The organism is Pantoea sp. sgz302252 (genome assembly GCF_047713085.1).
In the GTDB taxonomy this organism is placed as follows: domain Bacteria; phylum Pseudomonadota; class Gammaproteobacteria; order Enterobacterales; family Enterobacteriaceae; genus Scandinavium.
Genome location: NZ_JBLFJW010000023.1, coordinates 1 through 56,952 on the forward strand (window position 1 = coordinate 1; position 56,952 = coordinate 56,952).

Sequence of the window (56,952 nt, forward strand, 5' to 3'; positions counted from 1 at the left end):
CGAGTCGATTTCCTTGGTGAACAGGAACGGGGTGTGGATACGGGTACCGGTCAGTTTGCCGGTGTTGTTGTCAGTCGGGATGTACAGGTTATGTTCCTGAGCGACAACTTCGATGCTGCCTTCACGATCCTGCACGTCTACAGAACCTTTGATATCCGCACCGCCGTCGTCTTTCAGCCAAAGATAAACTGGAATTGCCATCGGATTTACTCCATTAGTGTTGAGAAACGTCATCATCCTGCGATGACGCTGGGGTTTTGCCTGGTATCTGGCAGGCGTTAGCCTGTGGCACCAGACTGATTTCGACACGGCGGTTAAGCGCTCGCCCTTCCGTGGTGTCATTTGTTGCGACAGGTCGACTTTCGCCATAGCCCTGCACGGCGAAACAGCTTTCCGGCACGTCACCGGTGTCGCGCATCCAGTCACGCACCGCTGCGGCGCGCTTCAAAGACAGCGTCTGGTTCAGTTGAGGATTGCCGGTGTTATCGGTGTGTCCGGCCACCACGATCAGCCAGCCTGGTTTGGCTTTGATGCCCACCAGCGAGTTAATCAGCAGTTTGGTGGAGCCTGATTTCAGTTCGTACTTGCCAGAATCGAACAGCGACATGCTGTCGAGGCGGACAATTTTAGGGACCACTTTCTCCTTCGGCTTTGGAGGCGGAGGCGGAGGCGGCGGGACGTAAGAACGAACGGCATCCAGAACAGGCATGCGCAGACGCTCGCCCTGGTAAAGACCCAGACTCATTCGCAACGGCTCGCCATTTCTGGCCCATTGATCCAATTGCGCGGCATCCTGACGTAACACGTTCACCGCATCCGCTTTCGGGACGTAATCGTCCATCGAAATTCGGTCATAGTGGTGAATATCAAAGCTGAGATTGTGCAGCAGTTGACGGTTGTTCCAGCCACTGCTGCAAAGCGCAGCTACGGCTGCCAGCGTGAACATAGACAACCCATAGCGCCAGGTTCGCTGACGTGGCGTCAGGCCTACGCCTTCGGGAAGCAACGGCAGCACAAAGTCCGGAAACAGCGACATGACCGTGCTGTCCGTCCCTACCGGGTGCCACCCTGCAACGTGCTGAATTGCCGTATGGCGTGAAAGCCAGGCTGTCCAGATTGAGGATGAAAGACTACCCGCCAGTATCGGCCCAATGCCCCACAGCACAGCCGTTGGCGCGATCGCAGGAATGTCTGGATTTTCATCCATGAACACCGTTTTGACATGGGTATGGAACCAGGTCATCAGGCTGTTCATCAGCACCTGTTGCTGCATCGCCATCGAGCCACCCGTCGTTACCCACGCGGCAATAGAGCTGGGAGCAAATGACTCACGCCAGACACTGACTCCTTCGCCAGGGATAGCGGCCTGCCAAAGCATATCGTTCATCATTCCGCTGCCAGCCTGACCATTCAGTATCACAGGAACTGAATGCCCCGTTTCGCGTCGGAGCTGGCTTATCTGCCAACGCAGCGCCAGTAAGCGACTTGTCAGCGCTTCAGTATCCGCGTGTTTTTGCGGACAAATGCTAACCATCACCGAAAGCTGACGTCCCCAGTCGGGCCGCATCCACAGCAGTTGGCGAGCCACATGCTCAACATCCTGATTATCTTCCACCCGGATCCAACAGCCCTGGGTCACGGTCAGAACCTGAGACTGTTCTGGCCATGCCTGTGGCAAATCGCCGCACACCAGCACGACCGGTTGGCGATAATTCGCCTCTGGCAGATTATCCAGACGTGCCGTGTATGCTTGCTCTGAACGGCGGCTGGCCAGATACCAGAGCGTAGCAATCCCCCCCCAGACAACAACAAGAGTCAGGACACTAACCAGACGCGAAACGGGCAGGAATCCAAGGCAGACGACACCGCTCAGTAGCGCGCCCCACAACGCTAAGAGGCGGTGTTGCGCAGAACTCATTTCACAGCCTCAGGCAACAGAGTTGCCAGCATCTGATCCAGCCAGTGGCTCAGCCCCCACCACAATGCGACAAGCACCACGAGGCTGAGACCAATGCGAACGGGCCAGGAAGCTAACCAGTTCCCCATTCCACGCCCGACACGGCTTTCTGCCAGGACTGGGTGCGTCTGTGGATAGCTGAAAGGCCCGACATGCTCGCTGAGGGCTTTGATGAGTTTTTGCCTCTCCGGATCGTTCAGAGAACGAAAACTTCCAAGGAAGCCCAACATCATGACCCGCTCAAAGCAGGTCAACACTGCGCTCTCCGGAGCGGGTTCACGCAAGACATCGCGCATGCGATCACACAGCGTATCGCCTGCTTCCATCGTGCCAAGGAAATGCCCTTGCAAAGGAATGTCGTACCACTGAACACAGGCGTCATCCTGAATGCCACGGCTTTTCACCGCTTCATCCAGCAATGCGCACTGAGCCGTGAGGATGTGCTGACAGCTTGCTTCATCCAATCCCTTCTCTTTCAGGGCTTGCTGAACACGTCCCACATCTGCAACACAGCGATCCCAGAGCACTCTCCCCTCGCCCTCGTTGAACTGAGGGCCATGACGAAGACTGATAACCTGCAACCACGTGTCCTGCAAAAGCGCGTCGATATCAATGGAGGTAGTTACTTCGCGTTTGTTCTCACTCATGTTCTCAGCACCGCATAAAGTTCAAGTTCTGGCTCACCGAGCGTGCCCGGGGTGTAGAACATGCAATTGCCGCTCTCAAGCATTTCCTGTGCAGCCGGATGCGAAAGATCCAGAGAGAAATACTGATTTTCCAGTCGCAGCGGGATAGCAGCAGGAACGTGACGCAGAGGTTTGAGAGGGATCCCCTGACGCGAGGCATTGACCAGACTGGTGACATAGTCCGGACTGCCGACTTTGCACTGACGAGGAAATTGCTCTTGCAACTGAGCAACCGGAATGTGCGAACGTACGGAAAGGTAATAATCTGCCCCTTCACGCAGGCGAGGATCCTGGAGACGCGCAAGCCACTGACGCAGCCGTTTATCGTGCGCCAACTCAATGGATATCACCCTTGATGGCAAGCTTGCTTCCAGCAAATCACTTAGCAAATCGAACAACGGCGGAAAGACCGCGTTCAATTGTTCGTGCTGATAGGCTGGAATTGCAGTGACCTGGTGCACCAGGGAGAAGGTTAAAAGGCTTCCCGCCAGCCGCGCCAGTTCAGGGTATAACCGTTCAACGGCACTTTGCGGGTAGCGCTGAAAATGGCCTAAAACGGGCTCGGCGCTGTTCAGTGCATTTAACAACCAGAACAGAGAAACGTCTGCCACAGCAAAGTCAGCCATTCGTTCATTGCTTTCGCGACGCATTGCCATCAAACGTGTCAGACGAGCGCGAAGCTGGCTCATGAGCTGTTCGAGCTGAACCATCAGCCAGCGACTACTTTGTACCCTCAGCAAAGGTGGCAAAAAGGCGTCGTCTGGCGTCCAGATACCCTGTGAATCAAGCTGTAGCCGCGCGATCGGGCACGTAAGATAGTCACTGTTATTCTGATGCGCGAAACGCAACGTCAGTTCTGGCTGCATAACCGCAATCTGGCGAGTGTCATCCCCAAACTGATTACGCACATCATGCCAGCGCTGACGATAACGAACCGGACGCTCAGCCACTTCATCAGACTTCAGACAGTTGCCACCATTAGCACGCAGCAACGGCAATGCCAGTACCACTTCAATGTCTTTTGATTCGCCATCAAGTGAAAGCGCGGGAGGGAGCGCCTCGGCATTATCCGTGTCTATCAGCGTGCCATCCTGGAAACGGACATGCAGCTTACGAGCCTGCAGACGACCAAGTTTCAGCGCGTCTGGTTCAAATGCTGCCTCAATCACCCCCCAGGGATGATTGAGGCCCATCTGCGCAATGCATTCCGCAGACCAGGCCGCATAAGCGACCTGTTGCTGGAAGTGCTGAGGCGAGACCATGACGCCTCGACCCCATAACGGTTGTTCCGTTTTCATCGGCTTCCTGCCCTACGTTACGATTTCGCCTTAGGCATCTGGGAAACCAGTGACAGGTTGACGTCCATCCCTTCCACCTGGAAGTGCGGCACGGCGTACAGCTTCACGCGGAAGAAGCCCGGGTTGTCTTCGATATCTTCAACCAACACTTTCGCGTCGCGCAGTGGGTGGGAAGCCTGCAGCTCGTCGCCCGGATCGGTCATTTCAGTCACCAGACCACGCACCCAGGTGTTCAGCTCCAGTTCCAGCAGACGGCGGTCTTTGGTGGTACCGATGTTTTCACGCTGGATCAGCTTCAGGTAGTGAGCGATACGGGACAGCAGGAAGATGTACGGCAGGCGCGCGTTGATACGGCTGTTCGCGGTAGCATCTGCGGTGTCATACAGGGCTGGTTTCTGCGTGGAGTTTGCCGAGAAGAAGCACGCGTAATCGCGGTTTTTGTAGTACGACAGCGGGATGAAGCCGAGGTTAGCGAATTCAAATTCGCGGGTTTCCGGGATCATCACTTCGGACGGGATTTTCACCTGATTGCCGGTGCCGAGGTCATACAGGTGGATGGGCAGGTCTTTCACCGCACCGCCAGCCTGTGGGCCACGAATCTGCACACACCAGCCGTTGTTGATGAAGCTCTTCACCATGTTCGCCGCAAACGAGAACGAGGCGTTGGTCCACAGGTATTTGTCGTGATCCGGGCCTTTCACTTCTTCGACGTAGTTGAAGCTACGTACCGGTACGGTGTCCGGGCCATAGGGCAGACGAGCCAGTACGCGCGGCATCACCAGACCGATATAGCGAGAGTCATCGGTCTCGCGGAAGGATTTCCACTTGATGTACTCGGCACGGTCGAAGTAGTTGCCGATGTCTTTGATGGCCGCCACTTCTTCCATGCTGTCTTTGAGGAAGAATTTCGGGCCAGCAGAGCCGATAAACGGCATGTGTGCCGCGGCAGACACTTTGGACAGATTACGCATCAGCGCAACGTCCTGTGCAGACGCATCGAATTCGTAAGCAGAGATAATCGCGCCAATCGGCTCACCGCCCGGGGTGTCGTATTCAGCGATGTAGGTTTGCTTGTACAGACCGCTCTGAATGATTTCCGGGGAATCTTCGAAGTCCTGGCGCAGTTCGTCTTTCGACAGGTCCAGAATTTCCAGTTTCACGTTTTGACGGAAGTCAGTTTTGTCGACCAGCGACTTCAGGCCACGCCAGATAGATTCCACTTTCTGGAACTCTTCATTGTGCATGACTTCGTCGAGCTGACGGCTAATCTGGAAATCGAGTTCAGCGATATGGTGATCCAGCAGAGTTTTATCGAGCTTTTCGACAGCCTGGCCGGATTTTTTCAGACACTGCATAAAGACCTGAACAGCGGCGGTAACTCGCGCATCAGCAGAGGTTTCCGCCATCACGTTATTATCCTGGAAGCCGTCCAGCTCACCCAGTTTTGATACTGGGGTTAAATTAATTTTCTCGAACAGTGAGGCATACACCCCGCCCTGCGGTAACGTTTTTTCTACGGTTGCGCCGCCAGCCTGAACCTGGGATTCATTATTAAGAGACATAAGCATTTTACTCGTATTTATTCCGTTAAAAGTTTTCAGTAATTAATCCTGGGACGGGGCGAGCGCATTAAGCTCGTTGCGCAGCTCATCGCTGAGGGAAGGGTCTTTCAGAATCTTTTCCAGCTCTTTCCGGAAAGTAACGTTATCCAGTAAGTTGGATTTTAAATCACGCAGCAAATTACGCATCGCCAGCATCGCGCGCAGCTGTGGGATCTGACGGGCAACCTGTTCTGGCTCGAAGTCTTTCATCTCCTGGAACTGGAGGTGGATATTTTCTTCGGTACCGTCATTGGCGAGGGTGTTTTTCACGGTGAGGTTAACTTCCGGCGTCAGGTCGGCCAGCACGCTATTGAAGTTATTTTTGTTGATGTTGATTTTTTCACGTTCAGACAGCGTGCCTTCGGATTTTCCGTTACTGAAGTCACCGACCGTCAGGATCTTAAGAGGGAGTTCTACTTTCTTCTGGGCGCCGCCAGTATGCAAATCAAGTTTAATGTTAACGCGTGCTTTAGGAATCTCAGACTGGAATGAATCCGCCATAATTCGCCTCTGTGATATATAAGTGGGCACCTGACATCGTCCATGCAGGTACAAAAGGATCTAGATTGGGAGCCTTAATATTTATCACTTAATGTATAGCGAGTAAATAGACAGAGAGAAATGTCCACGCTTTTAAATATATTTAGTTTACCAGCACTTAAATAATTCAGTCACAGACTTAAGCACAGGTTAATTACTAAATATTGAAAACCCTTTTTAAATGCATTTGAAAGACCATTCAACAAATCATAACAAAAACAAATCATTAACACAGAATCAATAGATATAGTGAATATATGTATTTTCACAAAACCCACCGCCATTGAAGAATTCATTAACAATGATTTTATGCAAGTCCCAAAAGAGACAATAAAAAAAATGAACCGGCAGAGATAATAATGGGATGAGAATGTTAAAAGTAACTATAATTACCCCTAAAAAATGTCGTTTAGCGGAAAATTCTTATATCGACCCGAAACTCTATTAAGAATTTTTATTTCAGATGTTTGATATTATTTCAAAGATAAAAAACCGATCTTAAGCGGTGTTTTTCAAATCAAATAGCGAAGATGACCCCAGCAGAGACATCACCAGCGAACGTTGATACGCCATGGAGGTGGAGAGAAGGCTGTTCGCCGGGTTCAGGGCGTTAAGATACAACCCCGTGAAGAAAAATGAGATCAACGTCACTTTTTACCGGGCAAGTTCCCTCGCCCGGCAGTAAAGACTCAGCGCGTTTTTTCCACCATCAATGGCTCAATATCACTCTCTTTTTTAATCACCAGCGAGTCATCGCCACGCAGGCAGGTGCCGCCATAATTGCCGCCAACGGTAAAGGTGCACACCTGGATGTACTTCCCATCCACGTTCGGCAAACACCACAGCTGCTGATAGATGTTTTTGCGGTCGACAAATTTACCGGAGCTTTGATCCAGCAGTTCCTCGTCGTGGCTCACCAGGTCGATATTACTGCCGCAGCGCCCGGAAATGGGTTTCACCGCATAGCCCGTTTTCGCCAGTTCCTCGTTCACTTCAAAGTCGGTATCCAACAAATAACGGTGGTGTGGGAAGAGCTGCCACAGGACCGGCAAAATGGCTTTGTTGCCCGGCACCACAGTCCACAGCGGCTCGAACACCATCACTTCCGGGCGCAGCAGCACGTCAATCAGGCGAACGTCATTTTGCGGATGCCCGGTACGGATTGGCACCGCAGCAAATTCAGTTTCGCTGACCTCACGCACCTGCTCAATCGCGGTTTCCCATGCCCAGGTTTTCCAGACGCAGTTGACCGCTCGCCCATCACCGTCGATCAGCTGCCCGGCGGCATCCCAGCGCAACTCATCCAGACCATACAGAATTTTGCTTTCAAAGCCCGCATCCGTCAGCGCCCGTTGCATAAAGCGAGCGTGATAGTTCTCCTCAAGATCTTTGTCCTGCATGATATGCACAAACGGACGGGCAGAGCTGTGCTTCCAGGCACCAATCAATTCACTGAGCAACTCTTCGGACGGATTAAAGCCTTTCCCTTGATACCCCGTTTTCGCCCATTGCTCCAGGATCAGCCCACCTTCGGTATGACAGGAGGCAGAATCGGCGTTGTATTCGTACACCTTCAGCCCGCGCTCATCCATGCAGAAATCCATACGCCCGGTGATCATATCGTGACGACGACGCTGCCAGGAAAGACGCAGACGCGGCCAGAGAATTTTCGGGATATCAAACAACGCCAGCAGATTGTCATCTCTCATGACTTTATCGGTAGCGTGCAGATACATCAGGTGCAGCTCGTTGGTGGCTTTAATCAGCTCCTGTTCGGCACATTCCGTAATGGTAAAATACTGGCACGGATCTTTATTGATAAAGTGCCCGTTGGCGCGAACATAAGCCGCCTGCAGCGGCTCCTGCTCGTTCAGCCATTTGCCGTCGAACTGACCTTTGTTTTCCAGGTGTGCACCCTGAATGTTCAACGCTTTACCCGGCAAAGCTGGCTGCGGCAGGCTGTGCTCGGTGTCGTCAGTCTGGATCATCCAGCCGAGAATAGTGGTGTCCGCGAAGGTGTCTTCAATGGCGTAGCAGCCCTCTTTGACGACCAGCGTCAGTTCGCGCGTCCACTGCTGGCCCGGCGGCAACGGATGATGAATCACGTTTTGCTCAGCCACACGGACTTTATCGCCGATAAGCTGGGTGATCACCGCTACATGTCCGGTCTCGTTAAATTCCCCGCCTTTCTGCCAGATAAGCAGTGCGCCCGCGGTCAGCTTACGCTTTGAGCCGTTCGCAAAGGCCTGAAGCGGCAGCAGATTGTCGTTCACCACCTGGCGCAAAAAGCGCAACGAGAAAATTTCATACGCCATACCGACATCGGTGAAGACAAAACCGTAGGTCAAAAACAGGAAGCGGCGGGCAAACTCCACGCACTGCCATTTGTGGCCCATGTATTCATTGTCGATATAGCTTCGAAAGGAGGCATCACCGTGGGAGAAGTCATCACCCAGGCTGCTGTAATTCGAGGAGTAAATCGCCACGCCACCCGGCGCATAACCTAACAACGTTCCAAAAGGAGCATCACTGCTGGACATACCTGTACTCATTCTTCCAACCTAATTATTCAGTTCACGGAAGCAGGCGGCTGTTTGACGTGCGGTTATCGTCGTCTGCACCTTGCCCTCTATCAGGCATAAGTGGCTTAATCATACACCTCACGCTATCGATAATCGAAACGACAATACGCCGGGTAAACAACGTGTTGCCCGGCGCGCTAAACGCTTATCCCACCATCAATGTTTTGGCTTCCAGATAAGCCATCATGCCCCACTTGCCCATCTCACGGCCGAGACCGGACTGTTTAAAACCACCAAACGGGGCTTTCGGTTCATGCGCCAGGGTGTTGACCATCACGCGGCCGGAGTCAATCTGCTGCGCCAGTTGAACACCGCGTTCGCGGCTGCCACTCAGCACCAGCGCGCTCAGGCCATAAGGGGTGTCGTTGGCAATCGCCAGCGCCTGGGCTTCATCGTCATAAGGGATCACCACCAGCACCGGGCCAAAAATTTCCTCACGCGCAATGCGCATCTGATTGTGCCCGACAAACACCGTCGGTTTCACGAACCAGCCTTGTTCCAGCCCAGCCGGGTGGCGCTGCGCTAACCCGGCCTACGCGATCATTGTAGGCCCGGTAAGGCGCAAGCCGCCACCGGGCAGATTTCCCCTTACACCTTAAACAACCAGCAAGCGGCAAAATGACGCGGGGCAATTTCCTGCATTGGCGGTTCCTGCTGCTGACAAACCGGCATCGCGTGTGGGCAACGGCTGCAAAAACGACAGCCGCTCATGTCTGCCGTTGGGCCCGGAATATCCCCTTTCAGGCCGCCAACTTCCAGATGACGCACATGCGGATCAGGCTGTGGCACGGAAGCCAGAAGCGCTCTGGTGTAAGGATGCGCAGGATGCGTGTACAGCTCACCTGCCTCGGCAACTTCCACCAGCTTACCGAGATACATCACCCCGATACGGCTGGAAATATGCCGCACCATCGACAGATCATGGGCGATAAACAGGTAAGTCAGCCCCAGCTCCTGCTGCAAATCTTGCAGAATATTCACCACCTGAGCCTGAACTGACACGTCCAGCGCCGACAGCGGTTCGTCGCACAGCACAAACTCCGGGCGAACCGACAACGCACGCGCAATGCTAATGCGCTGGCGCTGACCGCCGCTGAATTCATGCGGGAAGCGCTGCAAATGCTCCTGCTTAAGCCCAACTTTATAAAGCAGCTCTTCGGCCCGTTCGCGCTGTGCCTGTGCGCTGTAGCCGTGAATGTTCATCGGCTCGGCGACCAGTTGCTGTACCGTCATTCCGGGATTGAGCGAGGAATACGGGTCCTGGAAAATCGCCTGCATCCTGCGCCGCAGCGGCTTGAGCGTTTTCTCTGAAGCATGAGCAATCTCTTGCCCGTCAAACGTAATCTCACCAGAAGTCACATCGAACAGACGCAAAATGGCGCGACCGAGCGTTGATTTCCCACAGCCGGATTCACCGACCAGCCCGAACGTTTCGCCCGGTAAAATATCGAAGCTGACGCCATCTACCGCTTTGACGGCTTTACCTTTGCGTAGCCAGCCGCCGTTCAGGGCGTAATGCTTTCGCAGCTCGCGAACGCTGATTAACGGTGCGTTGCTCATGCCTGATGCTCCTTATCCTGCCATAGCCAGCAAGCCGTTCGATGGCCTTCGCCACGTGAGTAAAAAGGAGGTTGTTTGTCGCATTGCGGCATCCGCTGCGGGCAGCGTTCGGCAAACGGACAACCGACTGGCGGGTTCAGCAACCCCGGCGGCGCACCTTCAATCGGGGAAAGGCGATGATCCGGATCGTCCGCACGTGGCAGCGAGGCCAATAATCCACGCGTATAAGGATGTGCAGGCCGCCAGAAAATATCTTCGACACTGCCCTCTTCCATCACCAGGCCGCCGTACATCACCACCACCCGACTGCAAACCTGCGCCACCACGCCGAGGTCATGGGTGATAAGCAGAATGGCGGTGCCGGTTTCCTGCTGTAAGGTTTTCAGCAAACGCAAGATTTGCGCCTGAATAGTGACATCCAGCGCCGTGGTTGGCTCATCGGCAATCAGCAGTTCCGGGTCGCACGACAGCGCGATCGCAATCATCACGCGCTGGCGCATCCCGCCGCTGAATTCATGCGGGTACTGATCGAAGCGACGTTCTGCATCGGCAATGCCCACGCGACCAAGCATCTCAATAGCTTTGGTTTTGGCCTCGCGCTTACTCAGCCCTTTATTGCGGATCAGGATTTCCGTCATCTGACGACCAATGGTCAGCACCGGATTCAGCGCCGTCATCGGGTCCTGGAAAATCATCGCGATGTCGTTGCCGCGAATACGGCGCATCTGCTCCGCCGTTTTCCGGGCCAGATCTTCTCCGCGAAACTGCACGCGCCCACCAGTAATTTTGCCGTTGTTGCCCAGCAGTTGAATCACCGATTTGCAGGTCACGCTTTTGCCGCAGCCCGATTCCCCGACGATGCCGACCAGCTCACCCGATTGCAGCGCGAAGCTAACGCCGCGCACCGAATGCACTTCGCCTTCGCGGGTAAAGAAGGACGTTTTCAGTTCCTCAAGTTCCAGTAACTTATGCATCGCGATTTGCTCCCGGCTCAAAGGCGGTACGAAACACATCGCCCAGCACGTTAAAACTGAACACCGTCAGCAGGATAAGAATGCCCGGGAACATCGCCAGCCATGAGGCTTCCCCGATGTACGACTGAGCGTTGTTGAGCATGCTTCCCCAGGAAGCGGCAGGTTGCTGCACACCAAGTCCGAGGAAGCTGAGCGTAGACTCCATCAAAATGGCCGAAGCGATGTTCAGCGTGGCGGCCACGATGATAGTGGGCAGCACACCTGGAATAATGTGCCGCACGATGATCCGCAAAGGATGCTCACCGGATGCGCGAGCGTACAGCACGTATTCGCACTCTTTCACCGTCAGCGTTTCAGCGCGGATCATGCGCGACATGTTCATCCACGTCAGCAGGCTGATAATCAGGATGATGCTTTCCACGCCCGGCTTGAGGTACGCGTTGAGCACCAGCAGCAGGAAGAAAGCCGGGATCGCCAGCAGGATATCAACCAGGCGCATCATCAGGTTATCGATCCAGCCGCCAAAATAGCCGCTGAGCGTACCGACCAGCGTGCCAATCAGGGTGGAAAACAGCATCACTAAAAACCCAACCATCAATGAAATCTGCCCGCCGTACAGTGCGCGGGTTAAATAATCACGCCCGTATTCATCGGTGCCAAACCAGTGCGCGGCATCAGGTGGCAGCATACGAGCGGCAAGCGACATTTGATCAGGATCGTAAGGGCTCAATCCCGCGGATAACGCCGCGAGAATAAAAATAAACAACACCAAAAGCGAGAACTGCGCCGGACGATTGCGGCGTAGCTGGTGGCGAACGTTTTGCCAGCGTCTGCTCATCGTCGGTTACCTCAAAGTACGAATACGGGGATCGGCGAAGCGATACAGCAGATCCGCCACTAAATTGCCGACGATCAGCATCAGCGACGACAGCAGAATGATCGCCATGATCAACGGGTAATCCAGCGAGGTGATCGCCTGGATGCCCAGCAAGCCCATCCCCGGCCAGGAGAACACGCTTTCGGTCACATACGCCCCGACAATCAGCTCCCCAAAGGACAAACCAAACAGCGTGATCACCGGCAACAGCACGTTTTTCAGCACATGGCGAAACAGGATGGTGCGGTACGTCGCGCCATAAGCGAGCTGCGTCTGCACGTAATCCGCGGAAAGCTGGCTGATGGTGTTTGAGCGCACATAACGCACGTAGTTGGAGAGGTTGTAAAAGGTTAACGCGATGCACGGCAGAATGCCGTGGCGCACCACGTCCAGCCAATTATCTTCCACCCCAATGGTGCGCATCCCCATGCTCGGCAGCCAGTTTAACTGCACAGCAAAGACGGTAATCAGCAAGATGCCAAACCAGAAAATCGGCACCGATATCCCGATATAGGCAAACAGATTAAGGAAGTGATCGAGCCAGCGGTGCTTAAACGCGCCCGCCAACAGACCCAGCGGCACGGCGAGCAGAATCGCCAGAATCAACGACGCGCCCATCAAGCCAAGCGTGGCCGGAATGCGTTCGGCGATCATCTCCAGTACCGGGCGATGATAGATAAGCGAATAACCGAGATCGCCACGAAAGACGTTTTTCAGCCATAAGAAATACTGGGTAGTGAGTGGCTGATCGAGCCCGAGGCTGTGGCGGATACGCTCGATATCCTCCGGCGCCATTCGCGGCGTGACATACGCCTGCACCGGATCGCCGGGCGCAAGTTTCACCAGCAGAAACGCCACCAGCGAGATAAAGAAAAGCATCGGCAGCAGTTGCAGCAGCCGACGCAGGAGCATTGGATTCACGACATTCCCTTTACAAAATGCACGGTGTGTTTTCCCCCTCTCCCCTGCCCTCTCCCCGAGGGAGAGGGAGAAAACCGAACAGTTCCCTCTCCCTTTGGGAGAGGGTTAGGGAGAGGGGATTTCCCGGCACAGATTTTTATTTTTGGTAGATTTTCGACAAGTCCTGGAACATATACACCGGTTTCGGTTCAGCTTCCTGAGTGCCGCCAAAACGCTTATCGACGGCGACAGTCGCGTTGGTGTAGGCAATCGGGTAATAGGTCATGTCGGTCGCCACTGTCTGCTGGATTTGTTTGTAAATTGCCGCGCGTTTGGTCGCATCGGTCTCCACAGCGCCTTGATCCCAAAGGGCATCGAACTGCGGATTTTTATAGTGCGCATAGTTATACGCTTCGTTGCTCATAAACAGCGACTTATAGCCATCCGGCTCCGGGCCCATGATGTAACCCCCGAGGTTCAGATCCCAGGCGGTGTTTTTCATGTCGAGGCTACGCTGTGACATCGCGTTAGAATCCAGCGGCATCAACTCAACGTTCACTCCGAGCGCCTTCAGCTGCTGCTGAATATAGAGGCCCATGCTCTCCTGGGTTTTGTTGGTGTTGACGTAAGCCAGACGCAGTTTCAGATCAGCAGGTGCGCCGGATGCTTTCAGCAGATCTTTGGCTTTTTGCAGGTCGAATTTGTACTGATCAACATCGTCAGAATGATACAGCGTGTCTGGCGTCAGGAACGAAGTTGCCGGTTTAGCGTAATCCTGCGAGGTAAACGCCGTGGTCACCAGATCGTCTTTGTTGATGGCATAAGCGATGGCCTGACGCAGATCTTTACTCTGCATCACCGGCACGTTCTGGTTGAAGGTCATGTAAGCCAGACGCCCTTCCGGATACACCACGAAGTCGAATTTGCCGGTGTTTTTCAGGCGAGACACATCCTGCGGATCAACCATCTTCATGTTAATCTCACCGTTTTGCAGCGCAAGATTGGCAGAATTGCTGTCTTTCGCGAAACGGTAGGTGACGGAATCCAGCTTCGGTTTGCCGTTCCAGTAATCATCAAAACGCGTCAGAGAGTAATACTGCCCTGCGCGATACTCTTTAAATTTGAACGGCCCGGAACCCACTGGCGCATCGTTCTTGCTGCTCTTTTCCAGATCGCTTTCGTTAGCGAACACATGCTGTGGGATCGGATAGATCTGCACTAACGTGCCGACAAACGCGGCGCTCACCTGCGGCAGGGTAAATTTGACCGTCAAATCGTCGACTTTGCTGACCTGTACCGGCTTGCCGCCAAACATGAACATGCTGCGGAAGAAGCTGTGCTGTTTGTCATCCAGCAGTTTGTTGAAGGTAAACACTACGTCATCGGCGGTCAGCGGCTGGCCGTCCTGCCATTTGAGGTTCGGTTTCAGCTTCAGGGTGTAGCTCAGGTTGTCAGCGGAAGGCGTCAGGCTTTCTGCCAGACCCCACTCAATTTTGCCGTTGTTGTAGCTAAAGAGCGGGGCGTACAGCGCCTGCATAATGGTCAGTGTGGTGCGGTCGCTGGCGTAAATGGGGTTCACCGCCAGCGGGTCGCCGGAGGTAATGCCGATAATCAGGGAGCCACCGTCTTTTGGCGCGGCATTTTGATTCGCGGCCGGGGCATTGGCGGTGTCATTATTTTTAGCGTCGTCGCAGCCTGCGAGACCGAGTGCCAGCGACATCATCGCGGCGGAAAAGACCAACTTGCGCATACCAGACTAACTCCTTGCCATCAAAGGATTTATTATTTTTTGCTCTGCGAAAGTGCGCAGGACTCAGGGCATAGTGGAGAGATTCCCGCACAAACTGAAATGCGATTTTCGTTTAAGCTTATATCCAAACTGATCTCTATAAGATGTTTTTAAAATAAGCCGTTAGCCTTATCACGCCTCTGAATGTTAAAGCTGACAAGCATCACCTGCTACACTCGGTCAATACTTCAACCAACAAACCAGGTACTCATATGTCTGACTCTAATTATCAGCCTCCGAAAGTCTGGGAGTGGAAGCAAAACAACAACGGCGGCGCGTTCGCCAACATCAACCGTCCGGTGTCTGGCCCGACGCATGACAAAGCGCTGCCGGTTGGCACCCATCCTTTGCAGCTTTATTCCCTCGGTACGCCGAACGGGCAGAAAGTGACTATCATGCTGGAAGAGTTGCTGGCGCTGGGCGTCACGGGCGCCGAATACGATGCGTGGATGATCCGCATTGGCGAAGGCGATCAGTTCTCCAGCGGCTTTGTCGACGTCAACCCCAACTCAAAGATCCCCGCGCTGAGCGATCATTCCGTCACGCCACCGCTGCGCGTGTTTGAATCCGGTTCGATCCTGCTGTATCTGGCTGAGAAATTTGGCCACTTCCTGCCAAAAGATCCGGCCGGGCGCACCGAAGCGTTGAACTGGCTGTTCTGGTTGCAGGGCGCAGCCCCGTTCCTCGGCGGCGGGTTCGGCCACTTCTATAACTACGCACCGGTGAAGATTGAGTACGCGATTGATCGCTTCACGATGGAAGCCAAACGTCAACTCGATGTGCTGGATAAACAACTGGCGAAAAATCGCTACGTGGCAGGCGAAGAGTACAGCATTGCAGATATGGCGATCTGGCCGTGGTACGGCAATGTGGTGCTGGGCGCGGTGTATAACGCTGCTGAATTCCTCGATGCGAACAGTTATAAAAATGTTCTGCGTTGGGCGCAGGATATCGGCAACCGTCCGGCCGTCAAACGTGGCCGAATTGTTAACCGCGCGCAGGGGCCGCTGAACGAACAGCTGCATGAGCGCCATGCGGCGAGTGACTTCGACACCAACACCGAAGATAAACGCCAGGGATAACCCCTTCCTAATCCGACCGGACGCCCTCGTCCGGTCACTTTTCTCTCGCACGATATTTACACGCCAATATATTATTATTATGAATATATCCAACCCTGACATATGGCGCATAAATGTCTGAAATCGCCCGCAGGGGGGCGATGCCTGGTTATCAGCCGAAAGCATTGAGCGCGAATTTCGAAGTCTGGCGCGAACACCTGCATCCGGAAGACAAGCTGCGGGTGCTGGACGCGTTTTACGATCATCTCGACGGCAAAGCGCCGTATTATGAAGCCCTGCACCGGATGCTGCACAGCAACGGCACCATCACATGGGTGCTGGTATGAAGAGGATGATTTTAGTGGAGCACGGCTTCGCGCAGATACTTCGATGTATCAGATAAAGCACACCGGCAAGAGTGTGTTCCTGAGCGAAGCACTCATCGGGGAATACATCATGATGGAGGAGGAAGACGATGGCCTTGAGGCCATCGTGAGACTGATGACAAACCTCTAACGAATACCGTTTTGTCATGGGTGGCAGAACAAAAAATAAGGAAAATCAATTCATTGATTTTCGGCTGCTCACCACAAAGAAGGAAAAACCACGCTTTTTCCTTCTTTGTCAGCAATCTGACGATGGCCTTGAGGCCATCGTCTTTAACGGGATGACGCTTGCGTACTATGACCGGAAAGCTCAGTGTATTATCCGGTCATACAGCAGTGCCGCCCGGCGTAAAACTCAAACCTCCAGCGGGTCCACCACCGGACGCTGAAACTCCGGCCATACCAGGGCCACCAGTGCCGGGTAGGCATTGAGGCTAAATTCACGGAAACACTGCTGAAGGTTGAGCACATCCAAATCGCCGCGAGGCACTTTCTCCCCGTTCAGGCAGCGTTTCTTTATATTGTCATAATATTTATACACCGCTGAATTGAGATCGCTGCAACGACGCTGAGCCTCAAATAACCCCTCGGTGGCATTTAAATCCGCAATATTCATGCGCTTAATTGTCGCATGCAGGAAGTCAATATATTCGTGGTTAACCCGCCAGTACCACACGGGCGTTATCGCATTCATCAGCATCGAAAAATGGTCTTCACCTTCTTCTTTACTCATGGGTTTTACTGACTGAGGTGGCGTTTTTTCTTCCACACCCTCTTTTTTAAACAGACCAGAGATAACGAATAGAATAACAGCCGTCAGTAATAGCAGTACTATAACAAAATAGATAATACTGTTCATGGTGGACTCCATTTTTTTTGATTTTAAAATTATGCCATGATATTGTCAACGAACCTCACACCCTTATTACCCTTATCTTGTTGAACTAAAAGGACATCAGCCATGATACCCGAATCGCTGATCCCGGCCCGCTTTCATATTGCCAATACGGAGCCGACTACCGGGGAAGCAGAAAATGATGCCGATTTAGCCCAGGGCAAGATATCGCTCGAAAATTATGAGGCCGATATATTAGCGGTGCCGGGTCGTAACGGCCAGTCACGCAATATGCTGCTGGAAGAACGCGATCGTCATATAAAGGACAGGCTGTTTCGGGTTGCCAAAATCGAAGCCTATGCGCGGGTGCTTAACGATTTGCAAGTGGAAGCGGAAATTGACAGTCAGGAATTAAGTCAAATTATTGCCGAGCAAACCGAGAAAATTAATGAAGCCGGAAATAAAATTTGGCTTAATTTGATTACGCGTGAAAAAACAACATCGCTTTTTTACGATTTCCAGGCTGAGTAAATAATGAAAGATCCCGATGATTATACCGTCAGATTGACTTTAGATAACCAAAAAAGCGATGCCGTCATTCTGCAGCATAATCTTCAGGCCCTGAAAAATGAGAAGAATGCCGTCATCGAGGAGATTGCCAAAGCCCTGACCTCGATCCCGGCCTCGCTGGTTCGCATGAAGTGGCAGTATCGCCGCGAGATTTATGCCTTCCAGGTAAAAGAAGAAATTTACGGCGCGGCACTGGCGGAAATCATCACCCGCAATCCGCAGCTAAAAGAGAAAATTCTGGCCCACATAGAAGCCAGCTACCAGCATGTGCTGGCGCGTGAAGTCGCCACCTTACGCCTTTCCAGAAAGCTCGCTGACGGTAACTGTCGCACCGCCAGCGTTAACATTGTGGCGCCGGAAGAAACTCCGCCGACGCCAGAAAAACCTCGCTGATCACACCAGCCTGAAGACCGAAATCGCGGTCTTCAGCTCCCCGGTTTGCCTTTGCTGCTGCTGCGCCACCTGCATCGTCTGCGCCACGTGCTGCACGTTTTCCTGCACGCTGGCATCGATGCTCGCAATGCTGCCGTTAATTTGCAGAATGCTGGCCCGTTGCTGTTCGCTCATCAATGACAACGCTTCGACCAGCGTGAGCAGGCTGTCGATACTGCCGATCATCACCTGCATGGTTTTCCCCGCCTGCTCGACCTGATTTGCGCCCTGCTGAGTACTTTCAACCGACGCCGCTATCAACTGGCGGATGTCTTTCGCCGCGCTCTCACAGCGCAACGCCAGCGTACGAACTTCAGCGGCGACAACCGCAAATCCTTTGCCATGCACGCCCGCTCGTGCCGCCTCCACTGACGCATTCAACGATAAAATATTGGTCTGGAACGCAATGCCATCAATCAGTTCGAGAATGCCATTAATCCGCAAAGATTCATCGCGGATATGCACCATCGACGCCATCGCCGCGCGAATGCTTTCGCCACCCTGCAGGGCGACATTGCTCGCCTGAAGCGCAAGCCCGCGCGCTTCATTGGCTTTCTCACTGGTTTGCACCGCAGCCCCCGCCAACTGTTCCATCGCGCAAGCCGCCACCGCCAGTGATTGCGCCTGATTGTCCGTCCGTTCTGAGAGCGAGGTATTTCGCAGCAGTAATGTGTGAGCATCTTCCAGCATCTGCGAGACGCTGTGACTCACCTGCATCAATGTGCTGCGCATGGTATCGAGCGTCAGGCTGAATGTTTTGGCGAAGCCAGAGTGGCTGGCCTGATGTTCTGTGGTCAGCGTCAGGCACCCTGGCTCGCGGTTGATAACCGAAGCCAGCTTTGCCACTTCACTGGCAGAACGCGCATCCTGCTCCATCCGCAACGCCATCAGCACCAGGATAATCGTCTGCACGACCACGAAAACCGCATGCATCAGCACCATATGAATGCCCGGCCCCATCTCAAAAACCACAATGCCAAACAGATCGTTAGCCTGCAGGTAATTGAAGAGCAGATGATGAACGGCAATCACCGCAGCCCCAGCTACCAGTGGCTTCCAGTCACGCCAGGCCAGTAACGCAGAGAGCAACACAAAAACGGAAAAGTGGTATTCCGTCCCTCCCGCGCCCAATTGAATGAGCAGCGCAGAATAGGCCATCAGAATAAAGGCCAGCAGCAGGCGGGTCGCCAGTTTGCCAGGTAACAGTAAACACGAAACCGTGCTGAGTACAGCCAGCAAAGAAGCGACAACCAGTGCCACGATCATTTGTGCTGTGAGTAACCCAAAGACCACGGTAATCGCCCACAAGATCCAGACCAGCGCCAGAATCAGGCGGTCTGCCCGGCGGCGAATGGCGGAAAGGGAAATGAGGTCACGTGAAGCTGAAGTTGAGCCGAATAACGTCGTGAGGGCCATAAGGGACTCCCATGCTGTGCAGGTAGGTAACGCCCCGTTTTCACGGTGCTTTTTTTATAATGTTCCTGACTAAGCGTAGAGAGATTTAAGGCATGCGCCAGTAGCGAAACCCACTATTTTGCCTGCGAAGGTAAAATCATAAAAACATGATATATCAGTAAGATAGCGGTTCTGTTTTGGGCGACGTAACGCTCGGGTAAGTCGCCTTTGGTCAGCGTTTTCTGCGGCATAAAAAAACCGGCACAGAGCCGAGCCGGTTCTTTTCAATAACGGGGCATTATTTTGCCGCGGCCTGTTCTTCACCCACCAGGCCAATCTTCAGATACCCGGCCTGATGCAGCGTATCCATCACTTTCATCATCGTTTCGTAGTTCACGGTTTTATCCGCGCGGAAGAAGATGGTGGTGTCTTTCTTACCTTCAGTCAGCGAGCTAATGGCGTTCACCATCGTCTCGTCGCTCACCGGATCGTTGCCGAGGAACATGCTGTTATCCGCTTTAACGGTCAGGTAAACAGGCTTTTCCGGGCGCGGCTGCGGCTGGCTGGATGAGGCAGGTAAATTCACTTTCACGTCCACGGTCGCGAGCGGCGCGGCCACCATGAAGATGATCAGCAAAACCAGCATGACGTCGATAAACGGCGTCACGTTGATTTCATGCATTTCGCCGTTATCGTCCAGATTTTCGTTGAGACGCATTGCCATTGGCTCTCACCCTACCCGTAATTTCTGGGCGGTACGTACCGGCTGTGAACCGCTGGCATTGAGGTCGAGGTCTCGGCTTTGCAGCAGCAGAACCTGTGCGGCCACATCGCCCAGCAGCGCTTTTTGGCTGCCAATCATTCGAGCAAAGATGTTGTAGATAACGACCGCCGGAATAGCGGCAAACAGGCCGATCGCGGTTGCCAGCAACGCTTCGGCGATACCCGGTGCGACGACAGCGAGGTTGGTGGTCTGGGTTTGAGCGATGCCGATGAAGCTGTTCATGATACCCCAAACGGTACCGAACAGACCGACAAACGGGGAGATAGCGCCGATAGTCGCCAGATAACCATTGCCGCGGCCCATGTGACGACCCGCAGCGGCAACGCGACGCTCCAGACGGAAACCGGTACGCTCTTTAATGCCTTCGTTATCTTCGGCACCCGCAGAGAGTTCCAGCTCGTTCTGCGCTTCATTAATCAGTAACGTGCTGAGGCTTTTGGCCTGGAAAGAAGAGGCAATGTCAGACGCCTGGTTCAGTGAACGTGCTTCAGCTAACAGCTGCTGTTCGCGCTTGAGGCGGCGCTTTTGCGTTAACAGTTCGGTGCTTTTGCTGAAGAAGATGGCCCAGGTGACGACCGATGCCAGAATCAGGCCGATCATAACCACCTTCACTACGATGTCGGCATGATGATACATACCCCAAACGGAGAGATCCGCCTGCATCAAATTATTACCCACTCTGTATCTCCAGGATCTAAATCACAAAATCTGAGCGTAATGATATCAAAACGTCGTCGAATTGATAGTCGTTCTCATTACTATTTACATACTGACGCAATCATGGCTACTTTTCATTGCGCTTACGCAGTAAAAAGAGGCTTAGTGGCGTGATGGCAAAATTTTCTGCTTTATCTGTGAACCAATCGCACTTCGCCTGATAATCATGCTAGTTTAGACGTCCAGACGTATAAAAACAGGTAACGCGAACATGTCCGATAAGCAACTTGATACCGTGCTGGTGAACGCTGGCCGCAGTAAAAAATACACCCTGGGCTCGGTGAATAGCGTCATTCAGCGTGCCTCATCCCTTGTCTTTGACACTGTGGAGGCCAAAAAGCATGCCACCCGCAATCGCGCCAAAGGCGAGCTTTTCTATGGCCGTCGCGGCACGCTGACCCATTTCTCGTTGCAGGAAGCCATGTGCGAACTGGAAGGCGGTGCGGGCTGTGCGCTGTTCCCCTGTGGCGCTGCGGCCGTTGCCAATACTATCCTGGCCTTTGTGGAACAGGGCGATCACGTTCTGATGACCAACACCGCGTACGAGCCAAGCCAGGATTTCTGCACCAAAATTCTCGCCAAACTGGGCGTAACCACCGGCTGGTTTGATCCGCTGATTGGCGCAGATATCGAAAAGCTGATTCAGCCAAACACCAAAGTGGTGTTCCTGGAATCGCCAGGTTCCATCACCATGGAAGTGCATGATGTGCCAGCGATTGTGGCTGCCGTTCGCCGCGTAGCCCCCGAAGCGATCATTATGATCGACAACACCTGGGCGGCAGGCGTGCTGTTTAAAGCACTGGATTTTGGTATCGACATCTCTATTCAGGCGGCGACCAAATACCTTATTGGCCATTCGGATGGCATGATCGGTACGGCGGTTTCCAACGCCCGCTGTTGGGATCAGTTGCGTGAGAATGCCTACCTGATGGGTCAGATGGTGGACGCCGATACGGCCTACATGACCAGCCGCGGTCTGCGCACGCTGGGTGTGCGTTTACGTCAACATCATGAAAGCAGCCTGAAAGTTGCCGAATGGTTAGCTCAGCATCCACAGGTTGAACGCGTCAATCACCCGGCGTTACCGGGAAGTAAAGGCCATGAATTCTGGAAACGAGACTTTACGGGCAGCAGCGGTTTGTTCTCATTCGTTCTCAAAAAACGGCTCAATGATGCCGAGCTGGCAGCTTATCTGGATAATTTCACCCTCTTCAGCATGGCCTATTCCTGGGGCGGTTACGAGTCGCTGATCCTCGCCAACCAGCCCGAGCAACTGGCGGCCATCCGCCCGGATGCGGAGCTGGACTTCAGCGGAACGCTGGTACGACTGCACATCGGTTTAGAAAATGTTGACGATATTATCCGCGATTTGTCTGCGGGCTTCGAACGCATCGTGTAAAGTGGCAATCTGATGGACACAATGTCAGACAGCCCCCGATAAAACTGCCTGCATTGTTGCGCCCGGGATCGAGGCATCCCGGGCGATTCAGGAGTACACTACACAAAAAATGTCAGTCCACAGGAAAGTCCATGGTTGTTATTCAGGAGATTGTCGCCGCGCTTTGGCAACATGATTTTACCGCGCTGGCGGACCCGCACGTTGTGGGGGTGGTTTATCTGGTCATGTTTGCGACACTGTTTTTAGAAAATGGTTTGCTGCCTGCGTCTTTCCTGCCGGGAGACAGCCTGTTGCTGCTCGCGGGAGCCCTGATAGCAAAAGGGGTGATGGATTTCATGCCGACCCTGGTTATCCTGACCGCCGCGGCAAGTCTCGGTTGTTGGCTGAGCTACATTCAAGGCCGCTGGCTGGGTAACACAAAGATGGTCAAAGGCTGGCTGGCTCAACTGCCCGTTAAATACCACGAGCGCGCTACTTACATGTTTGATCGCCACGGCTTACTGGCGCTGCTCGCCGGACGTTTCCTCGCGTTTGTTCGCACCCTTCTGCCAACCATGGCGGGTATTTCCGGCCTGTCCAACCGCCGTTTCCAGTTCTTCAACTGGTTAAGCGCATTGCTTTGGGTCGGGGTCGTCACCAGCTTCGGTTATGCGCTGAGCATGATCCCGTTCGTGAAACGCCACGAAGATCAGGTGATGACCTTCCTGATGATCCTGCCGATTTTCCTGCTGGTCTGCGGCCTGCTCGGCACGGTGATTGTGGTGATTAAGAAGAAGTACTGTAACGCCTGACTTTTCCCCTCACCCTAACCCTCTCCCCAAAGGGGCGAGGGAATGATTTGCTCCCTCTCCCTTCCTGGGAGAGTGTCAATCACACCCCCTGCATCCCGCGAATACGAGCCGCATCTTCCCCCGGCGTTAAACCGAAGTAGCGTTTGAACTCACGGCTAAACTGCGAGGCACTTTCATAGCCGACCTTCATCGCCGCGGTGCTGGCCTTCAACCCATCGTGCACCATCATCATTCTCGCTTTGTGCAGACGGTAGGATTTCAGGTACTGCAACGGCGACGTACTGGTCACTGATTTAAAATTATGATGGAACGCCGACACGCTCATATTCGCTTCCGCCGCCAGCTGATCCACGCTCAGGTTTTCCGTGTACTGGCTTTCAATACGTTTCAGCACCCGGCTAATCAGGCTGAAATGCGTCTGGCGGCTGACCAACGCCAGCAGCGCCCCGCCCCGTGGCCCCATCAGCACGTGGTAGAGCATCTCGCGAATAATTTGCCTGCCAAGAATTCTCGCATCCAGTGGACGCTCCATCACATCCAGCAGGCGTTCTGCAGCACAGAGAATGTCGTCAGATAGTGTCGCTGAATTGATCCCACTCGCCGCCATCGACGGCTGAAACAGCTCGTCTTCGCCGATGTCCATCAGCAGCTCTTGCAGTTGCAGGATGTCCACATTCAGGCGCAATCCTGCCAACGGCACTTCCGGCGTCGCAAAAGTTTCACACTCAAACGGCAGCGGGACCGTTAATAACAGGTATTCGTTGGCATCATAACGAAACACACGTTCGTTAATATGACCGATTTTATGGCCCGAAAAGAGAAAAACGATGCCTGGCTGGTACATCACCGGCGTGCGGGTTCCGGGCTGCGTGCCGTACAGCAGACGGATATCCGGCAACAGCGCAGTGAGCTTTTCTTCATTGTTTTTCAGCTGCTTAATTTTATCTGTCAGCAGAAGACAGGTCTCTTCGCGGTTCATGGTGGAGAGCATTCCGGGCAGGTTTCGATGACAACAGTGTGAACGTTACTGTTCATTTCCTCCAGCCCTCTGGAGAAATGGGCAAGACATTGACAGGAATAAGCATTGAGACTGACTCCCTGGAAGACCACAATACACTCCATCAGGCAGCACCGCGTCTGCCCTCTTTTTCACCTGCACTTAAGGGAACAAGCTATGTTTAATTTTGACCTGCACACCCCCACCCGCATTTTATTTGGTCAAGGCGCTATCGCCGACCTGCGTGCGCAAATTCCTGCCGATGCACGAGTTCTGGTGACGTACGGCGGTGGTAGCGTGAAGAAAACCGGCGTGCTGGATCAGGTGCTGACTGCCCTGAACGGCCTGGACGTGCTGGAGTTTGGCGGTATCGAACCGAACCCGTCTTACGAAACGCTGATGAACGCTGTGAAACTCGCTCGCGAAGAGAAAATCACTTTCCTGTTGGCTGTGGGCGGAGGTTCCGTACTGGACGGCACGAAATTCATCGCGGCGGCTGCACATTACGCAGACGGCGTTGATCCATGGGAAATCCTGCAAACGGGCGGCAGCAAGATTGAAAGTGCCATCCCAATGGGTTCTGTGCTGACACTGCCAGCCACCGGGTCCGAATCCAACATGGGCGCGGTTATCTCCCGTAAAACCACTGGCGACAAGCAGGCATTTATGAACCCGCTGGTGCGCCCGGTCTTTGCCGTGCTTGATCCAGTTTACACCTACACCCTGCCGCCGCGTCAGGTTGCCAACGGTGTGGTCGATGCGTTTGTGCATACTGTTGAGCAGTACGTCACTTATCCGGTGAATGCCAAAATTCAGGAGCGTTTCGCCGAAGGCATTCTGCTGACGCTGGTTGAAGAAGGCCCGAAAGCGCTGAAAGAGCCGGAAAACTACGATGTCCGCGCCAACGTCATGTGGGCAGCCACTCAGGCACTGAACGGCCTGATTGGGGCTGGCGTACCGCAAGACTGGGCCACGCATATGCTGGGTCACGAACTGACCGCGATGCACGGCCTGGATCACGCTCAAACGCTGGCCGTTGTTCTGCCTGCGCTGTGGAATGAAAAACGCGATACCAAGCGTGCCAAACTGCTGCAATACGCAGATCGCGTGTGGAACATCACTGAAGGGTCTGAAGATGCACGCATCGACGCGGCCATCGCGGCAACTCGCGATTTCTTCGAAGCGATGGGCGTACCGACTCGTCTGTCCGGCTACGGTCTGGACGGCAGCACTATCCCGGCGCTGCTGAAAAAACTCGAAGAGCATGGCATGACGAAAATCGGTGAACATCAGGACATTACCCTCGACGTGAGCCGCCGCATTTACGAAGCGGCACGCTAAGGGATTTCCGCTTAACCTTTCGTTTTCTCGTATTTCGACCAGACTTAGTGTTACTGATTTGCCGGAGGGGCGTATCTCCTCCGGTGATTTTATCTAAGGAGGAACGCATGACACATCCAACTGTGATTAAGCTTCAGGACGGCAACATCATGCCGCAGCTGGGCCTCGGCGTGTGGAAAGCAAGCAACGAGGAAGTCGTTTCCGCCATTCATAAAGCGCTGGAGGTCGGTTATCGGTCGATTGATACTGCCGCGGCGTACAAGAACGAAGATGGCGTAGGCAAGGCCCTGAAAAGTGCAGGCGTCGCTCGCGATGAACTGTTTATCACCACCAAGCTCTGGAACGACGACCAGAAGCGTCCGGCTCAGGCTTTGCAGGAAAGTCTCGATAAGCTGCAGCTCGATTTCGTTGATCTCTATCTGATGCACTGGCCCGTTCCCGCTATCGATCACTATGTCGAAGCCTGGAAAGGCATGATTGAGCTGCAACAGCAGGGGCTGGTGAAGAGCATTGGTGTCTGTAACTTCCAGATCAATCACCTGCAACGGCTGATCGATGAAACGGGCGTCAGTCCGGTCATCAACCAGATTGAGCTTCATCCTCTGATGCAGCAGCGTCAATTGCATTCGTGGAACGCCACGCACAAGATCCAGACGGAATCCTGGAGCCCGCTGGCTCAAGGCGGCGAAGGCGTGTTTGATCAAACCATCATTCGCCATCTGGCGGAAAAATACGGCAAGACCCCGGCGCAGATTGTCATTCGCTGGCATCTGGATAGCGGTCTGGTGGTTATTCCGAAATCGGTCACCCCGGCGCGTATCGCTGAGAACTACAACGTCTGGGACTTCCGTCTTGATAAGGATGAACTGGGCGAGATAGCCAAACTGGATCAGGGAAAACGGCTTGGGCCGGACCCCGATCAGTTTGGTGGTTAAGCGAAAAATGCAAAAGCCCGGTCAAATTTGGCCGGGCTTTCTTTTATGGCTTAGCGGCTCGTCTGGCGGCAGGTTTGCCGTTAGCGACAGGTTTTCCCTTCGCGGCAGCATTCGGCTTAGCGGCACCCGGATTACGCTGATGCGATACTGGCGTGTGCTTGGTCAGCGCCGGGCGTGTGTTGCGGTTCTGACGGCGCGCTTCACGCATCTCTTCAAGCGTAGGCGAAGGCACCAGACACTCACGGCGACCGCCGATCAGGTGTTTCATTCCCTTCTCTTCCAGCGCCTGACGAATCATCGGCCAGCCTGCCGGATCGTGATAACGCAGCAGGGCTTTATGCAGACGGCGCTGCTTGTCGCCTTTCGGGATGAAGACTTCTTCACTCTTATAGCCAATCTTACTCAGCGGGTTCTTGCCGGTGTAATACATGGTGGTCGAGTTCGCGAGCGGCGACGGATAGAAGTTCTGCACCTGATCGAGACGGAAGCGGTTCTTCTTCAGCCACAGCGCCAGGTTGATCATGTCTTCATCCGTTGTGCCAGGGTGCGCAGAGATGAAGTAAGGGATCAGATACTGCTCTTTCCCGGCCTGTTTTGAGTAGGTGTCGAACAGCTCTTTAAAGCGATCATAGCTGCCCATGCCCGGCTTCATCATTTTCGACAGCGGGCCTTCTTCGGTGTGCTCTGGCGCTATCTTCAGATAGCCGCCCACGTGGTGCGTCGCCAGCTCTTTGATATAACGCGGATCTTCTACGGCGATATCATAACGCACGCCAGACGCGATGAGGATCTTCTTGATGCCTTTCAGATCGCGCGCACGGCGATAGAGGTTGATCGTCGGCTCATGGTTGGTGTCCATGTGCGGGCAGATGTCCGGGTAAACACAGGAGAGACGACGGCAGGTTTGCTCCGCACGCGGCGACTTACAGCGCAGCATGTACATGTTGGCCGTCGGGCCACCCAAATCGGAGATAATACCGGTGAAACCGGGAACCGTGTCGCGAATGGCTTCGATCTCGTTGATGATCGACTCTTCGGAACGGCTCTGGATAATACGGCCTTCGTGCTCGGTGATGGAGCAGAACGAGCAACCCCCGAAGCAGCCACGCATGATGTTGACCGAAAAACGGATCATTTCATAAGCAGGTATGCGGGCGTTGCCGTATGCCGGATGCGGCACACGTTTGTATGGCAGCGCAAACACGCTGTCCATCTCTTCAGTGGAGAGCGGGATAGCAGGCGGGTTCAGCCAGATGTAGCGATCGCCGTGTTTTTGCATCAGCGCGCGAGCACAACCTGGGTTGGTTTCATGATGCAGGATACGGGAAGCGTGCGCATAGAGCACTTTGTCGCCTTTGACTTTCTCATAGGACGGCAGCAGCACGTAGGTTTTTTCCCACGGCTTCGGCTTCGGTGGCTGCACGGTAATCCGTTTGGCTTCGGCTTTTTTCGGCTCAACAGGCTTGTTGTCAGCGCATGGCAGATCTTCCCCATAAGGATGGGGGATCGGATCGATTTTACCCGGCGTATCCAGACGCGTTGAATCCACACCGCTCCAGCCTGGCAGCGCTTCTTTCACCATGATCGCGGTGTTGCGCACATCGCGAATGTCAGACACCAACTCCCCCATCGACAGACGATGGGCAACTTCCACCAGCGGACGCTCGCCGTTGCCGTAAATCAGCATGTCAGCTTTGGAGTCCACCAGCACCGAACGGCGCACGGTATCAGACCAGTAGTCGTAGTGTGCTGAACGACGCAGGCTCGCTTCGATCCCGCCGAGGATCACCGGCACATCTTTCCAGGCTTCTTTACAACGCTGGGTGTACACCAGCGTCGCGCGATCAGGACGTTTACCGGCAAGGTTATCGGCGGTGTACGCATCGTCGTGACGCAGCTTACGGTCAGCCGTATAACGGTTGATCATCGAGTCCATGTTGCCCGCGGTCACACCGAAGAACAGGTTCGGTTTGCCGAGACGCATAAAGTCGTCTTTGCTGTTCCAGTCAGGCTGAGAAATGATCCCCACACGGAAGCCCTGAGCCTCAAGCATACGCCCGCAGATAGCCATGCCGAAGCTTGGATGATCGACGTAGGCATCGCCTGTGACCAGAATGATGTCGCAGCTATCCCAGCCAAGTTGGTCCATCTCTTCCCGAGACATAGGTAAAAACGGTGCCGGGCCAAAGCAGGCCGCCCAGTACTGAGGCCAGGAAAAGAGATCGCGATCCGGCTGGATCAGGGAAATTGCGCTCATAGTGCTTCCGGGTGGTTAAAAAAGAACCTTCAAAGGGCGGGGATTATAAGGGAATGCGGATGAGTGTGCCAGATCGCGGGCGGAAAATTACGTTGGGAAGCCTTTATCCATGCGGAGTGTGTGGCTTACAGAGTGCATTTACCCCTCTCCCCGGCCCTCTCCCAAAGGGAGAGGGAGAAAGAGAAAGACATGAGCACGTGACAGTTCCCTCTCCCTTTTAGGGTGAGGGTTAAATCAATCAGGGTGCCGGATTCACCAGCATCTGACCAATCGAGCCACGGTCCGCCAGTTCCAGCGTCTGGCTGGCGAACTGGAACGGGAAATGTGGCCACGAAGGCTGGCCGTAGTACACCAGTAGCTCAACTTGCCCGTCGATCCACACCGTGTCTTTCCAGCCTCTGTCTTCCGGGAAGGGCATTGCGCCGTTCACGTTGCGGATCTGGAACATCACCCCTTCAATGTGGAAGGACTGCGGGCTGTCGGCTCGCAGCGTCCAGCGCTCCCAGGTACCCTGCTGCGCCGTTACGTCAATGCGCTGTGGGTCCCACAGTTGGCCGTTGATACCCGGATCGTCACCGAGGGTGAAATCACGGCTACGGATTGGCGTTCCGGTCATGACTTCTTCCGGCAGCAGGCGCATTGGCAGGCTGTCTGTCACCAGCGGCAACAGGCCTGTTGGGCGCAGCGTCAGCACCAGGGTTGAAATCAGGATGCTAGACGGTTCGAAGAAGCCGCGAATACGATCCACGATGCTCGCCGCTTCGCCGCAGGTAATCGACACTTCATTGCCATTGGTCATGTCGATGAGGATTTCGCGACGCTCGCCCGGAGCCAGTGAGAGCTGCTTGACGGAGACCCGCGCTGGCAGAAACCCCTGATCGCCAGAAATGACATGCAGCGCACGACCGTCACTCATTTGCAGCTGATAACGGCGAGAGTTCGACGCATTCAGCAAGCGCAGACGCACCCAGCCGCGAGAAACTTCGACATAAGGACTTTGCGCGCCGTTCACCAGCAACGTATCGCCGACAAAGCCGCCGCTGCCCGGCTCGCTGTATTCCGGCGCGCCAAAGTTATCCAGCCGTTTGTCCTGAATAATGACCGGAAAGTCGTCCACGCCGTAATGATTCGGGATAGGTAAGGACTTACTCACATCATCTTCGACCAGCCACATTCCGGCCAGGCCGCTGTAAACCTGCTGCGCCATGTGGTTCGGTGTATTTGCCTGATACCAGAGCGTGGCCGCGCTTTGACGAATCGGCAGCACCGGGGCCCAGTCGGCATTCGGTGACATCATACGCGCCGCTCCGCCAATCAACGGGCCTGGCACCTGAAGACCACGAATGGTCATCGCCACGTTTTCCGTCAGGCGGTTACTGTAAATCAGTTTGACGTCGTCACCGTTCCAGACACGAATGGTCGGCCCAAGATAGCGACCATTCACTCCCCAGACCGGCGCGCGCGTGCCCTGGGTGAAAGACCAGTGAGCGCGTTGCAGGGTTAAAAACAGGGGTTGTCCGCGACGGGATTCCAGCAGCGGCGGAACCGGCAGCGCGGGCTGTTGCCCCGCTGCATTTGCCCTCAGCGGCACCGCACCTGCACAAAGCGCAATCCCTGATGCCTGAATAAACTGACGCCGACTGAGTGACATATTAACTCCATGAAACTGACAACTAAACAGAGGGAAACCGTTCCCAAACTGCGTTCACCACCGTAAACCGGCTTGTGAAAGCTCTTACTTATTCTTTTTTTCCGCTTCGCGACGAGCGACTTCCCTGTCGAGCTCATCGATTTTGGCACTCATCATGTCGCGGCAATGCGCCGCCAGCTCACGAACCTGATCTTTGCCCCATTGCGTACTGTCGACAGGCGGCAGCATTTCAACGATCACCAGACCGTTGTCGAGGCGGTTGAGATTAATTTTATTCGATGTATTGGAAACGCACACCGGAATGATCGGCACGCCTGCCGCAATGGCAGCGTGAAAGGCACCCGTTTTGAACGGCAGCAGGCCGCGACCGCGGCTGCGAGTCCCTTCCGGGAACATCCAGAAAGAGATTTTGCGTTGTTTAAAAGCATTCACCACGCTGGCAATGGTGCCATGCGCTTTGGCGCGATTATTACGGTCAATCAGCAGGTTACCCGTCAGCCAGTAAAGCAGGCCAAAGAACGGGATCCACAGCAGGCTTTTCTTGCCGACTGTGACCGTTGGCGGTATCACGATATTGGCTGCCGTCACCATGTCATAGTTGTTTTGATGGTTGGCGATGTAGATGGCATTACCGAAATTTTCATACCCTTCCGGTAAGCGTTTTTCGACTTTCAGGCCGAAAACCGGCGACAGGCGACCAAACAGATGACCAAACGTCGCAACATGCTTCGGATTACGGGGGCTAAACAGGCAATAGATACAGCCAAAAATGCACACCAGAATGCAGTAAATGACAACGATGATTGCGCGAAAAATCAATAGCATAGCTACCTCTAAGAACCTAACCGCTTAGAATTATATACCGGTCAGAGGATGAAACTTGCAGAACCCTTAATGGGGTATTGTTAATCGCAACGCACGAATTAACAACGGTTTTGCCGCAAATTTTACAGCCCCTTCCGGACGGAAGGGGCAATGGGGTTACTCTTCGCTGTCACCTGCGCTGGCGCGCAGCGGCGAGTCGATGTCGATTTTGTCGATTTTCTGCAGACCGCGCATCAGCGTCCCGCGACGACCGCGTTCGCCCGTCACCTTCTGCAGTTCTTCCGGACGCAGCTTAATCTTACGTTTACCCACGTGAATGGTCAGCGTGCTCTGCGGTGAAATGATGTACAGGTGTGCCAGGCCGTCAGCGCCCTTCGCCGCATCTGCAGACGGAATGCCGATTATCTTGTTGCCTTTCCCTTTCGAGAGCTGCGGCAAGTCACTGACCGGGAACATCAACATGCGGCCGGCCTGGGTAATCGCCAGCAGCATGTCGGACTCGTCTTCAATCACCAGCGGCGGCATGACCTGTGAGTTTTCCGGCAGCGTAATCAGCGTTTTACCCGCTCGATTTCGCGCCACCAGGTCGTTGAAGGTACAGACAAAACCGTAACCCGCATCAGAGGCCATCAGCAGTTTACGATCGTCATTTTCCATCAGCATATGTTCAACCGTTGCACCCGGTGGCAGCGTCAGCTTGCCGGTGAGCGGCTCGCCCTGCCCGCGTGCCGATGGCAACGAGACAGGATCGATGGCATAGCTGCGCCCTGTGGTGTCGACAAACACCACCGGCTGATTGCTCTTGCCTTTCGCGGAAGCTTTCCAGCTGTCGCCCGCTTTATAGCTCAGCCCTTTGGCGTCGATATCGTGGCCTTTAGCGCTACGCACCCAGCCCATCTGAGACAGCACGATGGTGACCGGCTCTGACGGCAGCATGTCGTGCTCGTTCATCGCCTTCGCTTCTTCGCGTTCATGCAGCGGAGAACGACGGTCGTCGCCGAAGGCTTCGGCATCAGCCTGCAGCTCTTTCTTCAGCAGGTTGTTCATCTTGCGCTCGGAAGCGAGCAGTGCCTGAATCTGATCGCGCTCTTTTTCCAGATCGTTTTGCTCACCGCGGATCTTCACCTCTTCCAGTTTGGCGAGGTGACGTAATTTCAGCTCGAGGATCGCTTCAGCCTGGGTTTCACTGATCCCAAAGCGAGACATCAGCACCGGCTTCGGCTCATCTTCCGTACGGATGATGTGGATCACTTCATCGATGTTGAGGAACGCCACCAGCAAACCTTCGAGGATATGCAGGCGTTTGAGCACTTTTTCGAGACGGAAATTCAGGCGGCGGCGCACCGTATCACGACGGAAGGCCAGCCACTCGGTCAGGATCTCCAGCAGGTTTTTCACCGACGGACGGTTATCCAGACCGATCATGTTCATGTTGATGCGGTAGCTTTTTTCCAGGTCGGTGGTGGCAAACAGGTGATTCATCACCTGTTCCATATCGACCCGGTTAGAGCGTGGCACGATAACCAGACGCGTTGGATTTTCGTGATCTGATTCGTCGCGCAGGTCGTCGACCATCGGCAGCTTTTTGTTGCGCATCTGAGCGGCGATTTGCTCCAGCACTTTCGCACCAGATACCTGGTGTGGCAGCGCGGTGATCACCACGGCTCCGTCTTCTTTCTTCCAGACCGCGCGCATACGCACGGAACCGCGACCGCTCTGGTAGATTTTGCGGATATCCGCGCGGGAGGTGATAATCTCCGCTTCCGTTGGATAATCCGGCCCCTGGACAATATCCAGCAGCTCATCCAGCGTGGTTTTCGGTTGTTCAATCAGGGTGATAGCGGCTTTGGCCACTTCGCGCACGTTATGCGGCGGAATGTCTGTCGCCATGCCCACGGCGATGCCGGTGGTGCCGTTCAGCAGAATGTTTGGCAGGCGCGCGGGCAGCATGCGCGGTTCCTGCATCGTGCCGTCAAAGTTCGGTACCCAGTCAACGGTGCCCTGACCCAGTTCGCCCAGCAGCACTTCGGCATACTTCGACAAACGGGATTCGGTGTAACGCATTGCTGCAAAGGATTTCGGATCATCCGGCGCACCCCAGTTCCCTTGACCGTCAACCAACGGGTAACGGTAAGAGAACGGCTGGGCCATCAGGACCATCGCCTCATAACAGGCGCTGTCACCGTGCGGGTGATATTTACCCAGCACGTCACCGACGGTACGGGCGGATTTTTTGAATTTGGCGCTGGCGCTCAGGCCAAGCTCGGACATTGCGTAAACAATACGACGCTGAACAGGCTTCAGTCCGTCACCAATAAACGGCAGCGCACGATCCATGATGACGTACATGGAGTAGTCGAGATAAGCCTTTTCCGTAAATTCATGTAGCGCAAGGCGCTCTGCCATATCGCTCATTAATGTGTCTTCCTCAATCTTTGCGCCGCACTGGGGTACAGACGGCAAGCATCGGGCGATAATACCCTATCTCGCGTGAGGAGTCACAGGGGGGCCGCCGGAGGCCCGGCGGCTTCTGTTATTTCAGGGGCAGGTAGATATCTGTCTGCAATTCATGCTCCGGAACATCGTGCACGAAATTAAGATAATGAAAGAAAGCAGGCGCATCGCGCAAAGTCTCGCCGCTGCCCGGTAGCCAGTCGCGAAACATCGCCCAGACGGTCTGCGAAAGAGTATCCAGTGAACCTGTATGACGCCCTACTGCATAGCATCCACCTTCAATTTCACCGTTGATGACGCCGAAATCGTTCGTCGGAATCGCTGCAGAAACGCTGCCGCAGATATCAAAACGAAAGGCTTCCGGCGGCGTAGTGGCCGGATCATCCCAGGCAATGCCGAACGTTTTGCTTTCGCGGACCGGTGACAGGCCCGTGCTTTTGCGCCATTCGATGAATTTCGCCGCGCTGGCGTTCACCAAATCCGGGCTGCCGCGATGTTGCAGCATGGCGACTTTGGTCTGTGGAAAATCAACCATCTTCACGTCCATCCTTTGTGGCTCCTGTGAGGCTATTTTCGGGACGCGCTGGTGCCAGTCGAGCCAGTCCGGCTGTTGTCGAAACTGACGAGGGCTTTTACCAAACGCGGTTTTGAAGGCACGGCTGAACGATTCCGGATTCTGAAACGAAGGAGCAGCGCCGCCGCGAACACGGCGGCACGGGGATTACTGGCTAACTTTACTGATTTGCTTCACGTCGATTTCAACGGAGTTCCAGTCTTTATCGACTTCGCCCTGAATTTCTACCACGTCCTGCGGGGTGACGGTAAGGCCGTTCCAGCGCTTGTGGTCAATATCGACATTAATGGTGCCAGTGGCATCTTTAAAGGTATAGCGATCGTCGGAGGTACGCTCAACCACATTCCCGCGCAGCGTCACCCATGCGTCATCACGCAGAGATTTGGCTTTTTCGACGGTGGTCACACTGCTGTTTGGCCCAACAAAACCGCCGGACTGCGTAGCGCCTGGGCCGGAAAAACCGCCCTGAGTGTTAGCGGCAAAAACCGGGGCTGACATCAACGCCGCAATGGCGGCAATCGCAAAAATCTTTTTCATCGTGAATCTCTCCCTTGAGTGGTGTCTGGTCCTTATTAAACCGTGCAGATCTTAACAACTTCTTAAGGAGAAAAAAGATTATTTATTGCTGTACAGCGCGGCGCGGCAAGGGTTTACTGACCGCAATACGGGCGCGTAAACAGGTGAAAGGATGCGAATTTTACTGGTAGAAGACGACAAACTCATTGGCGATGGTCTGAAAGCCGGGCTCATTAAAATGGGTTTTACGCTGGACTGGTTTACCCGCGGCGAAGAAGGAAAAGCCGCACTTTATACCGCGCCGTATGACGCCGTTATCCTTGATCTCACTTTGCCGGGTATCGACGGGCTGGACATTCTGCGTGAATGGCGCGCGGCGGGCCGCAAAGAACCCGTGCTGATTCTCACCGCTCGTGATGCGCTCGCCCAGCGTGTGGAAGGGCTTCGCCTTGGTGCTGATGATTACCTGTGTAAACCGTTCGCACTGATAGAAGTGGCCGCTCGTCTGGAAGCCCTGATTCGTCGCACTCACGGCCAGGCCAGTAATGCGCTGTGTCATGGGCCGGTCACGCTCAATCCTGACAGCCTGACGGCCTTCCTGAATGATGAAGCGTTATCCCTTAAACCCAAAGAGTTCGCACTGCTGGAACTGCTGATGCGCAATGCGGGTCGCGTGCTGCCGCGCAAGCTCATCGAAGAGAAGCTGTATAACTGGGATGATGAGGTGTCCAGTAACGCGGTGGAGGTCCACGTCCACCACCTGCGTCGTAAACTCGGCAGCCATTTTATCCGCACGGTACACGGTATCGGCTACACCCTGGGTGACCAATGAGATTTTTGCACCACATGAGCCTGCGTCTGCGCCTGACGCTGCTGTTTATCCTGCTGACGCTGGTCGCCTGGAGCTGCGCCAGCTTTATTGCCTGGCAACAGACCACCGATAAGCTCGACAAACTGTTCGATACCCAACAAATGCTGTTCGCCAAACGTCTGAGCGTGATGGACTTTGACGAACTGCACGTCACCACGCCTGCGCTGCGGACCAAAAAGAAAATCAAACACGGGCATCTGGACGACGACGCACTGGCCTTTGCGATTTATACCGTCGATGGGCGAATGGTGGTCAATGACGGCGATAATGGTCGGGACATTCCCTACCACTATCGTCGCGAAGGGTTTGACGATGGGCGGTTGAATAATGATGACGATGAATGGCGCTTTTTATGGGTGACCACTGCCGACGGGCGCTATCGTATCGTGGTCGGCCAGGAGTGGGATTATCGACAGGAAATGGCTCTGGATATCGTGACATCCCAGCTCACGCCGTGGCTGGTCGCGCTTCCTCTGATGGTGCTGCTGCTGATTGTGCTGCTTAGCCGTGAACTGGCGCCCTTGAAAAAACTCACCCGCACATTGCGCGAACGCTCGCCAGAATCTGATTCGCCACTGAGCACGTCCGGTGTGCCCGGGGAAGTTCGCCCGCTGGTCGACGCCCTGAATCAGCTTTTTACTCGCTCGCACGAAATGATGATGCGCGAGCGACGTTTTACCTCTGATGCCGCCCACGAGCTTCGCAGCCCGCTCACCGCGCTGAAAGTGCAAACCGAAGTCGCCCAGCTTTCAATGGACGATCCTGAAGGCCGCGAAAAAGCGCTCTCTCAGCTTCATTTCGGCATCGACAGAGCTGCACGCCTGGTGGATCAACTGCTGACCCTTTCGAGGCTGGATTCCCTGTCGCAGCTGGATGATGTGGAGCAAGTCTCGCTGGCAGATTTACTGCAATCCGCGGTGATGGATATTTACCATCCGGCGCAGCAGGCAGGTATTGAAGTCCGCCTGAACATTGTTGATGCGCAGGTCAGCCGCAAAGGCCAGCCGCTGTTGCTCAGCCTGCTGGTGCGCAATCTGCTTGATAACGCCGTTCGCTACAGCCCACGCGGCAGCACAGTGGATGTCACCCTTGAGACAAACCAGTTCACAGTTCGCGACAACGGTTCGGGCATAAGCCCAGAAGCGCTGGCCCGCATTGGCGAACGTTTTTACCGCCCGCCAGGGCAAGATGAACCCGGCAGCGGCCTTGGGTTGTCTATCGTGCGGCGCATCGCCTCGCTGCATCAACTGTCCGTGACGTTTGGCAACGCGCCTGAAGGCGGTTTCATCGCACACATTCGTTGGTAACGGGATTATTGCTCATACAGCAAAAGACTTTGCACATTTTGCGAATTTCACCGCTACGGTGTCGGCGTTACAATGGCAGACAAACTTAGTTTTCAGAGGTGTAACCATGAGCAAGATCCTGATTATCAACGGCGGTAAAAAATTCGGTCACTCCAACGGCCAGCTGAACGACACCATGACCGAGGTCGCGGACGGTTTCCTGCGCGACGCCGGGCATGAAGTCCGTGTTGTTCGCGCCGACAGTGACTATGACGTAAAAGCAGAAGTGCAGAACTTCCTGTGGGCGGATGCGGTTATCTGGCAAATGCCAGGCTGGTGGATGGGCGCGCCGTGGACCGTGAAAAAATACATCGATGATGTGTTCACTGAAGGTCACGGTTCCCTGTACGCCAGCGATGGCCGCACCCGTTCTGACGAGAGCAAAAAATACGGTTCCGGTGGCCTGATTCAGGGCAAAAAATACATGCTGTCCCTGACCTGGAACGCCCCAATGGAAGCCTTCACTGAGAAAGATCAGTTCTTCCACGGCGTGGGCGTTGATGGCGTTTATCTGCCTTTCCACAAAGCCAATCAGTTCCTGGGGATGGAAGCGCTGCCAACCTTTATCACCAATGACGTGATCAAAATGCCTGACGTGCCGCGTTATGTAGCAGAATATCGCAAGCATCTTGGCGAGATTTTTGGTTAACTGAGGGTCTGAACACAAGGAGCGCTTGAACTATGTTAACTGTGATTGCTGAAATTCGTACCCGTCCGGGCCAGCACCATCGTCAGGCTGTACTGGATGAGTTCGCAAAAATTATCCCTACCGTTTTGCAGGAAGAAGGTTGCCATGGCTACGCGCCAATGGTCGATCACGCCGCGGGCGTGAGTTTCCAGACCACCGCCCCGGACTCCATCGTGATGGTGGAACTGTGGGAAACCGTGGCCCATCTGGAAGCCCACCTGCAAACCGCGCACATGAAAGCGTGGAGTGAAGCGGTGAAAGGCAACGTTCTGGAAAGCCACATCCGTATTCTGGAACAAGGCGTTTAATTCCCCCTTCTCAGTAACCCGGTGACGCTTTGTTTACCGGGTTTATTCTGCCCTTCAAGCCGGAGACGCCTCGTTCGCGTTATCCGGCTTTTTGTTGGATGGTGATAACTGGAATGAGATGCGGAGTGGTGCGTTAGGGTCGGGTTTGGGCGGAAGCGGACGTTAGCTGGTAACTCAAAGCTGGCATGGTTTCGCTGCTCTTGCGTAGATGTGTTGCATTTATTTGCGACATTCCGCAGGAGTAGCGGAACTATGAAAAAACAGCAATTGGTGCTCTTATCCCTTAGCACTGTAATGAATAATTCTGGTAGAATGAGTGACCATTTAACGGAAAAACAATCAGATGATTTCTTATCTATCCGATGAATTTGAGGAATTTCCGCAGGGAGTTTTTTTTAATCATCTCTATAGGTTTTCGGTAGACCATCATCATTTTATCGTGATATTTAGCCCCATTGATATCAGCGATGCGGAGTACCATCAATACCGTAGCGAGGAAGTTGGATTTGATGTCCCAACTAATTGTTTTGATGTGAAATTTGATAGACAAGAAAACTTTGATAGTGGTAATTTTTACACGCCCCCCGCGCCAGCTGAATGCTCCAGGCGCAGACGCTTTACTGATGAACTAGCAGAGGCGTTAGCGACGATTATTGAAAAGCATTACATCATCTATCAGGCCAGGGCTTATCTTGCCACAGCAGAGAATGACAAGTTGAAGCGTTACTACGACCGGATTTTACAAGATGCCCCGGCTAATGTAGTATATAGAGTAATCAAAGATGTTGGAGAGGAGGAACGAGGTTATGCCATACAAACCAAATGTTTCCGAACTTAAGAAAATGACTGTTGCAGAGCGCAAGAAAGAAGCTATGCGCCAGCTTAAAGCATCCTTTGAGCGTGCCAGCAGAGAAGGAACTTTACATAAACGTTCCGCAAAGTCTGTTGCGTGATGAAAGATTTCTATGACCCGCTGCGGCGGGTTTTTTTATGCCCTCAGAAAATCCCCCCTGACCTGCCCCAAAGATTAGATACAACCTTCAGGTTAGTAGGGTTGGTTGGCTGTGAAAATAATTGCAAACTTCCGCTTTTCGCTCAAAGCAGACCAAACCCATTGATTCAAATGATGTAACCAACCCAGCACGATTACATTCCCAAACGAGATCTTCCTTCCGGAAATACCCCTTGTTGCTGTCTGGTTATCGCAGTATTCTCCCTCTCGCACCTGCCAAATCAGATGCCGGGCTTGGCCTCCTGAAAAACTTAGTGACGACACTGTAGCGCGCATGCGCTGTGGTATTTTTCTGTCACTTAGTGGAGGTTGCCCTTATGGCATTAACCCTCGAAACGAACGCCGATGTACTTACCCTTCCTTTTAGCGCCGCAACTGACTTTACCGATCTGGCAGACTACTGCGACCGCTTTGCTGAAATTCTGATTGAATGCGACGACACTACGCAAAATCTGGCGCTGTTAGGCAGGCTCAGTGCGTGCCTGGCCCTGCTTCGTCCAACGTTGAACGAGCCAATTCCTCAGCATTTAATTAAACGCTTTACCGTAGAAGAGCTTCTCGATGAACCGCAACGATTTGAGCCAGATGCCGAAGTGCTGTGCGATTACTGCCAGACGTTGGCGCAGTTGCTGTGCGGACACTCGCTGCCGCCGGAAAGTGCAAAAGTGTTAAAAGGCTTGTTGTGTGAACTGGTGTGGATGTTTGCCGGGGATTTGAAAGCGCCGCGCTGGGCAGGAAGTGCAGTTTCACACTAAAAGGCATTGCCCGGTGGCGCTGGCGCTTACCGGGCTTTTTTATCGAGGGGATTACTTCTTCTTGTTCAGCATCGCTTTTAAATCGGCGAAAGGGTTGTAGGTGGCTTCGCCGACGTCTTTTTGCGCATCTTCCCCTGCAACAACCGTGGTGCCGTACTGGTCCGCTTCGGTGTATTTCGAGTGTTCGTGGTCGTGACAATACAGGCACAACAATTCCCAGTTACTGCCGTCTTCGGGGTTGTTGGTGTGATCATGGTCGATGTGGTGAACCGTTAATTCACGCAGGTTCGAATACACAAATTCACGCGAGCAGCGTCCGCAGACCCACGGATAAATTTTCAGTGCTTTCTCGCGGTAACCGCTTTCCAGCCGGGTATAGTTTTTTGGAATCAGGGCCATGATGGTTATCTCAATTTACTAAGCGGAAGCGCCGGGTGACGCTGCGCTAACCCGGCCTACAAAAGAGTAGGCCCGTGCAAACGAAGTGCCGCCGGGCAATCGACGGCACGGCAAATCAGGCTTCCAGATCCGCCATATCGCCTTTTTCCTGCAGCCAGTTACGGCGGTCTTCAGAACGCTTTTTAGCAAGCAGCATGTCCATCACCGCGTCCGTCTGCTGATCGGCATCATCATCGATGAACAGCTGAACCAGGCGGCGAGTATTCGGATCGAGCGTGGTTTCACGCAGCTGCAGCGGGTTCATTTCACCCAGGCCTTTAAAGCGCTGCACGTTCGGCTTACCTTTCTTACGCTTAAGCTGATCCAGAACGCCTTCTTTTTCCTGCTCGTCGAGCGCGTAATAGACCTCTTTGCCGAGATCGATACGGTACAGCGGCGGCATGGCAACGTAGACGTGTCCGGCTTTCACCACATGACGGAAATGTTTGACGAACAGGGCGCACAGCAGCGTGGCGATGTGCAGACCATCGGAGTCCGCATCCGCGAGGATGCAGATCTTGCCGTAACGCAGCTGGCTCAGATCGTCGCTGTCCGGATCGATGCCAATCGCTACAGAGATATCGTGCACTTCCTGGGAGGCCAACACTTCATCGGACGACACTTCCCAGGTGTTGAGGATCTTACCTTTCAACGGCATGATCGCCTGATATTCACGATCGCGCGCCTGTTTGGCAGAACCGCCCGCCGAGTCCCCTTCCACCAGGAAAAGTTCGGTGCGATTGAGATCCTGCGCGGTGCAATCCGCCAGTTTGCCGGGCAGCGCCGGGCCACTGGTCAGTTTCTTACGCACCACTTTCTTGGCGGCACGTAAACGACGCTGAGCGCTGGAAATCGCCATTTCGGCCAGCATTTCTGCGGCCTGCACGTTCTGGTTCAGCCACAAGCTGAAGGCATCTTTCACCACGCCAGAAACAAAGGCCGCGCACTGACGCGAAGAAAGACGTTCTTTGGTTTGACCTGCGAACTGCGGATCCTGCATTTTCACCGACAGCACGTAGGCACAGCGATCCCAGATATCTTCCGCCGACAGCTTCACGCCGCGCGGCAGAATATTGCGGTATTCGCAGAACTCACGCATCGCATCGAGAAGGCCCTGACGCAGGCCGTTCACGTGGGTGCCGCCTTGCATCGTCGGGATCAGGTTGACGTAACTTTCGGTCAGCAGTTCTCCCCCTTCCGGCAGCCACAGCAGCGCCCAGTCTACCGCTTCGGTGTCGCCGGCAAAGCTGCCGACAAACGGTTTTTCTGGCAGCAGCGGCAGGCCGTTTACAGCTTCGCACAGATAGTCGTTCAGACCATCCGCATAACACCAGGTTTGTTCGCTGTTATTGACCTTGTCTTTAAAGACGATTTCTACGCCCGGGCACAGAACGGCCTTGGCTTTCAGCAGGTGCGTGAGACGTGAAACAGAGAAACGCGGGCTGTCGAAGAAGCTTTCATCCGGCCAGAAGTGAACGCTGGTTCCGGTGTTACGTTTACCGACGGTGCCGGTGACGTGTAAATCTTCCACCTTGTCGCCGTTTTCAAACGCCATGGTGTAAATCTGACCGTCGCGACGCACGTTAACTTCCACGCGTTTTGACAGGGCGTTGACCACCGAAATCCCCACACCGTGCAAACCGCCGGAGAACTGGTAGTTTTTGTTGGAGAATTTACCGCCCGCATGCAGCCGACAGAGGATCAGTTCTATGGCCGGGACGCCCTCTTCCGGGTGAATGTCCACAGGCATGCCGCGTCCGTCGTCGACAACTTCCAGCGACTGGTCAGCATGTAAGATAACTTCCACACGTTTAGCGTGGCCCGCCAGCGCCTCATCCACACTGTTATCAATAACTTCCTGACCTAAGTGGTTAGGACGTGTGGTATCGGTGTACATCCCCGGGCGGCGGCGAACTGGCTCAAGCCCGGTGAGTACCTCAATGGCATCAGCATTATAAGAAGATTGCGTCATGGTATGTTCACGAATTGTACGGGCTGTTTAACGCAGCCCTAAGAAATCGATAATCTGTGTGAAATGATCTTCAAAGCCGATAAATGCATGATTACCGCCTTCCTCAACCGTTTGACGGCAGGAGGTGAAGTAGTCCACAGCCTGGCGGTAATCAAGCACTTCATCACCCGCCTGCTGCAATAACCAGATAAGATCCGGTGCTTCAAGCGGGTCAATTTGCATCACTTTCAGATCGTAAATATGACGTGACTCTAGCACATATTGCTGCCCGGTGTAGGGATTCTCGTTATGCCCGAGGTAGCCTGTTAGTAGCTCAAATGGACGTACTGCAGGGTTGACAACGACAGCTGGCAACATAAAGCATTGTGACAGCCAGGTGGCGTAATAGCCGCCCAGCGAAGACCCCACAATCCCCAGCGGCTCGCCGCCGTGTTGCAGGACCAGTTTCTCCAGCAGCTCTGCCGCTTCCGCCGGAAATGCCGGAAGCTGCGGAATGACCATCTCGATGTCAGGATGGTGTTCCGCGAGCCACGTTTTCATGGCCGTGGCCTTGGCAGAACGCGGTGAGCTGTTAAAGCCGTGGAGATAAAGAAGCGTAGACATCAGTATCCTTCTGAAGCGGTGTCCGGGCGGAACTGCGAGCCATCGAGGCGGCACACCTCGGTGGTCAATGTGCCATCGGCATGCAGTTCCAGCCAGCGCCAACCCGGCGCAATAGTATCAAGCGTAAAGTTCGCACAGTGCGGTTTGAACTGAACGCAGGTAGACGGAGTAGCCATCATGCGACGCCCATTCCAGTCGACATCCATCTCCTGATGAATATGACCGCAAAGCAGGTTTTTCACCCGCGGGAAGCGCATTAACACACGATCCAGCGCCCCGGCATTACGCAAACTGTGTTGATCCAGCCAGCTGCATCCCGCCGGAAGAGGATGATGGTGCAGCAGTAACAGCGTGCTGCGCTCCGGGGATTCTGTCAGTCGTTGCTCCAGCCAGTCGAGCTGAAATTCGCTTAGCTCGCCGTGGGGGACACCAAACACCTGGCTGTCGAGCATCAGAATTTGCCAGTGCTCACCGGCAATGACCCGTTTAGCTGGAGAAATTCCTGCATCCTGCAATGCGCTGTACATGGCAGGCTGAAAATCGTGGTTGCCGGGCAACCAGACGCAGGGCGCAGCAAAGCTCGCGATGCCTTCAGCAAAATGCTGATAAGCCGCGGACGAATGATCCTGTGCTAAATCCCCTGTGGCGACAACGAGATCGCACTCACGTTGCGAGGCGCGGATGGCCGCCAGAACCGCCTGATAGCTTTCCCAGGTGTTCACCCCTAACAACGTTTCATGTTTTTCAGCAAACAGGTGAGTATCAGTAATTTGTAAGACTCTGACCCTGGCCCCACCAGCCAGAGAGAGATTTAACAGGCTTTCCAAATGGTGTCCTTAGGTTTCACGACGCTAACAAACCGGAATCGCCATTGCTCCATGTGCTAAACAGTACCTCAGCCAGTCGGCTAAAAACTGGTTAATTTGATGCTTTTCGTCGCGTTGATGCAACTTTTTATTCGGGTAATCATACCGTGCTTTAAAGCGATGGATCTGCTGGCTCGAACACACTTCAGCCACCATCGCATCGTGGTAAAGCCGCACCGACATTGACGGCAGGCTCCAGTAACTGATGGCCGGAACCGTCTGCTCGATGTCCACCAGGGTAGTGTAGCGGGTCGATTCCCTTATCGTTAATCGGTATTGTGCGTTGGTTACCTGATAGCTCACTGTTTCGCCGGGTGCGTCAGTGCGAGGCAACAGGCGGCGTAGCTGCGCGAAATTGGTTTCGCACAGGCGCATCATTTCAGGGAAGTCAGGTGTATAGCGCTTCATGTTGTCCACTCGTTTCGTAATGCCTGATAATGCAATTGCAGCCATTGCAGGGCGATGACAGAGGCTGCGTTATCGATTTTCCCCTCTTCTACCCAACGGTACGCCTGTTCCCTGCTTACCACATGAACCCGGATATCTTCGAGTTCCTCAGCCAGACCGTGAATACCGTGTGCGGTCGTGGCGTCCACTTCACCCACCAGAATGGTTAAGCGCTCGCTGGTGCCACCCGGGCTTGCCAGGTAGCTCAGCATGTTTTTGACTCGCCCGACTTGCAGCCCGGCCTCTTCAACGGCTTCCCGGCGAGCCACATCTTCCGGGCTTTCGCCCTCTTCTATCATCCCGGCGACCATTTCCAGCAACCACGGGCTTTCGCTTGAGTCATACGCCGCGATACGAATCTGTTCAACCAGCACCACTTCATCACGCACTGGGTCAAAGGGTAGCAAGACAGCGGCGTGCCCGCGCTCAAAAATTTCACGACGCACTTCACCGCTCATCTCACCGTTAAACAATCGGTGACGAAAACGGTACAGATCTATCGAAAAAAAACCGCGATAAAGCGTTTCACGTGCAATAATTTCTACATCATTTTTGGCGTAGGTTACGCCAGACGCGTGCTTCCTGGTCATCATCGTTTTCCTGATGTTTGGGTGATGAAATTAGGGATTTCGGGTCAGTTTGACTACTGTTTTAATTATGCTGTGGTAGATTGGTGCAAATTAACGCCAGATGGCACGTTACGCCAACTTTTTACGCGGTCGGACTCTGGTACAATCGACGAATCTTTTTGAATTAGATCAGCGCTAAATGCTTCACAACAAGGAATGCAAATGAAGAAATTGCTCCCCATCCTTATCGGCTTGAGCCTTGCAGGGTTCAGTGCTATGAGCCAGGCGGAAAACCTGTTACAGGTTTATCAGCAGGCACGTTTGAGTAACCCGGACCTGCGTAAATCCGCCGCCGATCGTGATGCTGCATTCGAGAAAATTAACGAAGCACGCAGTCCTTTACTGCCACAGCTCGGCTTAGGTGCAGATTACACCTACACAAACGGTTATAAAGATAGCAACGGTATCAATTCCAACGCAACCAGCGCCGCACTGACCTTAACGCAGACCATTTTCGATATGTCGAAATGGCGTGCCCTGACGCTGCAGGAAAAAACCGCAGGCATCCAGGACGTCAGCTATCAGACCGATCAGCAGACGCTGATCCTGAATACCGCCACCGCGTACTTCAACGTGCTGAACGCCATTGACTCGCTGTCCTTCACCGAAGCGCAGAAACAGGCTGTTTACCGTCAGTTGGATCAAACCACTCAGCGCTTTAACGTCGGCCTGGTGGCTATCACTGACGTACAGAACGCCCGTTCACAGTACGACACCGTGCTGGCGAATGAAGTCACTGCCCGTAACAACCTCGATAACGCGGTTGAGCAACTGCGTCAGATTACCGGCAACTTCTACCCGCAACTGGCTTCGCTGAATGTCGGTACCTTTGAAACAGACAAACCACAAACGGTCAATGCGCTGCTGAAAGAAGCAGAAAATCGCAACCTCGCATTGTTGCAGGCACGTCTGAGCCAGGATCTGGCGCGTGAGCAGATTCGCTATGCGGAAACGGGCCACATGCCAACCGTCGGCCTGACAGCTTCTACCGGTGTCACCGACACCAAGTACGACGGCAGCAACGCGACCAGCAGTCAGTATACCGACCGTAACATCGGACAGAATCAGATTGGCCTGAACTTCAGCCTGCCGCTGTACAGCGGTGGCTCCGTCACCTCTCAGGTGAAACAAGCTCAGTACAACTTTGTTGGCGCCAGCGAGCAGCTGGAAAGTGCGCACCGCAGCGTCGTTCAGACCGTGCGTTCTTCCTTTAATAACATCAACGCCTCCATCAGCAGCATCAACGCTTATAAACAAGCCGTTGTCTCTGCGCAGAGCTCTTTGGATGCGTCTGAAGCCGGTTACCAGGTCGGTACCCGTACTATCGTTGATGTGCTGAATGCGACCTCTACACTGTATGAAGCAAAACAGAGTCTTTCTAACGCTCGCTATAGCTATCTGATCAACCAGCTGAACATCAAATCAGCGCTGGGCACGCTGAACGAGAACGATCTGATGGCGCTCAACGGTGCGCTCGGAAAAGAAGTGCCGACCTCACCAGAAACTGTCGCGCCGGAAAACGCGCAACAGGACGCAAGTGCTGATGGCTACAACGGCAATGACGCGAGTATGGCCCCAGCGGCACAGCCTGCGTCTGCACGTACAACTTCCAGCACCAGCAGCAAAGGCTCCAACCCGTTCAAAAATTGATTCGGGCTTATCCGGCGGCGCTGTCCGCCGGATATCACTTCCTGCTCCGTTGGCGTTGATGCTGTAAACGTAAGTCAACGTAAAGATCCCCTCCTCCTGACTCACATCGCTTCAATTTCAACCACTCATCCACTATTCTGGGCACTACCACTGGGTCCAGGATGAAAAACAATGAAACGGACAAAATCCATTAATCACGCTTCGTTCCGCAAGAACTGGGGCGCACGCCATTTGACGCCAGTTGCGCTGGCTGTTACCGCCGTTTTTATGCTCTCGGGCTGTGAAAAAACGGATGAAACGGTGTCGATGTATCAAAACGCCGACGACTGCTCCAGCGCAAACCCAGGCAAAAGTGCTGAATGTACTGCCTCCTACAATAACGCGCTGAAAGAAGCCGAGCGCACCGCGCCAAAATATGCCAGCCGTGAAGACTGCGTCGCAGAATTCGGTGAAGGCCAGTGCCAGCAGGCACCGGCTCAGGCAGGCATGGCCCCTGAAAACCAGGCACAAGCGCAAAGCGGTGGCGGCAGCTTCTGGATGCCACTGATGGCGGGCTACATGATGGGCCGTATGATGAGCGGCGGAATGCAGCAACAGCCGCTGTTCAGCTCGAAAAACCCGGCAAGCCCGGCTTACGGCCAGTACACCGATGCCAGCGGTAAAGGGTATGGCGCAGCCCAGCCAGGCCGTACCATGAACGTGCCGAAAACCGCGATGGCCCCTAAACCTGCTACCACCAGCACTGTCACCCGTGGTGGTTTTGGTGAGTCAGTTGCTAAGCAATCCACCCTGCAGCGTAGCGCTTCTGGTACCTCTTCTCGCTCCATGGGCGGCTAACAACCATGGAAAGAGTCAGCATTGTTGAGCGCCCTGACTGGCGCGAAAAAGCCACAGAGTATGGCTTCAACTTCCACACCATGTACGGCGAACCGTACTGGTGTGAAGATGCCTACTACCAGCTCACGCTCGCTCAGGTCGATAAGCTCGAAGAAGTCACAGCGGAGCTGCATCAGATGTGCCTCAAAGTGGTGGAGCGTGTGGTCGCCAGCGATGAGCTGATGGCCAAATTCCGCATTCCAAAGCACACATGGGGCTTTGTACGTCAGTCATGGGCTAGCCGTCAGCCTTCACTCTACTCACGCCTCGACCTGGCGTGGGACGGGAAAGGTGAACCTAAGTTACTGGAAAATAACGCCGATACGCCAACGTCACTGTATGAAGCGGCCTTCTTCCAGTGGATCTGGCTGGAAGATCAGCAGAATACGGGCCAGCTTCCGGCCAACAGCGACCAGTTCAATAGCCTGCAGGAAAAACTGATCGAGCGTTTCGCCGAACTGCGCGAACAGCACGGTTTTAACCTGCTGCACTTTGCCTGCTGTCGGGACACCGTGGAAGATCGCGGTACCGTGCAATATCTGCAGGACTGCGCCAATGAAGCGGGCGTCGCCAGCGAGTTCCTCTATATGGAAGACATCGGGCTTGGCGAAAAAGGCCAGTTCACCGATGTGCAGGATCAGGTTATCAGTAACCTGTTCAAGCTCTATCCGTGGGAATACATGCTGCGCGAAATGTTCTCCACCAAGCTGGAAGACGCTGGCGTACGTTGGCTGGAACCGGCCTGGAAGAGCATCATTTCCAACAAAGCGCTGTTACCGATGCTGTGGGAAATGTTCCCGGATCACCCGAATCTGCTGCCGGCCTATTTTGCTGAAGACAGCTATCCAGAAATGGAAAAGTACGTAATGAAGCCGATCTTCTCCCGTGAAGGCGCTAACGTCTCCATTGTTGAGAACGGTAAAGTGCTGGAAGCAGTAGAAGGGCCCTACGGCGAAGAAGGGATGATCGTCCAGCAGTTCTGCGAACTGCCAAAGTTTGGCGACAGCTATACGCTGATCGGCAGCTGGCTTATCAACGATCAACCCGCCGGGATCGGCATTCGAGAAGACCGTGCGTTGATCACTCAGGATCTGTCACGCTTCTATCCGCATATTTTTGTGGAGTGATATTTCAGGACTGCCCGGCGGCACGTTGTTTGCCGGGCCTACGGCTTGATTTTGTAGGCCCGGTAAGCGCAGCGCCACCGGGCAATTTAGCGATTAACCCACCAGAACCGACAACATACTCAAACTGCCCATTTCGATGCCATCAGTCGGCAGCGTAATTGGCTCTTCTCCATCCCACGCGCCTAATGCATACAACAACGGAAGATAGTGATCGGCCGTTGGGTTAGACAACGCGCCGCCTTCGTGATCAAGGTAATTCACTAACGGATGTTCTTCCGCCGGGCCTTGCCACGTCAGGTTGTCTTTCACAAATTCATTGAACGATGTCGCCCACGGATAAGGTGTGTTTTCACCATGCCAGCGCGCTGTTCGCAGGTTATGAACCACGTTACCGCTTGCCACCAGCATAATGCCTTCATCACGCAGTGCCGCCAGCTTGCGCCCCATTTCGAGATGCCAGACAGCGGGCTTGGTGCTGTCGATGCTGAGCTGTACCATCGGGATATCGGCATTCGGGTACATCTTGATCAGCACCCCCCACGAACCGTGGTCAAAGCCCCACGCCTCTTTGTCCAGCGCAACCGGCACTGGCGCGAGCAGTTCAACCAGGCGCTGTGCCAGTTCAGGAGATCCTGGGGCCGGGTAATGCGTATCGTAAAGCGCCTGCGGGAAACCACCGAAGTCGTGAATTGTTTTCGGGGCTTCCATCGCCGTCACGCCTGTCCCGCGAGTAAACCAGTGCGCGGAAATCGCCACAATCGCTTTAGGGCGCGGCAGTGTTTCTCCCAACGTCTGCCAGGCACGAGTGTACACGTTATCTTCCAGCACGTTCATCGGGCTACCGTGACCTAAAAACAGTGCTGGCATACGGGAAGAAGACATGATGATATCCTTACAGGAACAGTCGATTTGATAGGTCTACATTACGCGTTTTCTGTCAGGGATGAACTCAGATAAGCATGATGAAGATCATCAGGAAATTTGAATGTAAGGACACGTAAAAGCGTCACGGCGCACTCGCTTTCTTGCCGTGCTCACTTTACTATAAATGATAATCATTATCATACAGGAGATTCCATGTCAGTTCCTTTGATCCTGACCTTACTGGCTGGTGGGGCCACCTTCATTGGCGCGGTGCTGGGCGTTATCGGGCAGAAGCCCTCCAACCGTGTGCTGGCGTTCTCTCTGGGCTTTGCCGCCGGGATTATGCTGCTGATCTCACTGATGGAAATGCTGCCCGCCGCGCTCGGGACGGAAGGCATGTCGCCAGTGCTCGGCTACGGCATGTTTGTTATCGGCCTGCTGGGTTATTTCGGGCTCGACAGGGCTTTACCGCACGCACATCCGCAAGATCTCATGCAGGGTGATAAAGCTGTCATGCCCCGCAACCTGCGTCGTACCGCCATTTTACTGACGCTGGGTATCAGCCTGCACAACTTCCCGGAAGGCGTAGCGACCTACGTCACTGCCAGCAGTAATCTGGAACTGGGCTTTGGGATTGCGCTTGCCGTCGCCTTGCACAATATTCCTGAAGGTCTTGCAGTGGCTGGGCCAGTCTATGCGGCGACAGGCTCGAAACGTAAAGCGGTCTTCTGGGCGGGTATTTCCGGGATGGCTGAAATTCTGGGCGGTGTGCTGGCGTGGCTGATTCTGGGGTCACTGGTGTCACCAGTGGTGATGGCGGCTATCATGGCGGCGGTCGCTGGGATTATGGTGGCGCTGTCGGTTGATGAATTGATGCCGCTCGCCAAAGAAATCGACCCGCATAACAACCCAAGTTACGGCGTGCTGTGCGGTATGTCAGTGATGGGCTTAAGTCTGGTGCTGTTGCAGTCGATGGATTTTGCCTGACACAAACGCCGGCCGACAAAAACACTCACTCAGTGCCGCCAGGCAAACAGTACATAGAATAACGCCGGGATTATCCCGGCGTTATTCTTTTCAGGCTCAGGCTGAATCAGCTGGCCTTACGTTCGTGCTTTTGGCGGTATTCCACCAGATCTTCGATGGTCACAACCGGCATGTTGTGCTCGGCTGCGAACTTGATGCACTCCGGCGCGCGCGCCATGGTGCCATCATCATTAGTCAGCTCACACAGAACGCCAGCAGGTTTGAAGCCAGCCAGTGAAACCAGGTCGATGGTCGCTTCAGTGTGGCCGCCACGGGTTAACACGCCACCCGGCTGCGCACGCAGTGGGAAAACGTGGCCAGGGCGATGCAGATCAGATGGCTTCGCATCATCGGCGATGGCAGCACGAACGGTGGTTACGCGGTCTGCTGCTGAAACGCCGGTGGTCACACCGTGCGCGGCTTCGATAGTCACGGTAAAACCGGTCCCGAACGCGCTGGTGTTGTTTTCGACCATCATCGGCAACTCGAGCTGCTTGCGACGTTCTTCATTGATGCACAGGCACACAATGCCACTGCCGTGGCGAATGGTCAGCGCCATTTGCTCAACGGTCATGGTTTCGGCGGCAAAAATCATGTCGCCTTCGTTCTCGCGGTTTTCGTCATCAAGCACCATCACGCCGCGGCCTTCGCGCAGCGCAGCTAACGCGTGTTCCACACGTTCAAAAGCAGTACCAAAAGAGGAAAGTAGCGTCTGATTCATGGTAAAAGACCTCATTAACATTATGGTTACCAGAATCAGGGCAGTCTTAGGAGCACCGGCTAAGCGGCAAAAAAATAACGTGAGCGGGTCGAGCCCGTAGATCGTTACTCTCTCCCATCCGGACTTTAACCGTCGGCCCCGGAATTTCACCGGATCTGCTGTCCTTCAGACCGAAATCTGAAGCGCTCGCGGGCTTTCAACCTGAGTTGATTTACCGCCGGTGGGGAATTTCGCCCCGCCCTGAGAATAAGCGAGATAACTATAACGCTAATGATTATTGGCGGCAATGGTCGGGTTTGCATAAGCTTCAAACATTTCTGGTTTATAGCCCCGCCATAAGGCACTACAATACTCTGCAAAACCGACCAGACTCAGGGAAACCGTAATGATTGATCCGAAAAAAATTGAACAGATTGCCCGCCAGGTTCATGAGTCCATGCCGCAAGGCCTGCGTGACTTTGGTGATGACGTTGAGAAGAAAATCCGTCAGGTTCTGCAATCTCAGCTGACCCGTCTGGATTTGGTGAGCCGTGAAGAGTTTGACGTGCAAACGCAAGTGCTGCTGCGCACTCGCGAGAAGCTGGCACTGCTGGAACAGCGCATGAGCGAACTGGAAAACCGCTCGGCTATTCCTGCTATTCCGCCAGTGGATGATAAAGCCTGAGAGCACGTGGTGTAATGCCGGGTGGCGGCGATGCCTGACCCGGCCTGCGTGTAGGCCCGGTAAGCGTAGCGCCACCGGGCATGGGATTTTATTTCCCGCTGTCTTTCTGGATGCGCTTGATGATGTTGGTGGTTGAACAGCCGTCTTCAAAATTGAGCACCATCACTTCGCCACCGTTAGCCCAGACTTCCTCGCTACCTGCGATTTCATCCGGCTTGTAATCGCCACCCTTCACCAGCAAATCTGGCAGGATACCGGCAATCAGGCGCTGCGGCGTGTCTTCTTCGAAAGAGACCACCCAGTCAACGGATTCCAGCGCACCCAGCACAATCATGCGCTGTTCAAGTGGGTTCACCGGACGGGTTTCGCCTTTCAGACGCTTAGTGGACGCATCGCTGTTCACCGCCACGATCAGGCGATCGCCAAGCTTGCGGGCGTTCGAAAGATAGGACACATGGCCCGCGTGCAGAATGTCGAACACGCCGTTGGTCATCACCACTTTCTCACCACGCTTACGCGCCGCCAGGACGGCCTGCTTCAGTTCTTCTTCGCTCATCACGCCAAAACCGGTGTCCGCACGACCGCGCACGGCGTTTTCCAGTTCGATGGGTGAAACGGTAGAAGTCCCCAGTTTGCCCACCACGACACCCGCCGCAGCGTTCGCAAAGAAGCACGCTTCTTCCAGAGAATTACCTGCCGCCAGCGTTGCCGCCAGCACGCCAATCACCGTGTCACCGGCACCGGTCACGTCGTAAACTTCCTGTGCCTGAGTGGGCATATGCAGCGGAGCTTTGCCCGGTTGCAGCAGAGTCATGCCCTGTTCAGAACGCGTCACCAGCAGCGCGGAGAGCTCGTAGTCAGCGATCACTTTCATGCCGCGTTCCACGATTTCGGCTTCGGTCTTACATTTCCCCGCCACCGCTTCAAATTCAGAAAGATTTGGCGTCAGCAGCGTGGCACCGCGATAGCGTTCGAAATCGGTTCCTTTCGGATCGATAAGCACTGGCACGCCGCCTTTTCTCGCCAGCTGGATCATACTCTGCACGCTTTCCAGCGCGCCTTTGGCGTAATCGGACAGCACCAGCGCGCCGATATGCCCCAGCGCCTGCTGGATGCGTTCGTGCATGGGCTGCGGATCAACGCCCGCGAAGCCTTCTTCAAAGTCCAGACGAATCAGTTGCTGGTTGCGCGACAACACGCGCAGCTTGGTGATGGTCGGATGCGTGGGCACAGAGACGAAATCGCACTTCACATTCACATCCGCCAGCGCTTTGCTCAAGGCACGCGCCGCGTCATCAATGCCGGTCAGGCCGACCAGGCGAGAAGAGGCGCCCAGCGAAGCAATGTTCATGGCCACGTTAGCCGCGCCGCCAGGGCGTTCTTCAATGGTATCAACTTTGACCACGGGAACCGGAGCTTCCGGGGAGATGCGGCTTGTCGGGCCATACCAGTAGCGATCCAGCATCACATCACCGACAACCATCACACCAGCACGTTCAAATTCTGGCAGCGTTACTTTCATTCCAGACTCCTGAAAGATTCATCAATTGCGCGCGATAATAGCATAATTCATGGCATAACCAGCCACTTCCGCCAACTGGTGGTGACCAGTTCGCGTTCCGTACTGAACGCTTCCGGCGCGACGTGTCCGGCTTCTTCCTGCAAGGCTAAATGGTGCAAGGCATCGCGAAGCGTGGTGTAAGCGCGGCTCAACGCCAGTGCTTCTTCCTCTTCTATAATGTCGTTTTGCGCCAGCAGTTCGAGGATACGCACATTGTCCGACCAGCGCGTCAGCTTCGGTTTGTCATGGGCATAGCGCAATACCAGATATTGTGTAATGAACTCAATATCGGTGATCCCGCCCTCATCTGCTTTAATATCGAAGCGATCACGGTGCTTTCCGCCCAGATGTGCTCGCATTTTTTCGCGCATTTCACGCACTTCTGTTTGCAGCTTTTCACCTTCTCGCGGCGTGGTCAGGATGTCGCGACGAATGGCATCAAACTGCATCTGCAACTGTGGGTCACCGTAAACCACGCGGGCACGAACCAGCGCCTGATGCTCCCAGGTCCATGCTTCGGTGCGCTGATAATCGGCAAAAGCCTCAGTGGTGGTCACCAACATGCCCGCCGCGCCAGAAGGCCGTAAGCGAGCGTCCACTTCGTACAGAATGCCCGAGGACGTTCGGGTGCTGAACAGATGCATGATGCGCTGCGCCAGACGCAGATAGAACTGACGTCCATCGATTTCACGCTCGCCATCGGTCATCACTTCCACCGGGCAATCATGCAGGAACACGAGGTCGAGATCAGAGCTGTAACCCAGCTCCCAGCCGCCTAACTTGCCATATCCAACCACCGCAAACCCGCGCCCCTGACGTTCAGCCAGATGTTTCGGCTGCCCATAGCGAGCGACCATTTGTGTCCACGCCTGCTGCACAACCGCATCGATCATCGCTTCTGCAAGCCAGGTTAAGTGATCGCTCACTTTCATCACCGGTAGCGTTCCCGCAATGTCTGCTGCGGCCACACGCAGTAACTGTGCCTGTTTAAACTGGCGTAAGGCTTCCAGTTGCTGCTCTTCGTCCTCTTCCGGCACGCGCAGCAGATACTGGCGCAACTCGTCGCGGTAGGCGTCGGTCGCCGTAGGCTGATAAAGCGTGTTCGGATCGAGCAGTTCATCCAGCAGCAGAGGATAGCGCGCCAGCTGGCTGGCAATCATCGGCGAGGCCGCGCACAGACGAATCAGGTGTTTGAGCGCCCCCGGGAATTCGCTCAGCAGTTCGAGGTAGGTCGTGCGGGTGACGATGCCCGTCAGCAAAGGCATGATTCGACCGAGCGGCACAGGTGCATCTTCACGGCTGCACACTTCGCTCAGCAAATGCGGCATCAGAGAATCCAGCACCTGACGCCCACGCGGGCCGATGGTGCGCTTATCAAGCTCTTTGCGGAAATCGGCAATTTGCGCCAGCACCTGATGGCGATCGTTGTCACTCAGATGCGCCAGCACCGGCGTAGTGTCGTCTTCCTGCAACGCATCCTGCCAGAGTTCACGCCAGTGCTCGGAGAGTTGTTCATCGGCAGACGTTTCTTCGTCATCGCCAATCAGCTCGTTAAAAATCTGCCTGACCTGCGCCATATGGTCGCTAAGCTCGGCGGAAAGCGCATCCCAGTCAGCAAAGCCCATTCCCCACGCCAGACGCGCCCGATTCAGGTCATCTTCCGGCAGCGTCTGAGTCTGTTCGTCGTTGATGCTTTGCAGCAGGTTTTCCAGGCGGCGCAGGAAAAGATACGCCTCGCGCAGCTGCGCCGCTTCCCCTTCAGGAAGAAGATGCAGATTATCGATGGCTTCAAGCGTTGGCAGCAGAGAACGGCCTTGCAGTGCAGGCTCACGCCCGCCGCGAATCAGCTGGAAGACCTGAACAATAAACTCAATTTCGCGAATACCGCCCGCGCCCAGCTTGATGTTGTCTTTCAGACCACGACGGCGCACTTCGCGGGAAATCATCCCTTTCATGTTACGCAGTGACTGGATCACGCTGAAATCGATGTAACGGCGGAAGACGAAAGGACGCAGCATGGAACGCAATTCTTCCACGTACAGCCCTTCGCTATCGCCCATGATTCGGGCTTTGACCATCGCATAACGTTCCCAGTCGCGCCCTTGCTCCTGGTAATAATCTTCCAGCGCGGCAAAGCTCAGGACCAGCGGGCCGCTGTCGCCAAACGGGCGCAGACGCATATCAACGCGATACACAAAGCCGTCCATCGTCGCTTGATCCAGCGCTTTAATCAGGCGCTGCCCCATGCGGGTAAAGAACTGGGCGTTATCCAGCTCACGACGGCCGCCCTGCGTGGAACCGTGCTCCGGCCAGGCAAAAATAAGGTCGATATCCGAGGAGAAGTTAAGCTCGCCGCCACCCAGTTTGCCCATGCCTAAAATCAGCAGTGGCTGCGGTTTTCCTTCGGCGTTACAGGGCGTGCCCCATTCGCGGCAACAGGCGTCATACAGCCAGTCTCGCGCGGCAACAATCAGCGTTTCGGCTAAGTGACTGAGCTGCTGCAAACTGCTTTCGGTACTGACCAGGGAGAGCGCTTGCGCCCAGGCGATGCGAACCATGACCCGGCGGCGGAAGAGGCGCAGTTCGCGCATCAGGCTGTTTTCATCGCTCACGTCAGCAAGTGCATCTTGTAACCAGGCGGCGTAATGCTGCCATTCGTCAGCCTGAGGCGGCGAACTTTCCAGCTCGCTAATCCAGTTCGGATGGGTCGTCAGACTCTGGGCGATGAAATCGCTGAACGTCATCGCCGCCTGAGCCTGCGGGCTTAATTCTGAGGAAGGAAATTCTGCTGGCAGTCTGTCGACGACCGTCTGCCAGTGAAGCTGTAACTGCATAGAAAACGGCGTCATGACTGCCCTCGTTGCTTGCTTATCGTCCGGTGACTAAAAAAGCCGTCAGCATCAATTTGGCTCTGGCAATTTGCGGCTGGAAAACGGCGTTGTGGGCGTTATCAGCCACGGCAATCGCCTCCGCGATTTGTGCCATTTGCTCAGAGGCCATTTCATGGTCGCTTGCCAGCGCCGTGCGGATAAACGCGACCGCTTTCAGCACTTCCGCTCTTGCCGCGTGGTTGCCCCGTAACCAAAGCTCTTCGTGATACTGCCAGTGCGCGAGCGCCGCCTCCAGTGCTGCGTTGCCTTCAGCGGTAAATTCCGCAGGTTTCAGTGCTCGTTCGGCATTCCCCTGCGCCAGATGATATCCTCGTGCCGCTTTACTGAGACTTCCCTGACGCAAAACTCCGGCAGAAAGCAGTTGTTCGGCGATTTCCAGAATATCTTCAACTTCGCCATGAAGCAGTTCCAGCTCCAGTTCGCAGAGAGCTTCCTGATGCCCACCAGCCGCGACCTCGCCCAAATCCAGCGCCAGTTCGACACGGCTCTGATTGTGGTTAATCAGCCATTTTTCACGGTAAAAATCGGTGCTGAATAACGGCTTCACCTGAGAGGCCAGCGAACCGGGTAATTTGCCCTCGGGCCACACTTCCGCAGGCAGCTTTTCCAGCGCCAGTTCAGGCTTATCCAGATCGATATTGTATTCAGGACGCTGATGCAAACCGCCCACCACACGCCCCGCGATTTTCATCGTCATTTCATAGCGACCGTTGTGGCCGCGGATGCGCAGGCCCATGTCGTGTTTACGCAGCCAGTTGTCTGGCGTTTCATAGTAAATATTGAGTAATTGCGCGGCCGGAACGTGTTCCGCAGAGAGGCTGTTGAGCTGCTGGCGCAAGGTATCGACCCCCTGCGGCTCAACGATGAACTTCAATTCGATTTCCTGATCCATGACTGATTTCTTATGGTTGCGAAGCCTTGATTGAACGTTACGCCGAACTTACGCGCATCTT

General features: G+C 54.4%; 53 protein-coding genes, 5 pseudogenes and 1 riboswitch. Of the genes and pseudogenes, 22 read left to right on the forward strand and 36 right to left on the reverse strand.

Translation table 11 applies throughout. The annotated features are described in order from the left end of the window. From hcp to ACLW56_RS16870, 14 genes and pseudogenes are all read right to left on the reverse strand, one after another. Positions 1-201 (reverse strand): annotated as a pseudogene (gene hcp, locus ACLW56_RS16805) (type VI secretion system effector Hcp); the annotation flags it as partial. Between the two features lie 13 nt (positions 202-214). Next, a complete protein-coding gene (locus ACLW56_RS16810; protein ID WP_330984887.1) occupies positions 215-1,918 on the reverse strand; it encodes an OmpA family protein in 1,704 nt (567 codons plus the stop codon). Further along, entirely contained in the window at positions 1,915-2,604 is a 690-nt protein-coding gene (tssL, locus tag ACLW56_RS16815) for a type VI secretion system protein TssL, short form (RefSeq protein WP_330984888.1), read from the reverse strand. Before tssL ends, ACLW56_RS16810 begins: the two co-directional genes overlap by 4 nt. After that, positions 2,601-3,941 carry a type VI secretion system baseplate subunit TssK gene (gene tssK, locus ACLW56_RS16820; RefSeq protein WP_330984889.1) on the reverse strand — a complete coding sequence of 447 codons (1,341 nt, stop codon included), beginning with the start codon at positions 3,939-3,941 and terminating at the stop codon, positions 2,601-2,603. Before tssK ends, tssL begins: the two co-directional genes overlap by 4 nt. A 17-nt stretch (positions 3,942-3,958) precedes the next feature. Continuing rightward, on the reverse strand, positions 3,959-5,509 hold the full coding sequence (gene tssC, locus ACLW56_RS16825) for a type VI secretion system contractile sheath large subunit (protein WP_330984891.1): 1,551 nt from the start codon (positions 5,507-5,509) through the stop codon (positions 3,959-3,961). A gap of 36 nt (positions 5,510-5,545) precedes the next feature. Beyond that, on the reverse strand, positions 5,546-6,043 hold the full coding sequence (gene tssB / locus ACLW56_RS16830) for a type VI secretion system contractile sheath small subunit (RefSeq protein ID WP_330984892.1): 498 nt from the start codon (positions 6,041-6,043) through the stop codon (positions 5,546-5,548). A gap of 537 nt (positions 6,044-6,580) precedes the next feature. Then, positions 6,581-6,733, reverse strand: a complete 153-nt coding sequence (locus ACLW56_RS16835; protein ID WP_330984893.1) for a hypothetical protein — start codon at positions 6,731-6,733, stop codon at positions 6,581-6,583. Positions 6,734-6,771: 38 nt separating this feature from the next. Next, a complete protein-coding gene (gene gss / locus ACLW56_RS16840) occupies positions 6,772-8,634 on the reverse strand; it encodes a bifunctional glutathionylspermidine amidase/synthase (RefSeq protein WP_330984894.1) in 1,863 nt (620 codons plus the stop codon). A gap of 175 nt (positions 8,635-8,809) precedes the next feature. Then, positions 8,810-9,175 (reverse strand): annotated as a pseudogene (locus ACLW56_RS16845) (aldehyde dehydrogenase family protein); the annotation flags it as partial. A gap of 77 nt (positions 9,176-9,252) precedes the next feature. After that, positions 9,253-10,224, reverse strand: a complete 972-nt coding sequence (locus tag ACLW56_RS16850; protein WP_330984895.1) for an ABC transporter ATP-binding protein — start codon at positions 10,222-10,224, stop codon at positions 9,253-9,255. Beyond that, complete coding sequence (locus ACLW56_RS16855) at positions 10,221-11,198, reverse strand: ABC transporter ATP-binding protein (RefSeq protein WP_330984896.1); 978 nt, start codon at positions 11,196-11,198, stop codon at positions 10,221-10,223. Before ACLW56_RS16855 ends, ACLW56_RS16850 begins: the two co-directional genes overlap by 4 nt. Next, positions 11,191-12,036 (reverse strand): ABC transporter permease, encoded by an 846-nt coding sequence (locus ACLW56_RS16860; RefSeq protein WP_330984897.1) that lies wholly within the window; start codon positions 12,034-12,036, stop codon positions 11,191-11,193. The genes ACLW56_RS16855 and ACLW56_RS16860 overlap by 8 nt, the downstream gene beginning before the upstream one ends. A gap of 6 nt (positions 12,037-12,042) precedes the next feature. Continuing rightward, complete coding sequence (locus tag ACLW56_RS16865; RefSeq protein ID WP_330984964.1) at positions 12,043-12,987, reverse strand: ABC transporter permease; 945 nt, start codon at positions 12,985-12,987, stop codon at positions 12,043-12,045. 145 nt (positions 12,988-13,132) lie between these two features. Next, positions 13,133-14,725, reverse strand: a complete 1,593-nt coding sequence (locus ACLW56_RS16870) for an ABC transporter substrate-binding protein (protein WP_330984898.1) — start codon at positions 14,723-14,725, stop codon at positions 13,133-13,135. A 251-nt stretch (positions 14,726-14,976) separates the two neighbouring features. Between ACLW56_RS16870 and yghU the strand changes: the two genes are divergently transcribed. The 4 genes and pseudogenes from yghU (at position 14,977) to ACLW56_RS16890 (ending at position 16,600) form a co-directional block, all read left to right on the forward strand. Continuing rightward, positions 14,977-15,846: a glutathione-dependent disulfide-bond oxidoreductase gene (gene yghU / locus ACLW56_RS16875; protein WP_330984899.1), complete on the forward strand. Its 870-nt coding sequence runs from the start codon at positions 14,977-14,979 to the stop codon at positions 15,844-15,846. 128 nt (positions 15,847-15,974) lie between these two features. Next, positions 15,975-16,166, forward strand: a pseudogene (locus tag ACLW56_RS16880) (PAS domain-containing protein); the annotation flags it as partial. A gap of 49 nt (positions 16,167-16,215) precedes the next feature. Further along, a complete protein-coding gene (locus ACLW56_RS16885; protein WP_330984965.1) occupies positions 16,216-16,341 on the forward strand; it encodes a hypothetical protein in 126 nt (41 codons plus the stop codon). Positions 16,342-16,357: 16 nt separating this feature from the next. Continuing rightward, positions 16,358-16,600: a hypothetical protein gene (locus tag ACLW56_RS16890; protein ID WP_330984966.1), complete on the forward strand. Its 243-nt coding sequence runs from the start codon at positions 16,358-16,360 to the stop codon at positions 16,598-16,600. Here ACLW56_RS16890 and ACLW56_RS16895 read toward each other — a convergent pair. Beyond that, positions 16,567-17,070, reverse strand: coding sequence for an ESA_00282 family adhesion-associated protein (locus tag ACLW56_RS16895; RefSeq protein WP_330984900.1), 504 nt, complete (start codon positions 17,068-17,070; stop codon positions 16,567-16,569). The two genes, ACLW56_RS16890 and ACLW56_RS16895, sit on opposite strands and share 34 nt — an antisense overlap. Positions 17,071-17,172: 102 nt before the next feature. Here ACLW56_RS16895 and ACLW56_RS16900 point away from each other — a divergent pair, with 102 nt between their 5' ends. Both ACLW56_RS16900 and ACLW56_RS16905 read left to right on the forward strand, forming a co-directional pair. Then, a complete protein-coding gene (locus ACLW56_RS16900) occupies positions 17,173-17,577 on the forward strand; it encodes a hypothetical protein (RefSeq protein ID WP_330984901.1) in 405 nt (134 codons plus the stop codon). 3 nt (positions 17,578-17,580) lie between these two features. Further along, complete coding sequence (locus ACLW56_RS16905; protein ID WP_330984902.1) at positions 17,581-18,009, forward strand: cytoplasmic protein; 429 nt, start codon at positions 17,581-17,583, stop codon at positions 18,007-18,009. Here the strand turns inward: ACLW56_RS16905 and ACLW56_RS16910 are convergent, their stop codons facing one another. The 3 genes from ACLW56_RS16910 to exbB all read right to left on the reverse strand — a co-directional run bounded on the left by ACLW56_RS16910 (position 18,010) and on the right by exbB (position 20,905). Beyond that, positions 18,010-19,464, reverse strand: coding sequence for a methyl-accepting chemotaxis protein (locus tag ACLW56_RS16910; RefSeq protein ID WP_330984903.1), 1,455 nt, complete (start codon positions 19,462-19,464; stop codon positions 18,010-18,012). A gap of 277 nt (positions 19,465-19,741) precedes the next feature. Further along, positions 19,742-20,167 (reverse strand): TonB system transport protein ExbD, encoded by a 426-nt coding sequence (gene exbD, locus ACLW56_RS16915; RefSeq protein ID WP_330984904.1) that lies wholly within the window; start codon positions 20,165-20,167, stop codon positions 19,742-19,744. A gap of 6 nt (positions 20,168-20,173) precedes the next feature. Then, complete coding sequence (gene exbB / locus ACLW56_RS16920; RefSeq protein WP_330984905.1) at positions 20,174-20,905, reverse strand: tol-pal system-associated acyl-CoA thioesterase; 732 nt, start codon at positions 20,903-20,905, stop codon at positions 20,174-20,176. Positions 20,906-21,155: 250 nt separating this feature from the next. On the opposite strand from exbB, the gene metC reads away from it, so the two are divergent. Both metC and yghB read left to right on the forward strand, forming a co-directional pair. Next, a complete protein-coding gene (gene metC, locus ACLW56_RS16925; protein WP_330984906.1) occupies positions 21,156-22,343 on the forward strand; it encodes a cystathionine beta-lyase in 1,188 nt (395 codons plus the stop codon). Between the two features lie 131 nt (positions 22,344-22,474). Next, positions 22,475-23,134: a DedA family general envelope maintenance protein YghB gene (gene yghB / locus ACLW56_RS16930; RefSeq protein ID WP_330984907.1), complete on the forward strand. Its 660-nt coding sequence runs from the start codon at positions 22,475-22,477 to the stop codon at positions 23,132-23,134. Between the two features lie 79 nt (positions 23,135-23,213). Here the strand turns inward: yghB and ACLW56_RS16935 are convergent, their stop codons facing one another. Beyond that, on the reverse strand, positions 23,214-24,113 hold the full coding sequence (locus ACLW56_RS16935; RefSeq protein WP_330984908.1) for an AraC family transcriptional regulator: 900 nt from the start codon (positions 24,111-24,113) through the stop codon (positions 23,214-23,216). A 195-nt stretch (positions 24,114-24,308) separates the two neighbouring features. Here ACLW56_RS16935 and yqhD point away from each other — a divergent pair, with 195 nt between their 5' ends. Both yqhD and dkgA read left to right on the forward strand, forming a co-directional pair. Beyond that, positions 24,309-25,472, forward strand: coding sequence for an alcohol dehydrogenase (gene yqhD, locus ACLW56_RS16940; protein WP_330984909.1), 1,164 nt, complete (start codon positions 24,309-24,311; stop codon positions 25,470-25,472). Between the two features lie 107 nt (positions 25,473-25,579). After that, positions 25,580-26,407, forward strand: a complete 828-nt coding sequence (gene dkgA / locus ACLW56_RS16945; protein WP_330984910.1) for a 2,5-didehydrogluconate reductase DkgA — start codon at positions 25,580-25,582, stop codon at positions 26,405-26,407. 43 nt (positions 26,408-26,450) lie between these two features. On the opposite strand, the gene ACLW56_RS16950 is transcribed toward dkgA, so the two are convergent. From ACLW56_RS16950 to ACLW56_RS16975, 6 genes and pseudogenes are all read right to left on the reverse strand, one after another. Beyond that, entirely contained in the window at positions 26,451-28,664 is a 2,214-nt protein-coding gene (locus ACLW56_RS16950) for a YgiQ family radical SAM protein (protein WP_330984911.1), read from the reverse strand. Between the two features lie 238 nt (positions 28,665-28,902). After that, positions 28,903-30,315, reverse strand: a complete 1,413-nt coding sequence (gene ftsP, locus ACLW56_RS16955) for a cell division protein FtsP (RefSeq protein ID WP_330984912.1) — start codon at positions 30,313-30,315, stop codon at positions 28,903-28,905. An 84-nt stretch (positions 30,316-30,399) separates the two neighbouring features. Next, positions 30,400-31,140, reverse strand: coding sequence for a 1-acylglycerol-3-phosphate O-acyltransferase (locus ACLW56_RS16960; RefSeq protein WP_330984913.1), 741 nt, complete (start codon positions 31,138-31,140; stop codon positions 30,400-30,402). A 156-nt stretch (positions 31,141-31,296) separates the two neighbouring features. Then, positions 31,297-33,555 (reverse strand): DNA topoisomerase IV subunit A, encoded by a 2,259-nt coding sequence (gene parC, locus ACLW56_RS16965; RefSeq protein ID WP_330984914.1) that lies wholly within the window; start codon positions 33,553-33,555, stop codon positions 31,297-31,299. A gap of 118 nt (positions 33,556-33,673) precedes the next feature. Then, positions 33,674-34,329 (reverse strand): annotated as a pseudogene (locus ACLW56_RS16970) (AraC family transcriptional regulator); the annotation flags it as partial. After that, positions 34,316-34,705, reverse strand: a complete 390-nt coding sequence (locus ACLW56_RS16975; protein ID WP_330984915.1) for a YgiW/YdeI family stress tolerance OB fold protein — start codon at positions 34,703-34,705, stop codon at positions 34,316-34,318. The pseudogene ACLW56_RS16970 and the gene ACLW56_RS16975, both read right to left, overlap by 14 nt. Positions 34,706-34,856: 151 nt before the next feature. Between ACLW56_RS16975 and qseB the strand changes: the two genes are divergently transcribed. The 7 genes from qseB (at position 34,857) to ACLW56_RS17010 (ending at position 39,664) form a co-directional block, all read left to right on the forward strand. Then, entirely contained in the window at positions 34,857-35,516 is a 660-nt protein-coding gene (gene qseB / locus ACLW56_RS16980) for a quorum sensing response regulator transcription factor QseB (RefSeq protein ID WP_330984916.1), read from the forward strand. Further along, positions 35,513-36,862, forward strand: a complete 1,350-nt coding sequence (gene qseC / locus ACLW56_RS16985) for a quorum sensing histidine kinase QseC (RefSeq protein WP_330984917.1) — start codon at positions 35,513-35,515, stop codon at positions 36,860-36,862. The genes qseB and qseC overlap by 4 nt, the downstream gene beginning before the upstream one ends. Positions 36,863-36,968: 106 nt before the next feature. Then, positions 36,969-37,550, forward strand: a complete 582-nt coding sequence (locus ACLW56_RS16990; RefSeq protein WP_330984918.1) for an NAD(P)H-dependent oxidoreductase — start codon at positions 36,969-36,971, stop codon at positions 37,548-37,550. Between the two features lie 32 nt (positions 37,551-37,582). Continuing rightward, entirely contained in the window at positions 37,583-37,897 is a 315-nt protein-coding gene (locus tag ACLW56_RS16995; protein ID WP_330984919.1) for a putative quinol monooxygenase, read from the forward strand. 343 nt (positions 37,898-38,240) lie between these two features. Continuing rightward, positions 38,241-38,735 (forward strand): hypothetical protein, encoded by a 495-nt coding sequence (locus ACLW56_RS17000; RefSeq protein WP_330984920.1) that lies wholly within the window; start codon positions 38,241-38,243, stop codon positions 38,733-38,735. Then, entirely contained in the window at positions 38,704-38,850 is a 147-nt protein-coding gene (locus tag ACLW56_RS17005) for a hypothetical protein (protein WP_167370529.1), read from the forward strand. Before ACLW56_RS17000 ends, ACLW56_RS17005 begins: the two co-directional genes overlap by 32 nt. Before the next feature lie 376 nt (positions 38,851-39,226). Further along, a complete protein-coding gene (locus ACLW56_RS17010; RefSeq protein ID WP_330984921.1) occupies positions 39,227-39,664 on the forward strand; it encodes a hypothetical protein in 438 nt (145 codons plus the stop codon). A 51-nt stretch (positions 39,665-39,715) separates the two neighbouring features. Here the strand turns inward: ACLW56_RS17010 and yajD are convergent, their stop codons facing one another. The 6 genes from yajD to nudF all read right to left on the reverse strand — a co-directional run bounded on the left by yajD (position 39,716) and on the right by nudF (position 44,580). Then, positions 39,716-40,063 (reverse strand): HNH nuclease YajD, encoded by a 348-nt coding sequence (gene yajD / locus ACLW56_RS17015; RefSeq protein WP_008106321.1) that lies wholly within the window; start codon positions 40,061-40,063, stop codon positions 39,716-39,718. A gap of 115 nt (positions 40,064-40,178) precedes the next feature. Then, complete coding sequence (parE, locus tag ACLW56_RS17020) at positions 40,179-42,074, reverse strand: DNA topoisomerase IV subunit B (protein ID WP_330984922.1); 1,896 nt, start codon at positions 42,072-42,074, stop codon at positions 40,179-40,181. Positions 42,075-42,101: 27 nt separating this feature from the next. Beyond that, entirely contained in the window at positions 42,102-42,677 is a 576-nt protein-coding gene (gene yqiA, locus ACLW56_RS17025; RefSeq protein WP_330984923.1) for an esterase YqiA, read from the reverse strand. Next, positions 42,677-43,504, reverse strand: coding sequence for a 3',5'-cyclic-AMP phosphodiesterase (gene cpdA, locus ACLW56_RS17030; RefSeq protein WP_330984924.1), 828 nt, complete (start codon positions 43,502-43,504; stop codon positions 42,677-42,679). Before cpdA ends, yqiA begins: the two co-directional genes overlap by 1 nt. A 24-nt stretch (positions 43,505-43,528) precedes the next feature. After that, complete coding sequence (locus tag ACLW56_RS17035) at positions 43,529-43,951, reverse strand: DUF1249 family protein (protein ID WP_330984925.1); 423 nt, start codon at positions 43,949-43,951, stop codon at positions 43,529-43,531. Beyond that, positions 43,948-44,580, reverse strand: a complete 633-nt coding sequence (gene nudF / locus ACLW56_RS17040; RefSeq protein ID WP_330984926.1) for an ADP-ribose diphosphatase — start codon at positions 44,578-44,580, stop codon at positions 43,948-43,950. Before nudF ends, ACLW56_RS17035 begins: the two co-directional genes overlap by 4 nt. A 201-nt stretch (positions 44,581-44,781) precedes the next feature. Between nudF and tolC the strand changes: the two genes are divergently transcribed. The 3 genes from tolC to ACLW56_RS17055 all read left to right on the forward strand — a co-directional run bounded on the left by tolC (position 44,782) and on the right by ACLW56_RS17055 (position 48,272). Next, positions 44,782-46,269, forward strand: coding sequence for an outer membrane channel protein TolC (gene tolC, locus ACLW56_RS17045; RefSeq protein ID WP_330984927.1), 1,488 nt, complete (start codon positions 44,782-44,784; stop codon positions 46,267-46,269). Between the two features lie 171 nt (positions 46,270-46,440). Continuing rightward, positions 46,441-47,106: a DUF1190 family protein gene (locus tag ACLW56_RS17050; RefSeq protein WP_330984928.1), complete on the forward strand. Its 666-nt coding sequence runs from the start codon at positions 46,441-46,443 to the stop codon at positions 47,104-47,106. 5 nt (positions 47,107-47,111) lie between these two features. Beyond that, positions 47,112-48,272, forward strand: coding sequence for a glutathionylspermidine synthase family protein (locus ACLW56_RS17055; RefSeq protein WP_330984929.1), 1,161 nt, complete (start codon positions 47,112-47,114; stop codon positions 48,270-48,272). A 93-nt stretch (positions 48,273-48,365) separates the two neighbouring features. Here ACLW56_RS17055 and ygiD read toward each other — a convergent pair whose 3' ends face one another. Next, the gene (ygiD, locus tag ACLW56_RS17060) at positions 48,366-49,154 is read right to left on the reverse strand and encodes a 4,5-DOPA dioxygenase extradiol (RefSeq protein WP_330984930.1); all 789 of its coding nucleotides are present in this window, start codon (positions 49,152-49,154) and stop codon (positions 48,366-48,368) included. Between the two features lie 195 nt (positions 49,155-49,349). On the opposite strand from ygiD, the gene zupT reads away from it, so the two are divergent. Then, the gene (gene zupT / locus ACLW56_RS17065) at positions 49,350-50,123 is read left to right on the forward strand and encodes a zinc transporter ZupT (RefSeq protein WP_330984931.1); all 774 of its coding nucleotides are present in this window, start codon (positions 49,350-49,352) and stop codon (positions 50,121-50,123) included. 106 nt (positions 50,124-50,229) lie between these two features. On the opposite strand, the gene ribB is transcribed toward zupT, so the two are convergent. Then, complete coding sequence (gene ribB, locus ACLW56_RS17070) at positions 50,230-50,883, reverse strand: 3,4-dihydroxy-2-butanone-4-phosphate synthase (protein WP_330984932.1); 654 nt, start codon at positions 50,881-50,883, stop codon at positions 50,230-50,232. A gap of 102 nt (positions 50,884-50,985) precedes the next feature. Next, positions 50,986-51,135, reverse strand: a riboswitch (FMN riboswitch). 133 nt (positions 51,136-51,268) lie between these two features. On the opposite strand from ribB, the gene ubiK reads away from it, so the two are divergent. Further along, a complete protein-coding gene (gene ubiK, locus ACLW56_RS17075; protein WP_330984933.1) occupies positions 51,269-51,547 on the forward strand; it encodes a ubiquinone biosynthesis accessory factor UbiK in 279 nt (92 codons plus the stop codon). An 88-nt stretch (positions 51,548-51,635) separates the two neighbouring features. On the opposite strand, the gene hldE is transcribed toward ubiK, so the two are convergent. The 3 genes and pseudogenes from hldE to ACLW56_RS17090 form a co-directional block, all read right to left on the reverse strand. Further along, a complete protein-coding gene (hldE, locus tag ACLW56_RS17080; RefSeq protein WP_330984934.1) occupies positions 51,636-53,069 on the reverse strand; it encodes a bifunctional D-glycero-beta-D-manno-heptose-7-phosphate kinase/D-glycero-beta-D-manno-heptose 1-phosphate adenylyltransferase HldE in 1,434 nt (477 codons plus the stop codon). A 47-nt stretch (positions 53,070-53,116) separates the two neighbouring features. Further along, on the reverse strand, positions 53,117-55,957 hold the full coding sequence (glnE, locus tag ACLW56_RS17085; RefSeq protein WP_330984935.1) for a bifunctional [glutamate--ammonia ligase]-adenylyl-L-tyrosine phosphorylase/[glutamate--ammonia-ligase] adenylyltransferase: 2,841 nt from the start codon (positions 55,955-55,957) through the stop codon (positions 53,117-53,119). A 31-nt stretch (positions 55,958-55,988) separates the two neighbouring features. Further along, positions 55,989-56,891 (reverse strand): annotated as a pseudogene (locus tag ACLW56_RS17090) (inorganic triphosphatase); the annotation flags it as partial. Positions 56,892-56,952 lie beyond the last annotated feature (61 nt).

Bases quoted from the DNA above. Each gene is read 5' to 3' on its own strand.
- ACLW56_RS16810 (WP_330984887.1), bottom strand. From the start codon at position 1,918: ATGAGTTCTGCGCAACACCGCCTCTTAGCGTTGTGGGGCGCGCTACTG.
- tssL (WP_330984888.1), bottom strand. From the start codon at position 2,604: ATGAGTGAGAACAAACGCGAAGTAACTACCTCCATTGATATCGACGCG.
- tssK (WP_330984889.1), bottom strand. From the start codon at position 3,941: ATGAAAACGGAACAACCGTTATGGGGTCGAGGCGTCATGGTCTCGCCT.
- tssC (WP_330984891.1), bottom strand. From the start codon at position 5,509: ATGCTTATGTCTCTTAATAATGAATCCCAGGTTCAGGCTGGCGGCGCA.
- tssB (WP_330984892.1), bottom strand. From the start codon at position 6,043: ATGGCGGATTCATTCCAGTCTGAGATTCCTAAAGCACGCGTTAACATT.
- gss (WP_330984894.1), bottom strand. From the start codon at position 8,634: ATGAGTACAGGTATGTCCAGCAGTGATGCTCCTTTTGGAACGTTGTTA.
- ACLW56_RS16850 (WP_330984895.1), bottom strand. From the start codon at position 10,224: ATGAGCAACGCACCGTTAATCAGCGTTCGCGAGCTGCGAAAGCATTAC.
- ACLW56_RS16855 (WP_330984896.1), bottom strand. From the start codon at position 11,198: ATGCATAAGTTACTGGAACTTGAGGAACTGAAAACGTCCTTCTTTACC.
- ACLW56_RS16860 (WP_330984897.1), bottom strand. From the start codon at position 12,036: ATGAGCAGACGCTGGCAAAACGTTCGCCACCAGCTACGCCGCAATCGT.
- ACLW56_RS16865 (WP_330984964.1), bottom strand. From the start codon at position 12,987: ATGCTCCTGCGTCGGCTGCTGCAACTGCTGCCGATGCTTTTCTTTATC.
- ACLW56_RS16870 (WP_330984898.1), bottom strand. From the start codon at position 14,725: ATGCGCAAGTTGGTCTTTTCCGCCGCGATGATGTCGCTGGCACTCGGT.
- yghU (WP_330984899.1), top strand. From the start codon at position 14,977: ATGTCTGACTCTAATTATCAGCCTCCGAAAGTCTGGGAGTGGAAGCAA.
- ACLW56_RS16885 (WP_330984965.1), top strand. From the start codon at position 16,216: ATGTATCAGATAAAGCACACCGGCAAGAGTGTGTTCCTGAGCGAAGCA.
- ACLW56_RS16890 (WP_330984966.1), top strand. From the start codon at position 16,358: ATGGGTGGCAGAACAAAAAATAAGGAAAATCAATTCATTGATTTTCGG.
- ACLW56_RS16895 (WP_330984900.1), bottom strand. From the start codon at position 17,070: ATGAACAGTATTATCTATTTTGTTATAGTACTGCTATTACTGACGGCT.
- ACLW56_RS16900 (WP_330984901.1), top strand. From the start codon at position 17,173: ATGATACCCGAATCGCTGATCCCGGCCCGCTTTCATATTGCCAATACG.
- ACLW56_RS16905 (WP_330984902.1), top strand. From the start codon at position 17,581: ATGAAAGATCCCGATGATTATACCGTCAGATTGACTTTAGATAACCAA.
- ACLW56_RS16910 (WP_330984903.1), bottom strand. From the start codon at position 19,464: ATGGCCCTCACGACGTTATTCGGCTCAACTTCAGCTTCACGTGACCTC.
- exbD (WP_330984904.1), bottom strand. From the start codon at position 20,167: ATGGCAATGCGTCTCAACGAAAATCTGGACGATAACGGCGAAATGCAT.
- metC (WP_330984906.1), top strand. From the start codon at position 21,156: ATGTCCGATAAGCAACTTGATACCGTGCTGGTGAACGCTGGCCGCAGT.
- yghB (WP_330984907.1), top strand. From the start codon at position 22,475: ATGGTTGTTATTCAGGAGATTGTCGCCGCGCTTTGGCAACATGATTTT.
- ACLW56_RS16935 (WP_330984908.1), bottom strand. From the start codon at position 24,113: ATGAACCGCGAAGAGACCTGTCTTCTGCTGACAGATAAAATTAAGCAG.
- yqhD (WP_330984909.1), top strand. From the start codon at position 24,309: ATGTTTAATTTTGACCTGCACACCCCCACCCGCATTTTATTTGGTCAA.
- dkgA (WP_330984910.1), top strand. From the start codon at position 25,580: ATGACACATCCAACTGTGATTAAGCTTCAGGACGGCAACATCATGCCG.
- ACLW56_RS16950 (WP_330984911.1), bottom strand. From the start codon at position 28,664: ATGAGCGCAATTTCCCTGATCCAGCCGGATCGCGATCTCTTTTCCTGG.
- ftsP (WP_330984912.1), bottom strand. From the start codon at position 30,315: ATGTCACTCAGTCGGCGTCAGTTTATTCAGGCATCAGGGATTGCGCTT.
- ACLW56_RS16960 (WP_330984913.1), bottom strand. From the start codon at position 31,140: ATGCTATTGATTTTTCGCGCAATCATCGTTGTCATTTACTGCATTCTG.
- parC (WP_330984914.1), bottom strand. From the start codon at position 33,555: ATGAGCGATATGGCAGAGCGCCTTGCGCTACATGAATTTACGGAAAAG.
- ACLW56_RS16975 (WP_330984915.1), bottom strand. From the start codon at position 34,705: ATGAAAAAGATTTTTGCGATTGCCGCCATTGCGGCGTTGATGTCAGCC.
- qseB (WP_330984916.1), top strand. From the start codon at position 34,857: ATGCGAATTTTACTGGTAGAAGACGACAAACTCATTGGCGATGGTCTG.
- qseC (WP_330984917.1), top strand. From the start codon at position 35,513: ATGAGATTTTTGCACCACATGAGCCTGCGTCTGCGCCTGACGCTGCTG.
- ACLW56_RS16990 (WP_330984918.1), top strand. From the start codon at position 36,969: ATGAGCAAGATCCTGATTATCAACGGCGGTAAAAAATTCGGTCACTCC.
- ACLW56_RS16995 (WP_330984919.1), top strand. From the start codon at position 37,583: ATGTTAACTGTGATTGCTGAAATTCGTACCCGTCCGGGCCAGCACCAT.
- ACLW56_RS17000 (WP_330984920.1), top strand. From the start codon at position 38,241: ATGATTTCTTATCTATCCGATGAATTTGAGGAATTTCCGCAGGGAGTT.
- ACLW56_RS17005 (WP_167370529.1), top strand. From the start codon at position 38,704: ATGCCATACAAACCAAATGTTTCCGAACTTAAGAAAATGACTGTTGCA.
- ACLW56_RS17010 (WP_330984921.1), top strand. From the start codon at position 39,227: ATGGCATTAACCCTCGAAACGAACGCCGATGTACTTACCCTTCCTTTT.
- yajD (WP_008106321.1), bottom strand. From the start codon at position 40,063: ATGGCCCTGATTCCAAAAAACTATACCCGGCTGGAAAGCGGTTACCGC.
- parE (WP_330984922.1), bottom strand. From the start codon at position 42,074: ATGACGCAATCTTCTTATAATGCTGATGCCATTGAGGTACTCACCGGG.
- yqiA (WP_330984923.1), bottom strand. From the start codon at position 42,677: ATGTCTACGCTTCTTTATCTCCACGGCTTTAACAGCTCACCGCGTTCT.
- ACLW56_RS17035 (WP_330984925.1), bottom strand. From the start codon at position 43,951: ATGAAGCGCTATACACCTGACTTCCCTGAAATGATGCGCCTGTGCGAA.
- nudF (WP_330984926.1), bottom strand. From the start codon at position 44,580: ATGACCAGGAAGCACGCGTCTGGCGTAACCTACGCCAAAAATGATGTA.
- tolC (WP_330984927.1), top strand. From the start codon at position 44,782: ATGAAGAAATTGCTCCCCATCCTTATCGGCTTGAGCCTTGCAGGGTTC.
- ACLW56_RS17050 (WP_330984928.1), top strand. From the start codon at position 46,441: ATGAAACGGACAAAATCCATTAATCACGCTTCGTTCCGCAAGAACTGG.
- ACLW56_RS17055 (WP_330984929.1), top strand. From the start codon at position 47,112: ATGGAAAGAGTCAGCATTGTTGAGCGCCCTGACTGGCGCGAAAAAGCC.
- ygiD (WP_330984930.1), bottom strand. From the start codon at position 49,154: ATGTCTTCTTCCCGTATGCCAGCACTGTTTTTAGGTCACGGTAGCCCG.
- zupT (WP_330984931.1), top strand. From the start codon at position 49,350: ATGTCAGTTCCTTTGATCCTGACCTTACTGGCTGGTGGGGCCACCTTC.
- ribB (WP_330984932.1), bottom strand. From the start codon at position 50,883: ATGAATCAGACGCTACTTTCCTCTTTTGGTACTGCTTTTGAACGTGTG.
- ubiK (WP_330984933.1), top strand. From the start codon at position 51,269: ATGATTGATCCGAAAAAAATTGAACAGATTGCCCGCCAGGTTCATGAG.
- hldE (WP_330984934.1), bottom strand. From the start codon at position 53,069: ATGAAAGTAACGCTGCCAGAATTTGAACGTGCTGGTGTGATGGTTGTC.
- glnE (WP_330984935.1), bottom strand. From the start codon at position 55,957: ATGACGCCGTTTTCTATGCAGTTACAGCTTCACTGGCAGACGGTCGTC.